At 65.0% G+C, this 55,603-nt stretch carries 53 protein-coding genes and 2 pseudogenes (2 of these 55 running past the window's edge); 29 read left to right on the top strand and 26 right to left on the bottom strand.

Annotation, left to right across the window (positions count from 1 at the left end; all coding sequences use genetic code 11):
- From AB4Y40_RS29955 to AB4Y40_RS29925, 7 genes are all read left to right on the top strand, one after another.
- Positions 1-497: the final stretch of a hypothetical protein gene (locus tag AB4Y40_RS29955; protein WP_368690922.1), read on the top strand. It extends 2,002 nt beyond the left edge of the window; only the last 497 of its 2,499 coding nucleotides appear in the window; the start codon falls outside the window, past its left edge; the stop codon is at positions 495-497.
- Between the two features lie 9 nt (positions 498-506).
- Positions 507-1,280 carry a hypothetical protein gene (locus AB4Y40_RS29950; RefSeq protein WP_368690921.1) on the top strand — a complete coding sequence of 258 codons (774 nt, stop codon included), beginning with the start codon at positions 507-509 and terminating at the stop codon, positions 1,278-1,280.
- A gap of 14 nt (positions 1,281-1,294) precedes the next feature.
- Entirely contained in the window at positions 1,295-1,588 is a 294-nt protein-coding gene (locus AB4Y40_RS29945) for a hypothetical protein (RefSeq protein WP_368690920.1), read from the top strand.
- Positions 1,589-1,652: 64 nt separating this feature from the next.
- Positions 1,653-1,937: a holin gene (locus AB4Y40_RS29940; protein ID WP_368690919.1), complete on the top strand. Its 285-nt coding sequence runs from the start codon at positions 1,653-1,655 to the stop codon at positions 1,935-1,937.
- Complete coding sequence (locus tag AB4Y40_RS29935) at positions 1,934-2,179, top strand: hypothetical protein (RefSeq protein ID WP_368690918.1); 246 nt, start codon at positions 1,934-1,936, stop codon at positions 2,177-2,179. The genes AB4Y40_RS29940 and AB4Y40_RS29935 overlap by 4 nt, the downstream gene beginning before the upstream one ends.
- Entirely contained in the window at positions 2,172-2,669 is a 498-nt protein-coding gene (locus AB4Y40_RS29930) for a lysozyme (protein ID WP_368690917.1), read from the top strand. The genes AB4Y40_RS29935 and AB4Y40_RS29930 overlap by 8 nt, the downstream gene beginning before the upstream one ends.
- Positions 2,669-3,223 (top strand): lysis system i-spanin subunit Rz, encoded by a 555-nt coding sequence (locus AB4Y40_RS29925; protein WP_368690916.1) that lies wholly within the window; start codon positions 2,669-2,671, stop codon positions 3,221-3,223. Before AB4Y40_RS29930 ends, AB4Y40_RS29925 begins: the two co-directional genes overlap by 1 nt.
- 205 nt (positions 3,224-3,428) lie before the next feature.
- Here the strand turns inward: AB4Y40_RS29925 and AB4Y40_RS29920 are convergent, their stop codons facing one another.
- Positions 3,429-3,944 carry a hypothetical protein gene (locus AB4Y40_RS29920; protein ID WP_368690915.1) on the bottom strand — a complete coding sequence of 172 codons (516 nt, stop codon included), beginning with the start codon at positions 3,942-3,944 and terminating at the stop codon, positions 3,429-3,431.
- Between the two features lie 560 nt (positions 3,945-4,504).
- On the opposite strand from AB4Y40_RS29920, the gene AB4Y40_RS29915 reads away from it, so the two are divergent.
- The 3 genes and pseudogenes from AB4Y40_RS29915 to AB4Y40_RS29905 all read left to right on the top strand — a co-directional run.
- Positions 4,505-5,230, top strand: a complete 726-nt coding sequence (locus AB4Y40_RS29915) for a DNA adenine methylase (protein WP_368690914.1) — start codon at positions 4,505-4,507, stop codon at positions 5,228-5,230.
- Positions 5,231-5,310: 80 nt separating this feature from the next.
- Positions 5,311-6,633, top strand: a complete 1,323-nt coding sequence (locus tag AB4Y40_RS29910; RefSeq protein ID WP_368690913.1) for an IS256 family transposase — start codon at positions 5,311-5,313, stop codon at positions 6,631-6,633.
- Positions 6,634-6,699: 66 nt separating this feature from the next.
- Positions 6,700-6,780: pseudogene (locus AB4Y40_RS29905) on the top strand (DNA adenine methylase); the annotation flags it as partial.
- Positions 6,781-6,877: 97 nt separating this feature from the next.
- Here the strand turns inward: AB4Y40_RS29905 and AB4Y40_RS29900 are convergent.
- The 4 genes from AB4Y40_RS29900 to AB4Y40_RS29885 all read right to left on the bottom strand — a co-directional run bounded on the left by AB4Y40_RS29900 (position 6,878) and on the right by AB4Y40_RS29885 (position 9,134).
- The gene (locus AB4Y40_RS29900) at positions 6,878-7,192 is read right to left on the bottom strand and encodes a hypothetical protein (protein ID WP_368690912.1); all 315 of its coding nucleotides are present in this window, start codon (positions 7,190-7,192) and stop codon (positions 6,878-6,880) included.
- Positions 7,193-7,330: 138 nt separating this feature from the next.
- On the bottom strand, positions 7,331-8,155 hold the full coding sequence (locus AB4Y40_RS29895; protein WP_368690911.1) for a hypothetical protein: 825 nt from the start codon (positions 8,153-8,155) through the stop codon (positions 7,331-7,333).
- A gap of 20 nt (positions 8,156-8,175) precedes the next feature.
- Positions 8,176-8,376, bottom strand: a complete 201-nt coding sequence (locus tag AB4Y40_RS29890; protein WP_368690910.1) for a hypothetical protein — start codon at positions 8,374-8,376, stop codon at positions 8,176-8,178.
- Positions 8,377-8,951: 575 nt separating this feature from the next.
- Positions 8,952-9,134, bottom strand: a complete 183-nt coding sequence (locus AB4Y40_RS29885; RefSeq protein ID WP_368690909.1) for a rubredoxin — start codon at positions 9,132-9,134, stop codon at positions 8,952-8,954.
- Between the two features lie 260 nt (positions 9,135-9,394).
- On the opposite strand from AB4Y40_RS29885, the gene AB4Y40_RS29880 reads away from it, so the two are divergent.
- The 4 genes from AB4Y40_RS29880 (at position 9,395) to AB4Y40_RS29865 (ending at position 16,625) form a co-directional block, all read left to right on the top strand.
- Complete coding sequence (locus AB4Y40_RS29880) at positions 9,395-11,323, top strand: ATP-binding cassette domain-containing protein (RefSeq protein ID WP_368690908.1); 1,929 nt, start codon at positions 9,395-9,397, stop codon at positions 11,321-11,323.
- A 297-nt stretch (positions 11,324-11,620) separates the two neighbouring features.
- On the top strand, positions 11,621-13,612 hold the full coding sequence (locus AB4Y40_RS29875; protein WP_368690907.1) for a DNA topoisomerase IV subunit B: 1,992 nt from the start codon (positions 11,621-11,623) through the stop codon (positions 13,610-13,612).
- Between the two features lie 39 nt (positions 13,613-13,651).
- Entirely contained in the window at positions 13,652-15,967 is a 2,316-nt protein-coding gene (gene parC, locus AB4Y40_RS29870) for a DNA topoisomerase IV subunit A (RefSeq protein WP_368690906.1), read from the top strand.
- 199 nt (positions 15,968-16,166) lie between these two features.
- A complete protein-coding gene (locus AB4Y40_RS29865) occupies positions 16,167-16,625 on the top strand; it encodes a CopD family protein (RefSeq protein ID WP_368690905.1) in 459 nt (152 codons plus the stop codon).
- 39 nt (positions 16,626-16,664) lie between these two features.
- Here AB4Y40_RS29865 and AB4Y40_RS29860 read toward each other — a convergent pair whose 3' ends face one another.
- On the bottom strand, positions 16,665-17,615 hold the full coding sequence (locus AB4Y40_RS29860) for a LysR family transcriptional regulator (protein ID WP_368690904.1): 951 nt from the start codon (positions 17,613-17,615) through the stop codon (positions 16,665-16,667).
- Positions 17,616-17,773: 158 nt separating this feature from the next.
- Here AB4Y40_RS29860 and AB4Y40_RS29855 point away from each other — a divergent pair, with 158 nt between their 5' ends.
- From AB4Y40_RS29855 to AB4Y40_RS29845, 3 genes are read left to right on the top strand one after another with little or no spacing between them, the layout of a single operon-like run.
- Positions 17,774-19,093 carry an MFS transporter gene (locus AB4Y40_RS29855; RefSeq protein WP_368690903.1) on the top strand — a complete coding sequence of 440 codons (1,320 nt, stop codon included), beginning with the start codon at positions 17,774-17,776 and terminating at the stop codon, positions 19,091-19,093.
- A 44-nt stretch (positions 19,094-19,137) separates the two neighbouring features.
- On the top strand, positions 19,138-20,406 hold the full coding sequence (locus AB4Y40_RS29850) for a Zn-dependent hydrolase (protein WP_368690902.1): 1,269 nt from the start codon (positions 19,138-19,140) through the stop codon (positions 20,404-20,406).
- Positions 20,407-20,420: 14 nt separating this feature from the next.
- Complete coding sequence (locus AB4Y40_RS29845) at positions 20,421-21,443, top strand: histone deacetylase family protein (protein ID WP_368690901.1); 1,023 nt, start codon at positions 20,421-20,423, stop codon at positions 21,441-21,443.
- 20 nt (positions 21,444-21,463) lie between these two features.
- Here the strand turns inward: AB4Y40_RS29845 and AB4Y40_RS29840 are convergent, their stop codons facing one another.
- From AB4Y40_RS29840 to AB4Y40_RS29810, 7 genes are all read right to left on the bottom strand, one after another.
- Positions 21,464-22,669, bottom strand: coding sequence for a chromate transporter (locus tag AB4Y40_RS29840; protein ID WP_368690900.1), 1,206 nt, complete (start codon positions 22,667-22,669; stop codon positions 21,464-21,466).
- Between the two features lie 111 nt (positions 22,670-22,780).
- Positions 22,781-25,156 carry an EAL domain-containing protein gene (locus AB4Y40_RS29835; protein WP_368690899.1) on the bottom strand — a complete coding sequence of 792 codons (2,376 nt, stop codon included), beginning with the start codon at positions 25,154-25,156 and terminating at the stop codon, positions 22,781-22,783.
- A gap of 320 nt (positions 25,157-25,476) precedes the next feature.
- Positions 25,477-26,355: a PhzF family phenazine biosynthesis protein gene (locus tag AB4Y40_RS29830; protein WP_368690898.1), complete on the bottom strand. Its 879-nt coding sequence runs from the start codon at positions 26,353-26,355 to the stop codon at positions 25,477-25,479.
- Between the two features lie 134 nt (positions 26,356-26,489).
- Positions 26,490-26,954 (bottom strand): RidA family protein, encoded by a 465-nt coding sequence (locus tag AB4Y40_RS29825; RefSeq protein ID WP_069265377.1) that lies wholly within the window; start codon positions 26,952-26,954, stop codon positions 26,490-26,492.
- Positions 26,955-27,026: 72 nt separating this feature from the next.
- Complete coding sequence (locus tag AB4Y40_RS29820; protein WP_069265376.1) at positions 27,027-28,226, bottom strand: PLP-dependent aminotransferase family protein; 1,200 nt, start codon at positions 28,224-28,226, stop codon at positions 27,027-27,029.
- Between the two features lie 99 nt (positions 28,227-28,325).
- Positions 28,326-29,231 (bottom strand): DMT family transporter, encoded by a 906-nt coding sequence (locus tag AB4Y40_RS29815; protein ID WP_368690897.1) that lies wholly within the window; start codon positions 29,229-29,231, stop codon positions 28,326-28,328.
- A 22-nt stretch (positions 29,232-29,253) separates the two neighbouring features.
- Positions 29,254-29,955 carry a VOC family protein gene (locus AB4Y40_RS29810; protein ID WP_368690896.1) on the bottom strand — a complete coding sequence of 234 codons (702 nt, stop codon included), beginning with the start codon at positions 29,953-29,955 and terminating at the stop codon, positions 29,254-29,256.
- A 194-nt stretch (positions 29,956-30,149) separates the two neighbouring features.
- Here AB4Y40_RS29810 and AB4Y40_RS29805 point away from each other — a divergent pair, with 194 nt between their 5' ends.
- From AB4Y40_RS29805 to AB4Y40_RS29790, 4 genes are all read left to right on the top strand, one after another.
- Positions 30,150-31,646: a PLP-dependent aminotransferase family protein gene (locus AB4Y40_RS29805; protein ID WP_368690895.1), complete on the top strand. Its 1,497-nt coding sequence runs from the start codon at positions 30,150-30,152 to the stop codon at positions 31,644-31,646.
- Positions 31,647-31,782: 136 nt separating this feature from the next.
- Positions 31,783-33,696, top strand: a complete 1,914-nt coding sequence (gene htpG / locus AB4Y40_RS29800; RefSeq protein WP_368690894.1) for a molecular chaperone HtpG — start codon at positions 31,783-31,785, stop codon at positions 33,694-33,696.
- Positions 33,697-33,809: 113 nt separating this feature from the next.
- Complete coding sequence (locus tag AB4Y40_RS29795; protein ID WP_368690893.1) at positions 33,810-34,466, top strand: chorismate lyase; 657 nt, start codon at positions 33,810-33,812, stop codon at positions 34,464-34,466.
- Positions 34,467-34,485: 19 nt separating this feature from the next.
- Positions 34,486-34,986, top strand: a complete 501-nt coding sequence (locus AB4Y40_RS29790; RefSeq protein ID WP_368616993.1) for a DNA-deoxyinosine glycosylase — start codon at positions 34,486-34,488, stop codon at positions 34,984-34,986.
- Positions 34,987-35,055: 69 nt separating this feature from the next.
- Here AB4Y40_RS29790 and AB4Y40_RS29785 read toward each other — a convergent pair whose 3' ends face one another.
- On the bottom strand, positions 35,056-35,643 hold the full coding sequence (locus AB4Y40_RS29785) for a hypothetical protein (protein WP_069265370.1): 588 nt from the start codon (positions 35,641-35,643) through the stop codon (positions 35,056-35,058).
- Between the two features lie 31 nt (positions 35,644-35,674).
- Positions 35,675-36,208 carry a hypothetical protein gene (locus AB4Y40_RS29780; protein WP_368690892.1) on the bottom strand — a complete coding sequence of 178 codons (534 nt, stop codon included), beginning with the start codon at positions 36,206-36,208 and terminating at the stop codon, positions 35,675-35,677.
- 483 nt (positions 36,209-36,691) lie between these two features.
- Here AB4Y40_RS29780 and AB4Y40_RS29775 point away from each other — a divergent pair, with 483 nt between their 5' ends.
- From AB4Y40_RS29775 to AB4Y40_RS29760, 4 genes are all read left to right on the top strand, one after another.
- On the top strand, positions 36,692-37,630 hold the full coding sequence (locus AB4Y40_RS29775; RefSeq protein WP_368690891.1) for a spermidine synthase: 939 nt from the start codon (positions 36,692-36,694) through the stop codon (positions 37,628-37,630).
- A 322-nt stretch (positions 37,631-37,952) separates the two neighbouring features.
- Positions 37,953-38,189 (top strand): DUF3311 domain-containing protein, encoded by a 237-nt coding sequence (locus tag AB4Y40_RS29770; protein WP_133181977.1) that lies wholly within the window; start codon positions 37,953-37,955, stop codon positions 38,187-38,189.
- Positions 38,186-39,736, top strand: a complete 1,551-nt coding sequence (gene mctP / locus AB4Y40_RS29765; protein ID WP_368690890.1) for a monocarboxylate uptake permease MctP — start codon at positions 38,186-38,188, stop codon at positions 39,734-39,736. Before AB4Y40_RS29770 ends, mctP begins: the two co-directional genes overlap by 4 nt.
- Positions 39,737-39,953: 217 nt before the next feature.
- The gene (locus AB4Y40_RS29760) at positions 39,954-41,069 is read left to right on the top strand and encodes an FUSC family protein (protein WP_368690989.1); all 1,116 of its coding nucleotides are present in this window, start codon (positions 39,954-39,956) and stop codon (positions 41,067-41,069) included.
- A gap of 36 nt (positions 41,070-41,105) precedes the next feature.
- Here the strand turns inward: AB4Y40_RS29760 and AB4Y40_RS29755 are convergent, their stop codons facing one another.
- The 5 genes from AB4Y40_RS29755 to AB4Y40_RS29735 all read right to left on the bottom strand — a co-directional run bounded on the left by AB4Y40_RS29755 (position 41,106) and on the right by AB4Y40_RS29735 (position 46,474).
- Positions 41,106-41,531 carry a VOC family protein gene (locus AB4Y40_RS29755; RefSeq protein ID WP_342947921.1) on the bottom strand — a complete coding sequence of 142 codons (426 nt, stop codon included), beginning with the start codon at positions 41,529-41,531 and terminating at the stop codon, positions 41,106-41,108.
- Positions 41,532-41,809: 278 nt separating this feature from the next.
- Complete coding sequence (gene tal, locus AB4Y40_RS29750) at positions 41,810-42,769, bottom strand: transaldolase (protein WP_069265363.1); 960 nt, start codon at positions 42,767-42,769, stop codon at positions 41,810-41,812.
- 306 nt (positions 42,770-43,075) lie between these two features.
- A complete protein-coding gene (locus tag AB4Y40_RS29745) occupies positions 43,076-44,302 on the bottom strand; it encodes a benzoate/H(+) symporter BenE family transporter (RefSeq protein ID WP_368690889.1) in 1,227 nt (408 codons plus the stop codon).
- A 113-nt stretch (positions 44,303-44,415) separates the two neighbouring features.
- Positions 44,416-45,588 (bottom strand): VWA domain-containing protein, encoded by a 1,173-nt coding sequence (locus tag AB4Y40_RS29740; RefSeq protein WP_368690888.1) that lies wholly within the window; start codon positions 45,586-45,588, stop codon positions 44,416-44,418.
- Positions 45,589-45,622: 34 nt separating this feature from the next.
- Positions 45,623-46,474: an AAA family ATPase gene (locus tag AB4Y40_RS29735; protein ID WP_368690887.1), complete on the bottom strand. Its 852-nt coding sequence runs from the start codon at positions 46,472-46,474 to the stop codon at positions 45,623-45,625.
- A gap of 419 nt (positions 46,475-46,893) precedes the next feature.
- Here AB4Y40_RS29735 and AB4Y40_RS29730 point away from each other — a divergent pair, with 419 nt between their 5' ends.
- Positions 46,894-47,259: a c-type cytochrome gene (locus AB4Y40_RS29730; RefSeq protein ID WP_069265359.1), complete on the top strand. Its 366-nt coding sequence runs from the start codon at positions 46,894-46,896 to the stop codon at positions 47,257-47,259.
- A gap of 39 nt (positions 47,260-47,298) precedes the next feature.
- Complete coding sequence (locus AB4Y40_RS29725; RefSeq protein ID WP_254319103.1) at positions 47,299-47,673, top strand: cytochrome c; 375 nt, start codon at positions 47,299-47,301, stop codon at positions 47,671-47,673.
- A 129-nt stretch (positions 47,674-47,802) separates the two neighbouring features.
- Here AB4Y40_RS29725 and AB4Y40_RS29720 read toward each other — a convergent pair whose 3' ends face one another.
- The 3 genes from AB4Y40_RS29720 to rsxB all read right to left on the bottom strand — a co-directional run bounded on the left by AB4Y40_RS29720 (position 47,803) and on the right by rsxB (position 49,865).
- Positions 47,803-48,237 carry a DUF1841 family protein gene (locus AB4Y40_RS29720; RefSeq protein WP_324141311.1) on the bottom strand — a complete coding sequence of 145 codons (435 nt, stop codon included), beginning with the start codon at positions 48,235-48,237 and terminating at the stop codon, positions 47,803-47,805.
- Between the two features lie 93 nt (positions 48,238-48,330).
- Positions 48,331-48,975 (bottom strand): endonuclease III, encoded by a 645-nt coding sequence (nth, locus tag AB4Y40_RS29715; protein ID WP_368690886.1) that lies wholly within the window; start codon positions 48,973-48,975, stop codon positions 48,331-48,333.
- Positions 48,976-49,010: 35 nt separating this feature from the next.
- Positions 49,011-49,865, bottom strand: coding sequence for an electron transport complex subunit RsxB (gene rsxB, locus AB4Y40_RS29710; RefSeq protein ID WP_368690885.1), 855 nt, complete (start codon positions 49,863-49,865; stop codon positions 49,011-49,013).
- Positions 49,866-50,308: 443 nt separating this feature from the next.
- On the opposite strand from rsxB, the gene AB4Y40_RS29705 reads away from it, so the two are divergent.
- On the top strand, positions 50,309-50,941 hold the full coding sequence (locus AB4Y40_RS29705) for a TetR family transcriptional regulator (RefSeq protein WP_069265354.1): 633 nt from the start codon (positions 50,309-50,311) through the stop codon (positions 50,939-50,941).
- A gap of 203 nt (positions 50,942-51,144) precedes the next feature.
- On the opposite strand, the pseudogene AB4Y40_RS29700 reads toward AB4Y40_RS29705, so the two are convergent.
- The 3 genes and pseudogenes from AB4Y40_RS29700 to AB4Y40_RS29690 form a co-directional block, all read right to left on the bottom strand.
- Positions 51,145-52,380 (bottom strand): annotated as a pseudogene (locus AB4Y40_RS29700) (polyhydroxyalkanoate depolymerase); the annotation flags it as partial.
- A gap of 306 nt (positions 52,381-52,686) precedes the next feature.
- Positions 52,687-54,549: a glycoside hydrolase family 15 protein gene (locus AB4Y40_RS29695; RefSeq protein WP_368690884.1), complete on the bottom strand. Its 1,863-nt coding sequence runs from the start codon at positions 54,547-54,549 to the stop codon at positions 52,687-52,689.
- Between the two features lie 176 nt (positions 54,550-54,725).
- Positions 54,726-54,875 (bottom strand): DUF3096 domain-containing protein, encoded by a 150-nt coding sequence (locus AB4Y40_RS29690; RefSeq protein WP_081771773.1) that lies wholly within the window; start codon positions 54,873-54,875, stop codon positions 54,726-54,728.
- A gap of 232 nt (positions 54,876-55,107) precedes the next feature.
- Here AB4Y40_RS29690 and AB4Y40_RS29685 point away from each other — a divergent pair, with 232 nt between their 5' ends.
- Positions 55,108-55,603 carry the beginning of a lactonase family protein gene (locus AB4Y40_RS29685; protein WP_368690883.1) on the top strand. 803 nt of this gene lie beyond the right edge of the window, so the window shows 496 of its 1,299 coding nt (coding positions 1-496); the start codon lies at positions 55,108-55,110; its stop codon lies off the right edge, out of view.

Below are 55,603 nucleotides of genomic sequence, written 5' to 3'. Positions count from 1 at the left end.
TCGCGGAGGGCTATGTCAAGCAGGGTGAGTACGGCGAGCGAACGTCGAGGCACTGGCTTGCGGGCCGCAAGTGGCAACCGCTCAAGCCAGTGTCGATCGTGGGCGCCGGTAGCACCGTGTCGATTCAGTTCAACAACACGCTCGTGAGCGGGGATACCGTCGCTGGTCCGGTCGGTGTGCTCGCATTCGATACGACCGTGGTGACGAACCCCGGCAACTACGGGTTCGAATATTCAGATGGAGCCGGCACCACTATCACGAACGTTGTGCTCGGCGGCGATGGCACGAGCGTCGTGCTCACCTTGTCAGCGAACTACGTGATAGGTGCGACCGTGCAGTACGCAATGCAAAGTGCGCTCAACCTGAACACGATGCCGAGCGGGCAAAACACCGGGTCACGTGGATGCCTGCGCGATACGGATACGCGTGACCAATCGCAGTACGACAACACGAATCTCTACAACTGGTGCGTTGCCTTCCGTAAGGCGCTTTCATAAGGGAAAAACATGAACCGTCGTCAAATAATTCAGATCGGCAACGCATTGCCGCCGGGCGTTACGGCCGAGCAATTCGCGCTCGCGCAACTGGCTTCCATCGTGGCATGGCCTGTGGTCGCCAAGTGGGGGGTAAGTGCGGCCGCGACCGGGTTTCAGGATCGCCTCGAGCGCGGTGCGGTGCGAATGGCAAATGGGCAGACGGCAGTGGCCGGCCGTTTCTTCGATACGTCAGACGGTACTGGCACCGGCTATTCCATCCAGGGTGTCCCGATGGCTCTCGTTCTGCCGACGTTCGATACGTCCGGTGACTTTACGGTTGGCGTTCGCTTCGCACCGGGTGCGCTCACGATCGCGGGCGGCACATGGGGTGGCTTTGCGCTTGGCAGCTACACGTCGGCAAACAACGCCTGGCGCCTAGAGAACGATGATTCGGGGCGTTTCCGCATGGGAGCACCGGGTGGCTTGCAGACGAACTATGCGGACTATGCGGGTCCTGTGGTAACGGCCAGTCAGATGATGTACGCGGTCCTGCGATTCTTCCGCGCATCCGGGAAGCTCAACATGCGTATCAACGGCGTATACGAACAGAATTTGCAGAACAATGCATTGGTCGCTGCGACGTTTGCCACCGAGCTCGCGTTCGGGCTTTACTGGGACTTCTCGACGTCGACGACGAAGTACCGACCGACCCAGCTGGTGAAGGCGGTAGCAGCCAATGCCGCGCTGACGGGAGACGATCTGACCGCGCTTGAGAATTACCTCAAATCGGCAACTGTTGAGTAAGGGAGGAATCCGAAATGAAAGTACGAGTCGACATCCTGTCGCTTTGCACGGGCGACGTCACCGCGAGTTCGCTGCGGGCATCCCTGCTGGATGCGAATGGCGTTTCCGTTGCGGCCGCCGACGCCACGGCCCCGTCCGCCGAGTTCGATGGCGTCGCAGCTGGTGCATACACCGCCCAAGTTGTGCGCCGCTCTGATACCGGCGACAACGTTGGTGAGGCGTTGAACTACGGCTTCGCGATAAGCGCCGATTCCATGAGCCAGACGTTTTACGGCGCCGGCATCAACGTCACGGTCATCCCGACGTAGCGGGGACGCCGCCACACAACAACAGGCCGCCTCCGGGCGGCTTTTATTTGTCCTGGAGGACTGGATGCAAGAGCCTGACAAGACTCTTTTGGAGTTGATCTTTGTGGGCGCATTGATAGGAGTCGCAAAGTTACTTGTGAGCAGTGAGCAATTGACCTTTCGAGTGGTCGCGGGCCGGGCGTTGCTGGGTTCCGCCACGTCGATGGTTGCTGGTGTCGCACTGCTTCAGATTCCGGATCTGCCGCCACTCGCGCTACTCGGCATCGGCAGCGCGCTTGGGATCGTCGGGTCGCAGTACATCGAAATTCTGCTCCGTCGCAAGACGAAAGCGATTCTTGGAAAGGAGTGACGATTTTGAGGCTGAAATTGATTGAGGACTGGCGCCAGAGTCACAAGCTCTCGTCGGTGCGTACGTCGGCGGCCCTGTCCATTGTCTTTGGTGCTGGTCCTGCACTGTTCGATGCGTGGAGGCAGATACCGGATGAACTGAAGGCTGCGCTCCCGCATGGCTGGGCGCGATGGGTTGCTGTTGCCGGCTTCCTTTTGGTACTTGGTTCGCGCGTAACGCGGGTGGAGAAGGCTGATGGCTAATGTGCAGAAGAAAACGCTGGTGGGGGTTGTGGGGGCTGCTACGGCAGCCCTTTTGCTTTCCACGGTGCCGAAACTAGAGGGCGAGGTGCTGCGCGGTTATCTCGATCCTGTAGGCATTCCGACGAAGTGCGTTGGGGATACGCATGACGTTGTCGTCGGCAAGGTCTACAGCGCGGCCGAGTGTCGCGAGTCGCTAGAGACGCAGCTCATCGTGCACGCCGAGCCGGTGCTGAAGTGTACGCCCGGCCTGAAGGGGCGAACGTATCAACTCGGGGCAGCGGTGAGCTTTGCCTACAACGTCGGCACAGGGGCCTACTGCGGTAGCACGACGGCGCGGCGTTTCAATGCAGGCGACTATCGCGGCGCGTGCAAGGCGATGAACGAGTCCGACTCGGGAAAGGCGCAGTGGGTGACATCGGGCGGTCGGGTCCTTCCCGGCCTGGTAAAACGCCGCGCGCTGGAGCGCGCGATCTGTGAGCGAGGCTTGTGATGTGGAAGATGCTTCTGCCGTATGCGCTCGTGGCTTTGCTGGCCGGAGGGGCCGGGTTCAGCTGCGAGCATTTGATCGCGCGCGGTGAACTCGCGAAAGTACAGGCCGCGCACTCGAAAGACAACGAGCAGCATGCCAACGATCTGTTGGCCATTTCGAAGGCGGCGCTCGATGCCGAAAATCGTGCGCTGGACGCGCACGCCCAGGCGGCCAGTGATGTGGCCGCGATCGATGTTCAATTGACAACGGAGCGACTGGCCCATGAAGCCGACAATGAAAAGAATCGCGCTGCTATTGCTGACGGCACTCGCCGGCTGCGCATCGCAGTGTCCAACTTCACTGCAGCCGGTACCGACGAAGCCGGTGCCGGCACCGGCACCGGCGGCGTGGGCCATGGTTCCAGTGGCTACGCCGAGCTATCACCAGCGTGGGGAGCGGCTCTTTTCGGAATCCTCGATGACGCCGACAGCGATGCCCGCGCAAAGGCCGATTACCTCCAGCAGTACGTCTGCGCACTCCAGCGACGCGGACTGATCGAGGGAGAGTGCTCGTAGGAGGAGCGACGCGACACCCAAAAAGAAGCCGCACCGTCTCGCGGACGGTGCGGCAAAAAGAGCCGGTGGGCACTATCCGAGGGCTCAGACCCACCAGCTGAGAGAACTGCGAAGCATACCCGACGGTTCGTGACAGCCAGTTGACCGCAGAGGGAGTTCAATGTCCTGTCCGAACCAGGCTGGTTGCTAAGCTGGGTGACGGGCGTCACTCCTTGCTGGCGTTCGGGGCGGCCTGGAGATTTTTCGCCGCCGCAATCGTTGGCCCCGGTGCAGGTGCGGAAGTGGCGGCGACCGGCTGTTGTGCGCTGTCCGTTTTCGCGGGCGGTTCGATGATGGTTGTTAGTCCCATGCTGACGGTAATCAGCGCTGGATAGTCGTAGGCTGCGCCAGTGCTCATATCGACGCCTGCGCCGATCAAGCCGCCAAAGAGGATGTTTCCGAATGCCATGCCCTTGGTGCTTGACTTCACGGTCGCGATACCGGGATCAACGCCATCCTTCTCGCACTTGATGGAAAGCTCGCCATACGCGCGATGGACGGTGACCGTACCTGGTGTCTTGACGAACCACGTTCCCTTGTCGTTTCCGAGCTTGCAAGCAGCGCCGGTGATTTCGTCGCTACCCTTAACCGTTTGTATCGAAACGACCTGGTTCGTGCCGTTGACGATTGAGGCGCAACCGGTCAGTGCGGCGGCGCATCCTAATACCCCAAGTAGTTTCATGTCCTAACGATCCCCTCTGGTTGTGCGTTCGTTACATTAGGTAACAATCGGGAGGGGATGGTAGCAATTAGCTCTTCGCTAGCGGAGCATGAAATGCGGGTAACACATCCGATGTCGGATATGCGGAAGCTTTTGTCGCGTTCGCGCTATGAATGTGCGGTGGGTGCGGCGCGGAGTAGGCATAAAAAATACCGCACCGTCTCCGCAGACGGTGCGGCAGCTAAATCGTGGGCCGAGGCCACCGCGCCCACGAGGACCGAGTTTCAGGCTAGCACGCCGTCAGGAAGATTCGCCCTCGGTAGCTGATGCTGACAAGTGTTTGTCCAGTTCGGACCAGGTGTTGTCTGGTCAGGCCGGGGCAGGTGGGCGGCATGCCCACAACGTGTGATCCAACAGATCCGAAAGACCAAGCAGTCTTTGAAGACAGGGCGACCGGGGGAATGTTGCAGCATTCGTCCCGGTCACCTTTCCACTGACGCATCCAGTGAATCAGCCAAGGCCCTGAAAACCCTCCGGAGGGCGGGCCGAATTCTAACAAATATCCAACAAAGGCAATCACTATGGCTCAACCCATCATCCCGTGGATCGGCGGTAAGCGCCGCCTTGCCGATCACCTTATCCCCAGGTTTCCCGCGCACGAATGCTATGTCGAAGTGTTCGCGGGCGGTGCGGCGCTGTACTTCATGCGGCCACCGGCACGTGTCGAGGTGATAAATGACGTGAATGGGGATCTTGTGAACCTCTACCGCGTTGTGCAGCATCACCTCGAGGAGTTTGTTCGGCAATTCAAGTGGGCGCTCTCAAGCCGGCAGGTGTTCGAGTGGCTCAAGCAAACGGCTCCGGAAACACTCACCGACATCCAGCGGGCCGCGCGCTTCTACTACCTTCAGCAAAATTGCTTTGGCGGTAAGGTCGAAGGGCAGACGTTCGGAACCGCAACTACTGCTCCACCGGGGCTCAACCTCCTGCGGCTTGAGGAGAACCTCTCTGCGGCTCACCTGAGGCTCGCAAGCACGTACATTGAGCATCTAGACTGGCGAGCGTGCATAGATCGCTATGACAGGCCGCATACGCTCTTCTATCTCGACCCGCCGTACTGGCAGACCGAGGGGTATGGCGTGCCGTTTCCATTCTGCGAATACGAGGCGATGGCCGCGCGACTCCAGGCGTTGAAGGGAAAAGCAATCGTGAGTTTGAATGATCACCCGGACATCCGGCGCGCATTCGACGGCTTCCATATCGAAACGGTCGATATTTGCTACAGGCAATGTCCCAGGCGTAGTTGAAGGTTGAAGGCGGCGGTTTCCCGTGGGAATCCAGGAGAATCGGGTTTCCACGACCACCCCCCCGGAAGGAAAACCGCCAAATGAAGCGTACCAAGAAGAAGCCCCATAGCGCCAGCGCGCCGTTGAACATCGTCACCAAGCAGAACGAAGACCGGCTGCGGACCTGCTTCGCCGAGAACAGTCAGCTCCTGCTGCCAATGCTCGATCTGCTCCAAAACACTCGTGCGAGCATCGACGAACTGATGCACGAGGCCGGCCGTGGCCTGGTCGAGCAGTTGCTGGTGATTTCCGCGACCGAGATCGCGGGCGAGAAACATCCGGGCCGCAAAGGCGGCGAGATTCGCTGGCACGGCTCGCAGCAAGGCCAGATCGTGATGGGCGAGCGCAAATTGAGCGTCAAGCGCCCGCGCCTGCGGCAGCGCGACGGCGGCGAAGTGCCGGTTCCGGCCTACGAGCAAATGAACGAGAATGCGCGGCTGGGCGAGCGCATGCACGAGATCATGGTGACGGGCGTCTCGACGCGCAACTATGGCAAAGTCCTGCCCGAGATGGCTGGCACCGTGGGCATCTCGAAAAGCAGCGTCTCGCGTGAGTTCGTCAAGGCCAGCGAAAAAGCGCTCGCCGAGCTCAAGGCACGGCGTCTCGACGACAAGGACTTTCTGGCGATCTACATCGACGGCATTATCGTTGACTCGCGGCACGTCATTGCCGCCATCGGCGTGGACAGCACTGGCGAAAAGCACCTCCTGGGCCTCACGAGCGGTTCCAGCGAGAACGCCCAGGTCGTCAAGGATCTGCTGCGCGGGCTGATCGAGCGTGGTCTGTCCACGGAGCATGAATACCTGTTCGTGATCGACGGCTCCAAGGCGCTGCGCTCGGCCATTGAGGAGTTCTTCGGCGAGCGTGCACACGTACAGCGCTGCCGCGTGCACAAGCAACGCAATGTCCTTGAACGTCTGCCGAAAGAGTGCGTTTCGCAAACCGCGGCGATCATGAAAGCGGCCTACAAGCTGCCGGCCAAGGAAGGCATGGCCAAGCTCAAGACGCACGCGGCGTGGCTCAAGACCGAACATCCGGATGCCTCGGCTGCGCTGCTTGAGGGCCTGGAGGAGACATTCACGGTGAACGAACTCGGGCTCACGCCTGCGCTCATGCGCGGCCTGTCGACGACCAACATCATCGAGAATCCGAACGGCGCGGTGCGCCGTGTTGCAGGCCGTGTGAAGCGCTATCGCGATGCCGACATGGTCTTGCGCTGGACCGCGGCAGGTTTCCTCGAAGCGGAGAAGCACTTCCGCAAGATCCTCGGCGTGAAGGAGCTTTGGGTGCTGGCCACTGCCTTGCAGCGTCCCAATGCGAAACCGACTGAAAAACCCGTTGACCACGAACCGAAGGCCGCCTAATCTATGCCGCACCCGCCGTCCCAACCTTCAACTGCCTTTGGGACATTGCCTTGCTACACAGTCGGCGGTGGAGGGCGTGAAGCAGCGCGCAAGGAGGTAATTATTTTCAGCTGGGATGATGCGGCTCAGCCGGCCGGGCTCTTTTAAAAAAAGGCCGCTGCGCATGGGGAGGGCAGCGGCCTGAGTAAAATCGGGGCGTCCATGTTCCATAACGTCTCGTGGGCGTGCTGCTCATCCGACGGTCCTAGTCCTCTCGATCGTAAAGGTCATAACCCCGCGCTCGGCGGTCTACCAGTTTGTCAACCACCGCTTGTTGCCGCGCGGTCGGCGGGTCAGTCAGACAGGGTTCTGCGTCGAGGTCGCGGGTGAAGCACTCCCAGATCGAGCTGGGCACGCCATGGCTGCCGGTCGGCCCCATGAATTGTCGCACCTGATTTGCCCGCGAGACTGTGGCGCGGAGGCGATGGATTTCCCAAAGCAGTTCACGCACTACCGACGTTGGGTTCTCGTCGTAAATTTCGGCGAGGCGCTGAGCGGTTAGCGGCGCGCGGTGAGGCATGGCGGCTCCTGCAAAATACTGTGTAAACGTACAGTATTTGACCTGTCCGGTCTAGCGCGGGAGGCGGGAGGAATTCAGCGCGAGTGCTACAGCAGAGTGCGACGCCTGCTTTCAACGTTTGTGGCTCGCGACCGGTGCTCAGGGCCCTGGTGTATTTCCGGTCGTGCCGCCTTGCGTTGCACTTGTTGCTTGGGGAAGGAGGGCCGCCGTCTGATTCGGCTGCGTCCCTTGGATGTTTTGCCGGCTGATGTATGTGACCGTGAAGTTCTTCACTTCCTCGAACTTGAGGCAGAAGAGCCCCACCGGTAGGCTAACGGGATCCTTTCCGACAGCACTTGTAATATCCCACACGGAACGGAGCGTATCCGTGAGAAATAACGTATCTAACTGTTTTGTTTCCTTGTCAAACGTATATTCGTTAAGTAAGCCCGTATATAGCACTGCCGTGCCAGAGACATCCACTAGAAAATCCACCAAGACCACCTGATTCTGCGCTGCTGGTCCGCTCGCTGAAAGAACGTAGTGCCAATGCGGTTTAAACCGGAGAGAAGGGAATTTCCGGTCGAGCTGCAGTCGATCTTGCAATCGGTAGAGACCGTAGCCGACAGCGAAGGATAGTACCGCCGCGAAGAGGAAGTACGCTGCCTCGCATCCCAGGCTATTCTCAATAATGTTCTGAGCCTTCTGGTATGCGGGGGCCTTCGTGTCGGACGACACGAGATCGAAAAAAGTTGAGGCTCCAATCTGCGCGTGCAAGCCGTTCGGGAGCACCGCAACCACCAAGGCGCCAATAAGATGAATGATTGCCGCCGCTGCGAGGGCCAGTCCGGCGTTGCTGCTTATCGAGCCGAAAACAAGGGGGACATCGTCGTCGCTGAAGATCCGGCCCGTCAGCCCGAGGATGAACAATGCACCAGGGAGGTAAAAAAGAATCAGCAGGAAGGCCTGGAACGCGATATTCACGGTCGCCTCCAGGCGTCAGATCAATGATTCTTCGATATTCCTGGGACCGTCACCTGCAATACGACCTTTTCGCCGGTCGCCGCGTCTCGGATGCTAACTTTCGTTTCCTGTCCAGCGTTTGCGCTAGCCTTCGCTTTGATGAGCTGGGTCCTGAATGCCCGCAGGGTTTCCGGATCGCTTAGCAACGCGGCGATTTTGGGGTCGAAAGGGGCTTTGGCCATGGTAAACCTCGTCTTTTGAAGGCCTAGCGGAGAGACTGCCAGCTAGGACGAGAATATATGGTTAAGGGCGCACAACACAAGAGCGTTTTGTGTGCCCGCCCTCGGAGATGCGTTTTCTGCCGGCGCATTTTACGAAGCCTGGCACGGACTTTACGCCCCCTGCAAAGCCGCGTAGGTCCGGTTCGACTTGTTGGTAGAGATATTTCCCGCGCGCCGACGGATCATGGCTGGGGCGCAAGAATCGATCGGAGCGAGCGATTGTATTTCTCAATCGACGTCACTTTCTAGCTGAATGACGTTTTCGGTTGCTACGATATTGCTACAGTCCGGAAGATGAGCTTTGATTTTTAACGGGTTTCTTTCTCATTCTTCCCCCTGAACTACAGGGAGCGCGAGGTCGAGCATGGCTCCGTTCGATCGCCATGTTTCCCAAGTGACCCGTCATGGCGCGGAGCGGCGTGCGAAGCAGTTCGGCCTTGCGGGTCCGAGCGATATCGCGGCGCAGGGCCAAGAGTATAGCAAACGCGTTCGGGCGCGAAAATGACGCCTCAGCGGCTTTGGCAGAGTCGTCGCAATCAGAACTCGACGACGGCGAATTCCGCCTTGCCCACGTCGCACAGCGGGCAGCGCCAGTTGTCGGGAATCTCCGCAAAGCGCGTGCCGGCGGCGATGCCTTCGTCGGGCAGGCCTTCTTCCTCGTTGTAGATCCAGCCGCAGATCAGGCAGACCCAGCTCTTGTACTCGATTACTTCGCTCACAGCGTGTCCTTCGTTTAGTCGATTCGATGCGCGGCCCGTCATGCGGCCCTTTATCTATAAGGCGGGCGGCGCGGGCGACCCGCGATGTTACCGGAAAACGGCTCGCGTGCCGCCGCGTTAAAGGGAAGCTAAACGCGGAGGCCCGGCCTGCGCGGCCCGACCTCCGCGGCCCGACCTCCGCGGCCCGACCTCCGCGGCCCGACCTCCGCGGCCCGGTACAATGCCCCCTTCAGGTCCACCGCACGCATCGCTTTCCATCCATGTCGCTTTACACCATCACAGGCGCGCAACTGGCGTTCGGCCACGTCGCGCTGCTCGACCATGCGGACTTTTCGCTCGAAGCCGGCGAGCGCGTCGGGCTGATCGGCCGCAACGGCGCGGGCAAGTCGTCGCTGCTCACGATCGTCGCCGACCTCGCCAGGCCCGACGACGGCCTCGTCACGCGCCAGCAGGAGCTTTCGACCGTCTACGTGCCGCAGGAGCCCGACTTCGACGCCGACGCCACGGTGTTCGACACCGTCGCCTCGGGACTTGCCGACGTGCGCGCGCTGCTCGACGAATACGACACGGTCGCGCACCAGCTCGCGGACACGCCCGAAGGTGCCGAACACGACGCGCTGCTCGCGCGCATGAACACGCTGCAATCGTCGCTCGATCACGCCGACGCATGGAGCTGGCGCACGCGCGTTTCCACGACGCTCGCGCAGATCGGCCTCGAAGGCGACGCCCGCGTGGGCGCGCTCTCGGGCGGCATGCAAAAGCGCGTGGCGCTTGCGCGCGCGCTCGTCGTGCAGCCCGATATCCTGCTGCTCGACGAACCGACCAACCACCTCGACTTCGACGGCATCCGCTGGCTGGAAGAACTGCTCGTGGCGCAGCGTTCGAGCCTGCTCTTCATCACCCACGACCGCGCGTTTCTCGACCGCGTGGCCACACGCATCGTCGAACTCGATCGCGGCAAGCTGCTCTCGTATCCGGGCAACTTCTCGCAGTATCAGGAGCGCAAGGCGCAGCAGCTCGAAGTCGAGCGCGTGGAGAACGAGAAGTTCGACAAGCTGCTCGCGCAGGAAGAAGTGTGGATCCGCAAGGGCGTGGAAGCGCGGCGCACGCGCAGCGTGGGGCGCATCGCGCGCCTCGTGCAGATGCGCAACGACCGCGCCGAGCGCCGCAACGTCCAGGGCAACGTGAAGCTCGACGTCGCGCAGGGCGAGAAGTCCGGCAAGATCGTCGCCGAACTCACGGACGTGACCAAGCGCTATGGCGGCCGCACGATCGTCGACAACTTCTCGTCGACGGTCATGCGCGGCGACAAGATCGGTTTCGTCGGTCCGAACGGCGCGGGCAAGACCACGCTGCTGAAGCTGATTCTCGGCGAGCTGAAGCCCGACGAAGGCACGGTGCGCGTGGGCACGAACCTGCAGGTCGCGTACTTCGACCAGATGCGCGCGCAGCTCGACATGGAAAAGAGCCTCGCCGATACCATCAGCCCCGGCAGCGACTGGGTCGAGATCAACGGCGCGAAGAAGCACGTGATGAGCTATCTCGGCGACTTCCTGTTCGCGCCCGAGCGGGCGCGTTCGCCCGTGAAGTCGCTTTCGGGCGGCGAGCGTAACCGCCTGCTGCTCGCGCGTCTGTTCGCGCGGCCCGCGAACGTGCTGGTGCTCGACGAACCGACCAACGACCTCGACATCCCGACGCTCGAACTGCTCGAAGAGTTGCTCACCGACTACGACGGCACCGTGCTGCTCGTCTCGCACGACCGCGCGTTCCTCGACAACGTGGTGACTTCGGTGATCGCGTCCGAGGGCGAAGGGCGCTGGCGCGAATACGTGGGCGGCTTCACGGACTGGCAGACGCAGAGTACGCGTGCGCAAGAGATTGCCGAGGCGCGCGCGCCGAAAGAAGCGGCGCCTGCGGCTGCCGCTCCCAAGGAGAGCGCGGCGGGCCGCAATGCGCAGCGCACTGTGAAGCTTTCGTTCAAGGAGCAGCGCGAGCTGGAGGAACTGCCCAAGCGCATCGAGGCGCTGGAGACGGAGCAGAAGACGATCGGCGCGAAGATCGAGGACGGGTCGATCTTCGCGAAGGACGCGGCCGAAGGCACGCGGCTCACCGAGCGCTATGCGGCGATCGACGAGGAGTTGCTCGTCGCGCTGGAGCGGTGGGAAGAGCTCGAGAGCAAGCGCAAGTGATGCGAGAGAAAGCGGCCTGATGAAGGCCGCTTTTTTTTAAGGCGGCCGGGCCGTACTCATCCGTTCAGCCAGCCAACCCCCAAGCAAATTGCCGTGCGAGCCCAAATCAGTACAATACCTCGCGAATTCGAACAACTGCGCGAACCACCGCGCCGCCGCGAGCGCACCTGCCACCGCGGCGCGCAGCCGGTTCACCCCGTTGTTTCGTATCGGTTTTTTTGAACGCTCAACGCGTTTTCCCCGCAGATGTCCACAGGACCTGTGGACAAGCGCGCGGACAACCCCCTGTGGATCACCATGTCAACGAAGAAGTCCAACGCTGGAAACACTGGCTATAGCGAAGCGTCGATCAAGGTGCTCAAGGGCCTCGAGCCCGTCCGGCAGCGGCCGGGCATGTATACGCGCACCGAGAATCCGCTGCACATCATCCAGGAAGTCATCGACAACGCCTCGGACGAAGCGCTCGGCGGCTACGGCCGTCGCATCACCGTGACGCTGCACGCCGACCATTCCGTCTCCGTCGAGGACGACGGCCGCGGCATTCCGTTCGGCCTGCACCCCGACGAGAAGGTGCCCGTCGTCGAGATCGTCTTCACCCGCCTGCACGCGGGCGGCAAGTTCGACAAGGCCGCCGGCGGCGCTTATACGTTCTCGGGCGGCCTGCACGGCGTGGGCGTTTCGGTCACCAATGCGCTTTCCACGCGCCTCGACGTGACCGTCTGGCGCGACGGCAAGGTCGCCGAAATCGGCTTCTCGGACGGCAACGTCACGAGGCAGCTCACCACGCGCAACGCCGCGCGCGACGACAAGAAGAGCGGCACGCGCGTGACCGCGTGGGCCGATCCGAAGTATTTCGACTCGCCCAATCTGCCGCTCGGCGAACTGCAGCGTCTGCTGCGCTCGAAGGCCGTGCTGCTGCCGGGCGTCGAGGTCGAACTCGTCATCGAGAAGACCGGCGAGCGCCAGAGCTGGAAGTATGAAGACGGCCTGCGCGGCTATCTGCTCGAAGGCATGGGCGGCGCCGACCTGCTGATCCCGCTGTTCGAAGGCGAGCGCTACGCCGACGCGCGCACCACCGACGACACCTTCGCCGAAGGCGAGGGCGCCGCCTGGGTCGTGGCGTGGAGCGAGGAAGGCTCGCTCACGCGCGAGTCGTACGTGAACCTGATCCCGACGCCCGCGGGCGGCACGCACGAAAGCGGCCTGCGCGACGGTCTGTTCCAGGCCGTAAAGAGCTTCGTCGAACTGCACAATCTTCAGCCGAAAGGCGTGAAGCTGCTGCCCGAAGACGTCTTTGCGCGCGTCTCGTTCGTGCTCTCGGCCAAGGTGCTCGACCCGCAGTTCCAGGGGCAGATCAAGGAGCGCCTGAACAGCCGCGACGCCGTCAAGCTCGTTTCGTCGTTCTCGCGTCCGGCATTGGAGCTGTGGCTCAACCAGCACGTCGAGCACGGCAAGAAGCTCGCCGATCTCGTCATCAAGCAGGCGCAGGCGCGCACGCGCGCGGGCCAGAAGGTCGAGAAGCGCAAGAGCTCGGGCGTGGCCGTGCTGCCTGGCAAGCTCACCGACTGCGAATCGACCGATATCGCGCGCAACGAACTCTTCCTCGTGGAGGGCGACTCGGCCGGCGGCTCTGCCAAGATGGGGCGCGACAAGGAGTACCAGGCCATCCTGCCGCTGCGCGGCAAGGTGCTCAACACGTGGGAGACCGAGCGCGACCGGCTCTTTGCGAACAACGAGGTGCACGACATTTCGGTGGCGATCGGCGTCGATCCGCACAGCCCCGACGAGACGGTCGATCTGTCGAATCTGCGCTACGGCAAGATCTGCATTCTGTCCGACGCCGACGTCGACGGCTCGCACATCCAGGTGCTGCTGCTCACGCTCTTCTTCAAGCATTTCCCGCAGCTCATCGAGCGTGGCCACGTGTGCGTGGCGCGCCCGCCGCTGTTCCGCGTCGATGCGCCCGCGCGCGGCAAGAAGCCCGCGCAGAAGCTCTATGCGCTCGACGAAGGCGAACTCGAGGCGATCCTCGACAAGCTGCGCAAGGACGGCGTGCGCGACACGCAATGGACCATCAGCCGCTTCAAGGGTCTGGGCGAAATGAGCGCCGAGCAGCTCTGGGACACGACGATGAACCCCGACACGCGGCGCCTCTCGCCCATCGCGCTTGGCGACCTCGACTACGAGTCCACGGTCGCGCGCATGACGATGCTCATGGGCAAGGGCGAAGCGGCCTCGCGCCGTTCGTGGCTCGAAGAGAAGGGCAACGAAGTCGAAGCGGATATCTGATACGAGCAGGCGCACACACGATTACGGACTGATTGAAACATGGACGATCTCTTTGCTGAAGTGACGGACGCCCCGAACGGCGACACGCTCACGCTCGGCCACTACGCGGAACGCGCCTACCTCGACTACGCGGTGAGCGTGGTAAAGGGCCGCGCGCTGCCCGATGTCTGCGACGGCCAGAAGCCGGTGCAGCGGCGCATTCTCTTCGCGATGAACGAAATGGGCCTGGGCGACAACGCCAAGCCCGTGAAGTCGGCGCGCGTGGTGGGCGACGTGCTCGGCAAGTACCACCCGCACGGCGACCAGTCGGCCTACGACGCGCTCGTGCGTCTCGCCCAGGACTTCTCGATGCGCTACCCGCTCATCGACGGCCAGGGCAATTTCGGCTCGCGCGACGGCGACGGCGCGGCGGCCATGCGCTACACCGAAGCGCGCCTGACGCCTATCGCCAAGCTGCTGCTCGACGAAATCGACATGGGCACCGTCGATTTCATGCCGAACTACGACGGCTCGTTCCAGGAGCCGAAGACGCTGCCCGCGCGTCTGCCCATGCTGCTGCTCAACGGCGCGTCGGGCATCGCGGTGGGTCTCGCCACCGAAATTCCGTCGCATAACCTGCGCGAAGTGGCGTCGGCGGCGGTGGCGATGATTCGCAACCCGAAGCTTTCGCATGCGGAGATCATGGAGAAACTGCCGGGGCCCGATTTCCCGGGCGGCGGCCAGATCATTTCGAGCGACGCGGAAATTGCGGCGGCATACGAGTCGGGCCGCGGCAGCCTCAAGGTGCGCGCGCGCTGGAAGATCGAGGACCTCGCGCGCGGCCAGTGGCAACTCGTGGTGACCGAGCTGCCGCCGAACACGTCGGGCCAGAAGGTGCTCGAAGAGATCGAGGAACTGACGAACCCGAAGCTCAAGCTCGGCAAGAAGACGCTCACGCCCGAGCAGTTGCAGAGCAAGCAGACCATGCTCGCGCTGCTCGACGCCGTGCGCGACGAGTCGGGCAAGGACGCGCCCGTGCGCCTCGTGTTCGAGCCGAAGACGAGCCGCATCGACCAGGCAGAGTTCGTGAATTCGCTGCTCGCGAACACGAGTCTCGAATCGAACGCGTCGCTGAATCTCGTGATGATCGGCGCCGATGGCCGTCCGCGCCAGAAGGGCATCAGCGAGATTCTCGGCGAGTGGATTGGCTTCCGCTTCGCTACGGTCACGCGCCGCACGCAGCATCGCCTGACGAAGGTCGACGACCGCATCCATATCCTCGAAGGGCGGATGATCGTCTTCCTCAATATCGACGAGGTGATCCGCATCATCCGCGAGTCGGACGAGCCCAAGAGCGCGCTGATGAGCGCATTCGGGCTTTCCGAGCGCCAGGCCGAGGACATTCTCGAAATCCGTCTGCGTCAGTTGGCGCGGCTCGAGAAGATCAAGATCGAGAAGGAACTCGCGGAACTGCGCGAAGAGAAGGCGAAGCTCGAAGAACTGCTCGCGAACGATGCGTCGATGAAGCGCCTCATCGTGAAGGAAATCGAATCCGACGCGAAGCAGTACGGCGACGATCGCCGCACGCTCATTCAGCAGGAAAAGCGGGCGAGCTTCGAAGCGCGCGTGGTGGACGAGCCGGTCACGGTGGTCGTCTCGCAGAAGGGCTGGGTGCGTGCGCTCAAGGGCCACGGGCTCGATACGCAAGGCTTCACGTTCAAGGCCGGCGATGGCCTCTACGCGGCGTTCCAGTGCCGCACGCCCGACACGCTCATCGCGTGGGGCAGCAACGGCCGCGTCTATTCGGTGTCGATTGCGAATCTGCCCGGCGGCCGCGGTGACGGCGTGCCGGTCACGTCGCTCATCGAACTCGAAGCGGGCACGCATCTGCTGCATTACTTCGCGGCGAACGCGGAACAGCCATTGCTGCTGGCGTCGAGCAACGGCTTCGGCTTCATCGCGAAGATCGGCGACATGGTGAGCCGCGTGAAGGCGGGCAAGGCGTTCATGACGATCGACGAGGGCTGCGTGCCGCTCGCGCCGATGCCGATGCTGCCCAATGCGCTGCAGGTGGCGTGTCTGTCGTCGAGCGGCCGTTTGCTGGTGTTCGGCCTCGACGAGATGAAGACGCTCTCGGGCGGCGGGCGTGGTGTCACGCTCATGCAGCTCGACGACAACGAGAAGCTCGTGCAGGCGCTGGCGATCAGCGCGGCGGGCGTCGTGCTCGTGGGCACGGGCCGCGGCGGCAAGGCGGCTGAGGACCTGATGGCGGGCGCGGTGCTGTCGCCCCAGATCGGCAAGCGCGCACGCAAGGGCCGCGCGCCTGACTCGAAGCTCAAGGTCGTGACGGGCATGCGTCCGGTGTTGCCGCAGTAAAACAGCGGGGCTCTGCATGGGGCGGGAGCGTTCTGCGTGGGACCGGAGTAAGCGCTAAAACGCTAACTCCGGCCGACACATATCCGGCGCGAATTGCGGCGCGGCATGGAATAATGCCGCGCAAAGGCATGGGACGGGAGTGCATTGCACTCACTCCCGTCATGCCGCCGATAATGACACGTTACGAGGGAAATCAAGCATGGGCCACGCGATCGCAGTCGCGCTCTTTCTGCATCTGCTGGGCGTCGCCGTCTGGGTGGGCGGCATGGTCTTCGCGCACTTCTGTCTGCGCCCGGCGCTCGAGGACCTCTCGCCCCAGCTGCGCCTGCCGCTCATCGAATCGGTGTTCGGCCGCTTCTTCAACTGGGTGGGCGTCTCGGTCATCGTGATCCTGCTGACCGGCGGCTTTCTGCTCATGCAATTCGGCGGCGAACATGCCACGTGGCAGCTGCATGCCATGGCGGGCCTGGGCGTGCTGATGATGCTGATCTTCGGCCACATCCGCTTCGCCGTGTTTCCGCGCATCCGCCGCGCCGTGCAGGCGCAGAAGTGGCCCGACGGCGCGCGCGCCGTGGGCACCGTGCGCCGGCTCGTCGTCATCAATCTCGTGCTCGGGATCGTGACGATCGGCGTTGCCGTGCTCGCGCGCGGGTTCTAATCGTTTCTCCTGCAACGTTCGCGGTCTGCGCTTGACGCACTACAGGCGCTCCGCGAGCGCATGACGCTGCATGCAGCGCTCCATCGCGTCGAAGAACGCTTCTTCGGCCGCATTGCGCTTGCGTTCGCGATGCCACAGCAAGTGGATATCGACGTCCACGAGCCCTTCCTCCGGCGGCAGCCGCCACAGGCGCTGCCGCGCCAGATCGTCCCGCACCGTATGCTCGGGCAGGCAGCCAATGCCGTAGCCCGCAAAGATTAGCCTCCGCACTTCGTCGAGACTCGGTGACGACGCCACGATCCGCCCCGTGAAGCCGCGCTGGTCGCGAAACACGGTGAGCGGCGACAGGCTGTCGCCAATCTGGTCGCTCGTGAAGGAGACGAAGTTCTCGGCGAGCAGGTCGTCCATCGTCAGCTGCGAGAGCCCGAAGAGCCGGTGATGCCGGCCGCAGAACATCGCGTAGCGCTGGCGCAGAAAGCAGCGCATGTCCAGCTTGTCAATGGGGGTGCGGCACAGGCTCAGGCCCGCGGTCGCTGTTTTCTGCAGCAGCGACGAGATGATGTCCGACGAGCGCATCACCTCGATCTGAAGATCGATGCGCGGGTAGGCCGTGTGGAATTCCGCGAGAAATTCGTCGTACACGCGCGACTCGATGCGGCTCACCGTGAGCAGGCGGATCGAGCCGGTGATGTCGGCGGTGCGCTCGTCGAGCCCGGTTTCGAGCTGGGAAATCGTGCCGTAGATGTCGCTTGCGATGCGATAGACCTCTTCGCCCGCCTCGGTCGGCACGAACTGCGCGCCGCGGCGCTCGATGAGCTTGCGGCCGAGCGCGTCTTCGAGGCGCTTGAGCGCCTGGCTCACGGCCGGCTGCGTGACGTACAGGCGCGCGGCGGCGCGGCTCAGGCTGCGTTCCTGCATGATCGCGAGGTAGGTGCGCAGCAGGTTCCAGTCGAGACGGTCGTTGAGAAAGCGGGTGGAGTCGGCGCGCATGGACGGTCTTCCGGCGCACGGATGCGCCAAGGGTATTAGTTAAATTTATGCAAAGAATAATAACGCGAAATTTGACTAATGATTTGTGGCTGGCGATAAAGCGTGCATGCAACACAAACGCATCCCAAACGCGCCTGAAGCCTGAAGGAGACCAACGCATGGCCAACCCACAACCCAGCACCCGGCAACCGGTGCGCGCCGCCGCCGCGGCGTTCATCGGCACGATGATCGAGTGGTACGACTTCTACATCTACGCCACGGCCGCCGCGCTCGTGTTCGGCGAGCTGTATTTCCCTTCTGAAGACCGCTTCGTGAGCACGATGGCGTCGTTCGCGACCTTCGCCGTCGGGTTCTTCGCGCGTCCGCTCGGCGGCCTGATCTTCGGCCATCTCGGCGACCGCATCGGCCGCAAGAAGGCGCTCATGACCACGCTGATGATGATGGGCGTCGCGACCGTTTGCGTCGGCCTGCTGCCGTCGTACGCGAGCGTGGGAATGCTCGCGCCGGTGCTGCTCGTGCTGCTGCGCGTGGTGCAGGGCATCGCCGTGGGCGGCGAGTGGGGCGGCGCGGTGCTGATGGCGGGCGAGCATGCGCCCGAAGGCCGCCGCACGTTCTTCGCCTCGTTCGCGCAACTGGGCTCGCCGGCCGGCCTGATTCTTTCGCTGCTCGCGTTCCGCTCGGTCACGTCGCTCGACAAGGCCGACTTTCTCTCGTGGGGCTGGCGTCTGCCGTTCCTCGTTTCGGCGGTGCTGCTCGTGGTCGGCATCATGATCCGGCTCGGCGTGAACGAGTCGCCCGAGTTCGAGAAGCTCAAGGACCAGCGCCGCACGCTCAAGCTGCCCGTCGCCGAAGTGTTCCGCTCGGCGTGGGGCCTCGTGCTGCTGTGCATCGGCGCGAATACCATCGGCATTGCGGGCGTGTACTTCACCAACACGTTCATGATCGCCTACACCACGCAGTACGTCGGCATCACGCGCTCGCTGATTCTCGACTGCCTGTTCGCGGTCGCGATCATCCAGTTCCTCGTGCAGCCGCTCGCCGCGTGGCTCGCCGAACGCATGGGCGGCGCGCGCTTCCTCAAGTGCGCGGCGCTCGCGGCGATGCTCTCGCCGTATCCGATGTTCGTGCTCGTGCAAACCGGCAAGGTCGTGCCGATGGTGATCGGCATCGCGATCGCCGTGGTCTGCATGGCGAGTTTCTATTCGGTGATCGCAGGCTTCGTTTCCGGCGTGTTCCCCACGCGCGTGCGCTACTCCGCGATTTCGCTCTCCTACCAGGTGTGCGGCGCGATCGCGGGCGGCCTCACGCCGCTCGTCGGCACGTGGCTCGCGCACCGCTATGTGGGGCAGTGGTGGCCGCTCGCCGTGTTCTATACGTGCCTCGCGGGCGTCTCGCTGCTGTGCATCGTCGCGCTCGACGCGCGCCGCCACCAGCATGCGCTTGACGAGGCGCCCGCCGAGGCGCTGAGCACGCGCTGATGTTGTTCAGGTGTTCGAATAGTTCGACTGAAATGGATGGACCGATGAAAGACCTTTTGCAGATCGACGGCCCGCGCCTGTGGGCGAGCCTCATGGAGATGGCGCGCATCGGCGCGACGGCGGGCGGCGGCGTGCGCCGCCTTGCGCTCACCGAAGAAGACCGGCGCGGGCGCGAGCTGTTCGCGCGCTGGTGCCGCGAGGCGGGCGTGACGGTGTGGACCGACGAAGTGGGCAACCTGTTCGCGCGCCGCGAAGGCGACGATGCGCAGGCGGCGCCGGTGCTGATGGGCAGCCACCTCGACACGCAGCCCGAAGGCGGCCGCTTCGACGGCGTCTACGGCGTGCTCGCGGCGCTCGAAGTCGTGCGCGCGCTCAACGACGCGGGCGCACGCACCGTGAAACCCATCGAGATTTGCTCGTGGACCAACGAGGAGGGCGCGCGCTTCACGCCGGCGATGCTGGGCTCGGCGGTGTTCGCGGGCGCGATGACGCTGGCGGACGCACTCGCGCGCACGGACGCCGACGGCGTGACGTTCGGCGCCGCGCTCGACGCCTGTGGCGCGCGCGGCACGCGTGCCGTGCAGGGCGTGGCCGTCGACGCGTACTTCGAAGCCCATATCGAGCAGGGCCCGATTCTGGAGGCGAACAAGACGACCATCGGCATCGTGACGGGCGGCCAGGCGATCCGCTGGTTCGACGTGAACGTAACGGGCGTGGCCGCGCACGCGGGCACGACGCCAATGCGCTACCGCAAGGATGCGTGGTTCGGCGCGGCGCAGATGTCGCTCGAGATCGAACGCACCATGGCGCGCTACGCACCGCTCGGTCTGGTGACGATCGGCCAGGCGCAGATCGCGAACGCGTCGCGCAACACGATCGCGGCGAACCTGACGTTCACCGTCGATCTGCGCCATCCCGACGATGCGCAACTCGACGCGATGGAGCGCGACTTGCGCAAGCTATGCGCGGACGTGGCCGCACAGCGCGGCCTCGGCGTGCAGATCGCGCATTGCTGGACGAGCCCCGCCACGCCGTTCGACGCGCAGTGCGTCGAGCTGGTCGCGCAGGCAACGGCGCGCTGCGGTTATCCGCACGAGCGTATCGTGAGCGGTGCGGGCCACGACGCGATCCACCTCGCGCGCTACTGCCCGACCGCGATGGTGTTCATTCCCTGCGTGGACGGCCTCTCGCACAACGAAGCCGAGGACGCCTTGCCGGAAGACGTCACCGCCGGCGCGAACGTGCTGCTCAATGCCGTCGCGGCGCGCGCAGGCGTGCGCCTGATTGTTGCCGCCGACGCGCAAAAGAAATAGAAGGAGAACTGAACATGAAGACCTGGTTTCACCCCGATCAGCTGCTGCACCATCCGCGCGCCTATTTCTCGCGCGGCCAGTTGCGTGAGGCGCAGGAAGTGCCGCAGCGCGCCGGGCATCTGGTTGCCGCGGCGCGCTCGCTCGGCTTCGACGTGCAGGCGCCCGCCGACTTCGGCACCGCGCCCATCGCCGCCGTGCACGAGATGAACTATCTGCGCTTTCTCGAGGAAGCGCACACCGAATGGAAGCGTGTGCCCGAAGATTGGGGCGAAGAGGTGATGTCGAACATCTACGTGCGCGAGCCGAATCCGCTGCGCGGCGTGCTCGCGCAGGCGGCGCGCTATCTCGCGGACGGCAGTTGCCCCATCGGTGCGAACACCTGGCGCGCGGCCTACTGGTCGGCGCAAAGCGCGCTGGCGGCCGCCGCGTGCGTGAACGAAGGCGCGCGCGAGTCGTACGCGCTCTCGCGTCCGCCCGGCCATCATGCGCGCGCGGACGCGGCAGGCGGTTTCTGCTATCTCAACAACGCGGCCATCGCGGCGCAGTCGCTGCGCAGCCGCTTCGCGCGCGTGGCGATCCTCGACACCGACATGCACCACGGCCAGGGCGTCCAGGAGATTTTCTACGGCCGCAGCGACGTGCTCTACATCTCGATCCACGGCGATCCGACCAACTTCTATCCCGTGGTGGCGGGCTACGAGGACGAGCGCGGCAACGGTGCGGGCGAGGGCTACAACGTCAATCTGCCGATGCCGCATGGCGCATCGGAAGCCGACTTCTTCGAGCGCGTGGAAGCGGCGCTGCGCGTGCTCAGGCGCTTCGAGCCGGACGCGCTCGTGCTGGCGCTCGGCTTCGACATCTACAAGGACGATCCGCAGTCGAAAGTCGCCGTAACGACCGAAGGTTTCGGCCGGCTCGGCACGGCGATCGGTGCGCTCGGTCTGCCTTCGGTGATCGTGCAGGAAGGCGGCTATCACCTCGACAGCCTCGAAGACAACGCGCGCGCGTTCTTCGGCGGTTTTACGTCAGCGCGCTGATCCGTGCGTGAACGCGCGCTTCAGGCCAGCAGCAGCCAAGCCCCGCACGCGAGTCCTACCGTCGCGTAGACCGCGTAGGCGGGGAGCTTGAGCTTGCCGAAGCACATCGCCGAGAAGACGGCCGTCAGCAGATAAGACAGGTGCAGCGGCACGTGCCGCGCGATGTGCCAGACGGCGATCGCGAGGAACGCGGTGGTCGCGGCGCGCAGCACGCGCATGGCGTGCTCGAAGCGCGGGTTCGCCTTCATGCGGTGAAGGTGCCGCCGCGCGAGCACGACGAGGCAGCCCGACGGCACGAACAGCGCGAGCGTGGCGACGAGCGCGCCCACCCAGCCATCGACGAGATAGCCGAAGAAGGGCACCACGTTCAGGAGCGGCCCCGGCGAAAGCGGCGAGAGCGTGAACGCCAGCGTGAAGTCGTCGTTGGTGATGCCGACCGCGGGCGTGACGAACAGCGTTTTCAACACGGGCAGCGCCGAAAAGCCGCCGCCGAACAGCGTCATGCCCGCACCCGCGAGACGCGGCCAGAGCAGCGCAGAGTCGAGCGCATGCGGCAGCGGCAGCGCGAACACGACGATCAATGCGGCCAGCGCGGCGAGCAACTGCACGTCGCGCCGCGTCACGCGCAACTCGAGTCGCTGCGAACGCACCGGGCTCGCGAGCCAGCCCGCGGCAAACGCAACGAGCAGAATCGCCACGTAGGCCGCGCCGCTCGCCGCGAGCGCGAGAGCGGCGCAGGCCGCGAGCGCCACGCCCCATTCGAGCGGGCCGCGCACGAGCGCACGCGTTTGCCGATACCAGGTCACGCCGATCAGCATCGCGAGCACCACGCTGAAATGGTCGAGCAGCGTGCGCGAGGCGACCGCATGCACGAGCGGCGTGCGGTAGAAAATGGCGAACAGCGTCATCAGCGCGAAGAAGGGCAGCACGCTCGCCACGCCCGCGACCCAGGCGCCCGCGCGTCCGCGCAGCGCATGGCCGAGTTGCACCGCGACGTTGCAGCCCACCGGCCCCGGCACCATCCAGGCGAGTGCGACCAGATCCGAGAACGCGGTTTGCGTGAGACGCGCTTCGCGCTCGACGTAGTGCTGCTCGAGTTGCGCCATGAGCGCGAGGCCGCCCCATGAGACCGCGGAGACGGTCAGCACGACGCGAAAGAGCGTGAGAAGCGGTTCGTGGTGGTCGCGGATTGGCGCCGCGATCGCTTCGTCGGTGCGGGTTTGCATGGCTGCATCATGCGTGCGAAAGTCCGTGCGGGTCTGTGCGCGAAGGCACGCGGTTCGCGCAACTCACTGGAAAACGCGTGGCTAATGCGCAACTCGCGCGATAGCGAGGCGTCAGCGCGATTGCGGCGCGTCGCTCAGGCGCTCGTTGCGGCGATCTTCGCGTGCGGCTTGCGTGCCCGCCGGCTGCGTCGTGCTGCACACGCCGAAGCGCTCGATCAGCGCGGCCACGCCTTCCACGGGCACCGGGCGCGAGAACAGGAAGCCCTGCGCCTCGATCGGGCCGAGCGCGGAGAGCCACGCGATCTGCTCTTCGGTTTCGGTGCCCTCGACGACTACCGTGAGCCCGAGCGAGCGCGCGAGATTGACGATCGCCGAGACCATCACGCACACGCTGCGGTCGGCAGGGATGGCCTGCACGAACGAGCGGTCGACCTTGAGCGTGTCGACGGCGAAGCGGTTCAGGTAGGACAGCGACGAATAACCGGTGCCGAAGTCGTCGAGCGCGACGCGCACGCCAAGGCGCTTGAGCGCGAAGATCTTCTCCGATACCAGCTCCGGGTACTCCATCATCGCGGTTTCGGTGATCTCGAGTTCGAGCCGGTGCGCGGCAATGCCGGTTTCCTCGATGGCGCGCGCCACGGTCTCGTACAGGTCGCCGCGCCAGAACTGCACCGCCGAGATGTTGATGGCGAGCGTGAGCGACTCGTAGCCCTGCTGCTGCCACTGCGCGAGCTGCGCGCACGCGGTGCGGATCACGAAGTCGCCTACCGGCACGATGAGGCCCGTGGATTCGGCCACGGGAATGAATTCGCCCGCGGGAATCAGCCCGTATTGCGGATGGTTCCAGCGCACGAGCGCCTCGAAGCCCGTGATGCAGCGCCGGCGCAGATCGATCTTCGGCTGATAGGCGAGAAAGAGCTGGTCCTCGGCGAGCGCCACGCGCAACTGCTGCTCCCACTTCATCAGGTGGTCGGCGCGGTGGGCGAGCTGCGGCGAGTAGAAGCGAAAGCAGTTGCGTCCGGCCTCCTTCGCGGCGTACATCGCGAGATCGGCCTTCTTGAGCAGATCGATTTCGCTTTCGTGCGCGACCGCGAAGAGCGCGATGCCCGTGCTCGCGTGCAGTACGAAGGCGCTGCCGCGCACGTCGAACGGATGCGTGAACGCGGCGTTGGTGGCTTCGGCGAGCGCGATGGCGCGTTTTTCGATGTCGTCGCCCTTCACGATCACGACGAACTCGTCGCCGCCGATGCGCGCGAGCGTGCCCGCGCCGCCCACGGCGTCGGCGAGGCGCGCGGCGCTCATCTGCAACACGATGTCGCCGGCGTTGTGGCCGAGCGTGTCGTTGACCGTCTTGAAGTTGTCGAGGTCGATGAAGAGGATGGCGAGCCGCCCGAGGTTGCCCGGCTGCGAGACTTCATGGCGCAGACGCTGCAGCGTCGCGTAGCGGTTGGGCAGGCCCGTGAGGAGGTCGTACTGCACGAGCTGCGACATCTCGCGCTCGCGCCCGAGCAGCTTGCCGATCAGTCCCGTGGCGACGGCGAAGAACGAGAGCATGGCGAGCGAGATGAACGTCGCCATCATCAGGTAGACGTCGCGCGTGTGGTTGTAGTCGGCGAATTCCTCGGCCTGCGAGAGACCGACCAGCACGGCGAGCGGATAGCCATCGATATGGCGGTACGAGACGATGCGCGTGACGTGATCGATCGGGTCGGCGTAGGTGCCCGACACATGCTCGGAAATGGGATACACGCCGCTCGCGGAGAACGTGCCGTTCGCGCGCTCGGCGCTGCCCGTGCGGCGCGCGAGCACGGCGCCGCTGTCCGAGATCACGGCGATCACGCCGTCGCGGCCGATCGCGGCGTTGTTGTAGAAGTCGCTCGTGAAGTAGCTCGGGTCCTCAGAAACCACGACGACGCCCGCGAACGAGCCGTCCGGATGATTGAGGCGGCGCGTCATCTGCAGGGTCCAGTGGCCGGACACGCGGCCGAGCACCGGCTTGCTGATATAGAGCTGGTCGTCGTTCTCGTGCTCGTGCACCTTGAAGTGCTCGCGGTCCGAGAGGTCGATGGGCTTGGGATTCGGGTCGGCCGTGTTGGCGACGAGCGTGCCGTGCTCGTCGATGATCGACACCTGCACGAGCGAGTCGCTCTGCACCACACCCTTCTCGACCGTGCTGCCGAGATCGAAGCGGCCCGGCGACTTTTCGAACTCGTACTTCACGAAGCGCGTGATCTGGTCGACCTGGTGGATCGCCTTGACGGTGTGCTGTTCGAGCGCCGCCGAGAGGATCGCCGCCGAGGCCGTGGCCTCGCGCATGGTCGCTTCCTTCTCGACCGACAGACGCGTGAAGATGACCGCCCACAGCAGCACGAGCACCAGCACGCCGAGCAGCGGAATGGCGAGCAGCGCGCGCGGACGCGTGTAGGCCGGGCCAGGCGCGTTGCGCAGGCTCGAATCGCGCGAGAACGGACCCCGCGTGGTGCTCATCGCGGCCGCCGTAGGCGCGGGAGCTCACACCGCGGATGCGGCGGCCGGAACGGCAAGGATGCGCTCGGTTGAGTCGGCGGCATGAATAGCGGATGGCTGGGGGAATACGTGCATTGCGCGCGCGCAATGCACGCCGGACGCGTCGTGCGTCCGATATTTCGATATTACTGGTTGGGGAATGATTAAGGAAGCTGTGGTCCCCCGGGTATACGCGAGGGTCGCCTCAACGCGCGTGCAATGCCCATGTGCGGTGCATAGCTGCGAGGCGGTGCATCGTGGTCGATGCACCTTGCATGAAGCGGCGGTGCTGCTGCGGGCGCTTAGCCGAGCCGGCAGGTCCCGTCGACGACTGTCACCGAGTGGCCGCCAATCCAGATCTTTTTCGCCGCATCGTCATAGTCGACGCGCACGCGCCCGTCGCGGCCGAGCGCCGTGCCTTGACGCACCGTATAGCGTGTGCCCGGACGCCGGTTCTGCTGTTCGAGCAGCATGGCGATGGCGGCGTTCGCGCTGCCGGTGACGGGGTCTTCGCCCTTGCCGAGCCCGGTCATGAGGCAGCGCACTTCGAAGGTTGCGGGACCATCGGCCTCGTGCGGGCCGTAGGCGGCCACGCCATGTGTACCCACGCTCGCGGCAACGGCTTCGATCGCTTCGTAGTCGACGTCGAGCGCGAGCACCGCTTGCGCCGACGCGAGGCGCACGACGAGCCAGGGCGCGCCGTTGTCGACGCCGCAGGGCGCCGCTGAGAAGTCGATGGCTTCCGAGCGCAGCGCCGTGCGCAATGCGTCGAACTGTGCGGCGGCGAGCGGCGTCACGCGCGCGGGCGGCGCGGCGAAGGCCCATGCGCCGTTCTCCGCGGCGGCCAGATCGATGAGACCCGCGCCGCATTCCTGCACGAGGCGGCCGGGCGTCTTCGGCGCGCGGCCGCTTTCGAGAAACGCGTGCGCCGTGCCGAGCGTCGGATGGCCCGCGAACGGCAGTTCGCCCTTGGTCGTGAAGATGCGCACGCGATAGTCGGCGCGCGCGTCGGCGGGGGCGAGCAGGAAGCTGGTTTCCGAAAGATTGGTCCAGCGCGCGATGGCCTGCATCTCGTCGCCGCTCAAGCCGTCGGCGTCGAACACCACGGCGAGCGGGTTGCCCTTGAAGGGTACCGACGTGAAGACGTCGACCTGTTTGAAGCGGACGCTGGGCTGGGTCATGGCGGGACGATCGTGGAAGGGGGAGAGCGGCGCAAGCGGCGCGCCAGGTTGCGCGAACGCACAACAGAAAATGCGGGGCCGCGCGCGGACCTCGATGCCGGTCCGCGCACGTTACCAAAGGTCGCCGATGCGGCTTACTCGACTTCGGCGATCAGCTCGATCTCGACGCATGCGCCAAGCGGAATCTGCGCGACGCCGAAGGCCGAGCGCGCGTGCTTGCCCTTCTCGCCGAACACGTCGGCGATCAGCTCCGAAGCGCCGTTCGTGACGACGTGCTGCTCGGTGAAGGTGAGCGTCGAATTCACGAGGCTCATCAGCTTGACCACGCGCTTGACCTTGTTGAGGTCGCCCGTGTGGGCGTGCAGCGTGGCGAGCAGGTCGATCGCGATCGAGCGCGCGGCGGCCTTGCCTTCTTCGGTCGTGAGCGACTCGCCCAGCTTGCCGGCCCACACCTTGCCGTCCTTCTTGGCAATGTGACCCGACAGGTACACCGTGTTGCCGCTCTGGGCGCTCATCACGTAGGCCGCGGCGGGCGCGCCTGCCTGGGGCAGGGTGATGCCGAGCTGTTCGAGACGGTCGTAAATGTTGATGTCAGCCATGGTCAGGATTCCTCGTTCGGGTGTTGAGTCGGAAAAAGCCTGGCGTGACGCCAGGCATTCGCCGGGCTTGTGTCAGGCGTGCGCGCGGATCAGGGCCGCGAGCTTCGCGACGCCTTCTTCGATCTTCGCGGGCGGCACCGTGACGAACGACAGGCGCAGCTTGTTGTGTTGCGGCTCGTCGGCGAAGAACGGCGCGCCGGGCACGAAGGCCACGTTCTGCGCGACGGCTTCGGCCAGCAGCTTCATGCTGTCGATGTTCGAGGGCAGCGTCACCCAGATGAACATGCCGCCTTCGGGGCGGTTCCAGCTCACGCCTTCGGGCATGTTGCGCTTGAGCGAGTCGAGCATCGCCTCGCACTGGTCGCGATAGAGCGCGCGCACCTTCGGGATGTGCGTGTCGAGGAAGCCGTCCTTCACCACCTCGTAGACGATGCGCTGCGTGAAGCTCGGCGTGTGCAGGTCGGTGGCCTGCTTGGCCTGCACGAGCTTGAAGTGCAGGTCTTCGGGCGCAATGATGTAGCCCACGCGCAGGCCCGGGGCCAGGATCTTCGAGAACGAGCCCAGATGCACGACATGCTCGGGCGCGAGCGAGTGCACCGTCGGCAGCGGCTCGCCCGCGTAGAGCAGCGCGCCGTAGGGGTCGTCTTCGATCACGGGGAAGGGCGAGTGCTTCGCGAATTCCGCGAGCGCCTGGCGGCGCTCGAGCGGCAGGCGGCGGCCCGTGGGGTTCTGGAAGTTCGGGATCGCGTAGAGCAGGCGCGCGCCGGCCGTGAGCTCGGGCGTCAGGCCTTCGGGCACGAGGCCCTTCTCGTCGGTCGGGACCTGGACGTACTTCGGCTCGTAAAGCGAGAACGATTGCAGCGCGCCGAGGTAGGTGGGCGTTTCGACGAGCACCGGGCTATTGGGGCAGACCAGCACCTTGCCGATCAGGTCGAGCGCCTGCTGCGAACCCGTGGTGATGAGCACCTGCGAGGGACGCACTGTCACGCCGCCCACCGAGTGGCGCGCGGCAATCCATTCGCGCAGCGGCATATAGCCTTCGGTCGCGCTGTACTGGAGGGCGCCCGAGGGGTCGTCGCGCAGGATGCGGTCGGCCGCGGCGCGCATTTCCTCGGCCGGGAAGCTGGCCGGCGCGGGCAGGCCGCCCGCGAACGAAATGACTTCGGGACGCTCGGTGACCTTCAGGATTTCGCGAATCGCCGAGCTGGTCAGCTTGATTGCACGCTCGGACAGTTGCCACGCGGGCGCGGCCTTGAGATCGCTCTGGTCCATGGGGTCTCCTTGTTGGGGTGAGGCGAGTGACGGATTCAGTGGCGGCATGGGGCGCGATCGCGTGCCGCCAAAAACCTTGAATTATGACGCGAAACCGGCTCATGCGCGTGCTGGCGCGGGGGCCGTGCGGATCGCCGCGCGGCGGCCCAGCACGACCGTGGCGATCACCGCGGCGGCGTAGAGCCATGCCGAGGGCGCGACCTGCTCGCCGAAAAAGAGCGCCGAGAACGCCATCGTGAAGAAAATCTGCAGCAGCTGCACCTGGCCCACGCGTGCCGTGCCGCCCATGGCGAGCCCCGCGTACCACGCGAAAAAGCCGATGAACTGCGAAAACAGCGTGACGTAGCCGAAGGCGAGCCAGGTCTTGAGTGCGACGGGGCCCGGATGCGCCACGTGATGGGCCCACGCGAGCCAGCCCACCGGCAACACGAGGAACGGCGCCGAGAGCACGAGCGCCCAGCAGATCACCTGCCAGCCGCCGAGCTGGCGCGCAAGGCGCGCGCCTTCGGCGTAGCCGAGCGCACCGATGCCCACCGCGATGAGCATCCACGCGTCGCCCGCGTGCAGCGAGCCGCCGCCCGCCTGGAGCGCGAACGCGACCACGAGCGCGCTGCCGATCAGCGCGCTGGCCCAGAACGCCTTCGAGGGCCGCTCGTGCGAGAGCCACGCGGCGTAGATCGCCACGGCGAGCGGCTGCAGGCCGTTGACGATGGCGCCGTGCGAGGCCGGCACGGTCTTCATCGCAAAGGCGGAAAACACCGGAAACGCGACGATCACGCCAAGCGACACCACGGCGAGGCTCTTGACCTGCGGCCAGGTGGGCCATGTCTCGCGGCGGATGGCGAGCAGCAGCGCGGCGGGCACGGCGGCGGCGAGCGCGCGGCCGAGGCCGTTCAGAAGCGGGTGGAATTCGGCGACGACGATGCGCGTCATCGGCAGCGTCAGGCTGAAGATCATGACGCCGACGAGGCCGAGCAGCATGCCTTGGGTTTCGCGTGCTTTCATGCGGGACTTTGCGCTCGACGGATCAGCGTGCCGGCGCGCCGAGCGTGCGCGGACCGGACGGGGTTTCGAACTGCGCGACGAGCGCGGGCGAGAGGGCTTCCTCCACGGCGATCAGGTGCGCCGCGCCGAGCCACTGAAGCTGCTCGCGCGCCGCTTGCGCCGCGCGGTGAAAGCCGGTGAGCGAGGTGAGCGCGATGCCGGTGTCGGCCAGCACCAGCGACGGATGATGCGCCGTGTCCCACTGGATCAGCGAGGGCAGAATGCCGTCGCCCGCGCCTTGCCAGGCCGGGAAGGCGCCGTCCTCCGGCACCGTGAGCTGCCACGAGAAGTCGCCGCGCGTCATCGGCACGAGCGCGGGAATGCGCTGGGGATACTGCTCGCGCCAGCGCGCGAGGCTCTTCGGCGGATCGACGCGTGCCACCCAATGCGAGAGGTACGGCCCCTGTTCGAGGCGTGCCTCTACGGCCGGGTCATCGAGCGCGAACAGGCGCGCGCGGGCGTTCGCGTCGCTGCTTGTTCCACTCTTCGCCGCCGGATCGACCGCGATGACCTCCAGATACGCGCCACCCCACAGCCCGAGCAGACGGTTGTGCGTGCGCATGAGCGGGTGAGCGCCGCCGCCCGAGGGCGCGACGCCGAGCGCGTCGCTCACGTACTGCACGCCTTCTTCCAGCGTGCGCGCGGCAACGACGAGATGATCGAGGCGAAGCGGCGAGGCGTTCATGGGCGGGCGATCGGAGCCAGAAGTTTCCAGGGGCCGGAACGAGGAGGGCAGGGGTGCGCGCCTGAACAGTGTGCCGACGCCGCAACCGCATCCTTACCGGTACGCATGCGATCAAATGTACCGGTATGGCTGCAGACAGTAACGGTACAATCGGCCCGATAGTGCTCTGTACAGTTCGAGTTCAGGGAGTCCTCATGTCCTCCGTACCGCTAGACCAGATTCCCGCCCCGCACGACGCGGCTACGCTCACGCTCGTCGACCAGCTCGTGCAGTGGGGCCGCCGCCGCATCGAGGAGCGCGTGTTCCGCCCCGGCATGCGCATGCCGTCCATTCGCAAGCTCGCGCTCGACAAGGGCGTGTCGCGCTTCACCGTGGTCGAGGCGTACGAGCGTCTGGTCGCGCAGGGCTACCTCGACTCGCGGCGCGGCTCCGGCTTTTACGTGCGCGAGCGCCTGGCACTCGTGACGGGCGGCGAACGCCAGCCGGTGGCCGCGGGCGTCCCGGCGCGCGCCGACGCGGTTGCCGCCCCCGCGCCGCCCACCATCGACGTGGTCTGGCTGCTGCGCAACATGCTTCACACGTCCACGCGGCCGGAAAAAGGGCCGGGTCTGGGCTATCTGCCCGCGCGCTGGCTGGACGGCGAGCTGCTGACCGGCGCGATGCGCTCGCTTGGCCGCCAGAGCGGTACGCAGCTGCTCGGCTTCGGCTCGCCGCAAGGCTTCCTGCCGCTGCGCCAGCAGCTCCAGACGCGCATGGCGGAACTCGAGATCGGCGCGACGCCCGAGCAGATCGTGCTCGTGTCGGGCATCACCCAGGCGATCGACCTGCTCGCGCGCATCTACGTGCAGCCCGGCGACACGGTGATCGTGGGCGACCCCGCGTGGTTCCAGATGTTCGGGCGCTTCGCCTCGCAGGGCGCGCGGCTCGTCGGCATGCCGTACACGCCCGAAGGTCCGGACCTCGACGCGCTCGAAGCGCTGGTCGAGACCTGGCGGCCGAAAATGCTCGTCATCAATTCGGTGCTGCAAAATCCCACGGGCACCTCGCTGACCGCCGCACAGGCGTTCCGCATTCTGCGGCTTGCCGAACAGTACGACTTCATCGTCGTCGAAGACGATATCTACGGCGACCTCTGCCCGGCGGGCTACCCGGCCACGCGCCTCGCGAGTCTCGACCAGCTTCGCCGCGTGATCTACCTCGGCAGCTTTTCGAAGACGCTCGCGCCGAACCTGCGCGTGGGTTATATCGCGAGTGCGCTCGACGTGACCCAGGCGGTGGCGGACCAGAAAATGCTCGTCGGCATGACGAGTCCGGAGCTCAACGAGCGCGTGCTCTACCGCGTGCTCACGGAGGGCCACTACCGGCGTCACGTGGAGCGCCTGCGCGGGAGGCTCGATGGCGTGCGCGACAAGGCCGCGCGCATGCTGGAGCGCGCCGGCTTGCGCCTCTTCGCGGCGCCGGGCGCCGGCATGTTCCTGTGGGCCGACGCAGGCGTCGACGCGGACGCGCTCACCGCGGCGGGCCACGAAGCGGGCTTTCTGCTCACGCCGGGGAGCCTGTTCTCGCCGCACCAGTCGCCCACCACGTGGATGCGCTTCAACATCGCCAACTGCGGCGACCCGGCGCTGCCCGCGTTCCTCGCCGACTACCTCGAGGGCGTGGCCCGGCGCGGCGGCGGCGCGCAAACGTGAATTCGCGGTCGGCGGCTCTTGAAACCGGCGCCGTCTGTCCCCAACTGGGCGGGCGGCGCGCCGCGATGCGAATTGCCTCGAACTCGCGGCCACAAATTTGTCAGACTAGAACTGCAACGAAAGAGGACTCTCGACCATGGCACAAGAAACCATGAGCTTCCAGGCAGAAGTGAAACAACTTCTGCACCTCATGATCCATTCGCTGTACAGCAACAAGGAAATCTTCCTGCGCGAGCTGATCTCGAACGCATCGGACGCGGCGGACAAGCTGCGCTTCGAGGCAATCGCCAACAGCGCTCTCTATGAGAACGATCCGAACCTGCGCATCCGCGTGGGCTTCGACAAGGAAGCGCGCACCATCACGATCGACGACAACGGCATCGGCATGAGCCACGACGAAGCCGTGTCGCACCTCGGTACGATCGCGCGCTCGGGCACGAAGGAATTCTTCGGCAAGCTCTCGGGCGACCAGCAGAAGGACGCGGCGCTGATCGGCCAGTTCGGCGTGGGCTTCTATTCGGGCTTCATCGTCGCGGACAAGATCACCGTGGAAAGCCGCCGCGCGGGCCTGACGGCCGCCGAAGGCGTGCGCTGGACGAGCGCGGGCGAGGGCGAGTTCGCCGTCGAGACGATCGAGCGCGCGCAGCGCGGCACGACGATCACGCTGCATCTGCGCGAAGGCGAGGACGAGCTGCTTTCCGCATGGAAGATCAAGTCGATCATCCAGAAGTATTCGGATCACGTCGGTCTGCCCATCGAGATGAAGAAGGAAGAATGGGACGCCGAAAAGAGCGAGATGGTCACGAAGGACGAGTACGAGACCATCAACCAGGCGAGCGCGCTGTGGACGCGTTCGAAGAGCGAGATCAGCGACGAACAGTATCAGCAGTTCTATCAGCACCTCGCGCACGACCATCAGAATCCGCTCGCGTGGACGCATAACCGCGTGGAAGGCCGCAGCGAATATACGCAACTCCTTTACGTGCCGTCGCATGCGCCGTTCGACCTGTGGAACCGCGATCACAAGAGCGGTCTGAAGCTCTACGTGAAGCGCGTGTTCATCATGGACGACGCCGAGCAGCTGCTGCCGAACTATCTGCGCTTCGTGAAGGGCGTGGTCGATTCGAGCGATCTGCCGCTCAACGTCTCGCGCGAAATCCTTCAGGAAAGCCGCGACGTCAAGGCGATTCGCGACGGCGTGACCAAGCGCGTGCTGTCGATGCTCGAAGAGATGGCCAACGCTGTGACGGACGCCGAAGCAAGCGAAGAGGACAAGGCGAAGTACGCCACGTTCTGGGCCGAATTCGGCCAGGTGCTCAAGGAAGGCATCGGCGAGGATCACGCCAACCGCGAGCGCGTGGCGAAGCTCGCGCGCTTCGCGTCCACGCACAACGACACGAACGAGCAGACCGTCACGCTCGCCGACTACGTTGCACGCATGAAGCCCGAGCAGACGAAGATCTACTACGTCACCGCCGACACGTGGCAAGGCGCGACCCACAGCCCGCACCTCGAAGTGTTCCGCAAGAAGGGCGTGGAAGTGCTGCTCCTCACGGACCGCGTGGACGAGTGGATGCTGTCGTTCCTCAACGAGTTCGACGGCAAGCCGCTCGCGAGCGTGGCGCGCGGCGACCTCGACCTGGGCGCGCTCAACGACGAGGAAAAGCAGCAGCAGGAGAAGGTGAGCGAAGAACTCAAGCCGCTCGTCGAGCACATGAAGGAAGCGCTCAAGGACAAGGCCAAGGACGTGCGCCTCACGTTCCGCCTGACCGATTCGCCCTCGTGCCTCGTGGCCGACGAAGGCGACATGAGCGGTTACCTGCAGCGCATGCTGAAGGCGGCGGGACAACAGGCGCCGCAGATGCAGCCGATCCTCGAAGTGAACCCGGAGCATCCGCTTGTGAAGGCGCTGCGCACCGATAGCGCGGACTTCGGCGACTGGTGCAATCTCCTGTTCGATCAGGCGTTGCTGGCGGAAGGCGGCGCGCTGGAAGATCCGGCCAGCTTCGTCAAGCGTACGAACGCATTGCTGATTGCCCGCGCCGGTTAACGCGCGCGGTTTTGCATGAGCGAAACCCCTTGCGGCTAAGCGCTGCAAGGGGTTTTTCTTTTGCGCGCCGCGCTCGCAGCGAACTGAAATCCTCGCAGCCTATAATGCGCGCCATGCCTCTTCGATTCGATGCCGCTAACGCGCACTGGCGCGTTACGCCCTTGCCCGCCTTGAGCGCCGACCAGAAGGACTGGCTCACGCGCGGCGGTTCGCTCACGGCGCATTTGCGCACGCTCGGCCGCGTCGTGGTGCGGGTCACGCGCGAAACCGTCGACCTGCCCTGGCCCGATGAGTGCGCCGCACTTGGACTCGCGCCGCGCGAGCGCGCGTGGGTGCGCGAGATCGTGCTCGAAGTCGATGGCGTGCCGTTCGTCGCCGCGCACAGCGTGACGCCGCTCGCCGCGAGTCAAGGCGTGTGGCAGGCTATGCGCCGCTTGCGCACGCGGCCGCTCGCGGAGCTGCTCTATAGCGACAGCGGTGTGGCGCGCTCCGCGCTCGTGAGCCGGCGCGTGAGCGCGCGGCATCCGCTCTACCCACTCGCGGCGCGCGAGCTCATGCTCGAGCCGAAGCACACGCCGCATGCGTTCGTCGCGCGCCGCTCGGTATTCGAGCGCGCAGGCGCGCCGCTGCTCGTGACCGAATGCATGCTGCCCGCGCTGTGGTCGCGCCTTGCAAGCGGGCCTTTGGCGCAAGAAACCGGCGTGCATCTCGGACGCGAACGCGGCCCGCTCGATCACACCGCCTCGCGCGCGCATCACGCGCCGCGTTGAACGTGCCGCATCCGTTGCCATGACCTTCAAGCGCTGCTTCGATCCCGTCGTCGATGCACGCACGCGTGTGCTCATCCTCGGCAGTCTGCCTGGCGAGGCGTCGCTCGCGCATCAGCAGTATTACGCGCACAAGCAGAACAAGTTCTGGCATTTGATCGGCGATGTGATTGGCGAAGCGCTGCCGGGCATGAACTACGAAGCGCGACTGCAAGCGCTGCTCGAGCATCGCGTGGGGCTGTGGGACGTCATTGCGCAAGCGAAACGCGAAGGCAGTCTCGATAGCCGCATTCGCGACCACGCGGCGAACGATCTCGTGGCACTGATCGCCACGTTGCCCAATCTGGCGTGTATTGCGTTCAACGGCGGGACGGCTGCGAAGATCGGCACGCAGGCGCTGGCGGTGAGCCGCGTATCGCTCGATCTCGTCAAGCTACCGTCGAGCAGCCCGGCGTATGCGGCCGTGCCTTATGCGGGAAAGTTGCGCGAGTGGGAGAAGCTGCGCAAGTGGGTTGCGCCGTGACCGCTGCGCCTGTCAATACACGGCAAAAGTGCGCGGCCGGATAGTCGCTCCAGCCGCGCCGTCGAAGCGTTACTTCTGCAATTCGGGCGCCGTCGCGAGCGCAGACTGCAACCTGGTCACCGCATCGGCCGTTGCAAGCTGGCCAGCCAGGCTGAAGTTGCGCTTGAACTCACTAAACTCCGCGTGGCCGGTTCCCGTCACGTCCGTTGTGGTCACGGTCTGGCCGCTCGGGTCCGTGACGGTGCAGGCAAGCGTGACCGAGAAATCCGTGGGCGGCCAGGTGAGAAGGCTAGGGGACGACGACGTCGTCTTGATCGTCGGCGTGATCACGTAGTCGAGATGCTTGGCCTGAATCGTTGCCGCATCCGGTGCGCTTTTGAGCTTGGTCACGTTCTTGAACACGTGACCGAGTCCAACGTACATCGGCAGTTCGAGGTCGTGGTACGGGTGATAGCTCACCTTGTCGCCGCCGCCGCCGGGCGTGATCACTTCCTTCGACAACTCGTCGTCCGTAATCACGAGACCCACGGACTTGTCGAGCGGTTGCGTCGAGAGCGTCGGAATCTTGCTTGCGTCGCCGGTCAGCGAAATTTCGTGCGCACAGCCTGAAAGTGCGGCGACCACGCTTGCCGCTGCGATCATTCGAATCATTGTCATGGTGTTCGTTCCCCGGTGTAGGCTGGTTGAGTTATTGGATTGCCTGAATGAAGGCAGGGTCGGCGTAGAGTTCGCCGAGCAACTTCTGCACGGCGAGCGGATATTCTTCGCGCGCCTTCGGTACTGCGATCATGGCCGCGAACGCCGAATCCCATTGCGTGTGCGCGGATTTCACCTGGTCATAACGCACGCTGCCCGATCGCATCACGATGAAGCGTGCCGACAGTCGTGCAGCGCCGGTTGCAACGCCGACGTCGATGTCGTTTTCCAGTAGCGTCGCCTTGATCTCGACATCGCTTTCCGGAGAAAGCTTGCCGGCCATCTGCAATTCCTTCGTCATTGCATCGGCAAGATAGGCGCCGAATGAATTGCCGACCGGCGACTTCAAGCTATTTGCACGCAAGGGAACCGGATACGGATTTTTTGCGTCTGCCTGGGAATCGAATGCGCCGACTTTCGCGTGCGCAGCGGTCACGTTCTTGAGCGACTGGATATTGTCGACGTCGGGAGAGTACGGCGGAGCGACCACAGCACATGCGGTCAGAAACAGGAGCGGCGCGATCACGCCGATGGTTCGCACGGTGTTGAACATATTTGTTTTACCTTGTGATTGCGGAACTCTGCTGCCTCGGAGACTTTCGGTCTTGTGCGCCGGATCAGTTTTGGTCTCCTGGAGGAATATCGGCGGTGAATTGCGAATCTTGAGTCTGCGAGACTGCGCACCGATGCGCCTACGAGTGCTGGTGCACACAAACCTAAGCGCGCTGCAAACTCGCCGCGCTAGCATGGTTCCGCAGCACGCTGCGGCGCGCGCTGATCCCGTCGGGACACGGGACCATAACGAACAAGAAACGTCTGCCCCTGATCATTTTGCCCATGACGCACATGCCAGGCGCCTGCCCAGGCGACAGTCACTGACTCGCGCAGCGCGTGGGCCAGGCGCTCGAAGTGCCTGCCAAATCCGGCTCGAAGCGCCGCGAATGCTATGCTCTCGGTCGCCTGAGCAAATGCACCTGCATTTGCGTCCTCACAGCAAGCGATTTTCTACATGACGACTCTCATCAAGCGCGCCTCCGCCGAGGCCCGCGCATTCAAGCAAACCGCCAACGCGACGCAATCGGGCGAGACCGCGAGCAAGACCGCAAAGGTCACGAAGCGCCCGCGCCGCGCCGCGGCCGCTGCCGACGCCGACGAACTCGACAACGCCCCGGTCATCGAAGCGCCGCGCAAGCCGCGTTTCGCGCCGGTCACGTTCTCGGAAGAGAACGGTGTGCGCTATCTGCACTTCGGCACGGAGTGGGTGCAGGGCGCGATGCGTCTGGCAAAGCCGCTGCACATCGAACTGGAATACGCGCAGCAGATGATGGCCTGGCTGCTGTTCCTCGCCACGCCCGAGCGCATCGTGCAACTGGGTCTGGGCGCCGCCGCGCTCACCAAGTTCGCGCACCGCTATCTGCGTCCCGCGAAGGTCGAGGCGATCGAGCTGAATCCGGCGGTCGTGGTGGCCGCGCGCACGATGTTCGACCTGCCGTACGACGACGCGCGCCTCACCGTGCGCGAACTCGACGCGTGGGACTTCGTGCAGGATCGCGCCAATCACGGCACTATCGGCGCGCTGCAGATCGACGTGTACGACGCGACCGCGCGCGGCCCGGTGCTCGACAGCGTGGCGTTCTACCGCGCCGTGCGCGCCTGCCTGACCGATGCCGGCGTCGCGACCATCAACCTGTTCGGCGACCACCCGAGCTTCGTGCGCAACATGAAGCGCCTGAACGAAGCCTTCGAAGGCCGCGTGATCGCGCTGCCCGAAGTGCACGAAGGCAATCGCGTCGCGCTCGCGTTCTCGGGCCCGGCGCTCGAGGTCTCCTTCGATGCGCTCGAAAAGCGCGCGCGCCTGCTCGAAAGCAAGCTCGGCCTGCCGGCGCACCAGTGGGTCAAGGCGCTGCGCGAATCGAGCGGCCAGCACGGCGCAACGTTCTCGATCTGATCCGCGCGAACGGCAGCAATGCCGTTGCGGCACGGAAAACCGGCTTCAGGGGCATCCCTGGGCCGGTTTTTTTTCGCCTGCTCGCCTGCATAGCGCATTTCCGGGCAATTATCACGACGCGGCGCAAGCCGTTGGCTCTTGACAACGTCCTCGGAATTGGGGTCCGCCCTGCTTGACCGTGCGGCGTGGCCTCGATACTCTTTTCAGCGCTTTCGGGGACCTTGCGGATTATCCGTCCGTGAGGCCATCGGCCGCCTCACGCCGGGCGGCGGACCGCAGACAAAGCAAGGCCGCATAACTACATAAGCAACGAGGAGACGTCATGGCTCACGACGCCGACGCCGGAAAACCAAGCAAGCATTGGCTGTGGCTTTTGCTGCTGCCCTGGATCGCGATGATCTGGGTGCCGTCGTACAACAAGATCGAGCCCACTTTGTGGGACTTCCCGTTTTTCTACTGGTATCAGCTTCTCTGGGTGCTGATCAGCGCTGCCATTACCGCGCTCGTCTACTTCAAGACGAAGACCCGCAACAAGGGCGATGAAGGGGGCGCGCAATGAACGTCACAGCAACCGCAGTCTTTATTCTGTTCTTCCTCGGCGTCACGGTGCTCGGCTTCTTTGCCGCACGCTGGCGCAAGGGCGATCTCGCGCATCTCGAAGAGTGGGGCCTCGGCGGCCGCCGCTTCGGCACGATCGTCACCTGGTTCCTGCTCGGCGGGGATCTCTACACCGCGTACACCTTCGTCGCTGTGCCGGCGCTCGTGTTCGGTGCGGGCGCAACGGGTTTCTTCGCGCTGCCGTACACGATCCTGATCTATCCGTTCGCGTTCGTCGTGTTCCCGAAGCTCTGGGCCGTCGCTAAACGCCATCAGTACGTGACCTCGGCCGACTTCGTGAGCGCGCGCTACGGCAGCCGCATGCTCGGGCTAGCCATCGCCGTGACGGGCATCGTCGCGACCATGCCGTATATCGCGCTGCAGCTGGTGGGTATCGAAGTGGTGATCGGCGCACTCGGCTTCGACACGACGGGCTTCGTCGGCGACCTGCCGCTCATCATCGCGTTCGCGATTCTCGCCGCCTACACGTACACGTCGGGCCTGCGCGCGCCGGCCATGATCGCCGTGGTGAAGGACATCCTCATCTACATCACGATCATCGTCGCGATCATCGTGATTCCCGCGCAGATGGGCGGCTTCGGCCACATCTTCGGCGCGGTGCCGCCGGCCAAGCTGCTGCTCAAGTCGCCGGACGCCACGAGTCTGAACGGCTATAGCGCCTACGCGACACTCGCGGTAGGGTCGGCGCTCGCGCTGTTCCTGTATCCGCACTCGGTCACGGCAATTCTGTCGTCGTCGTCGGGCAACACCATCCGCCGCAACATGGCGATGCTGCCGGCGTACTCGCTGGTGCTCGGTCTGCTCGCACTGCTCGGCTACATGGCGCTCGCCGCGGGCGTGAAGGACATGCCGGAGTTCGCGCCGTACTTCAAGGCCTTCGGTCCGAACTTCGCGGTGCCGGCGCTGTTCCTGCACTTCTTCCCGTCGTGGTTCGTGGGCGTGGCGTTCGCAGCCATCGGTATCGGCGCGCTGGTGCCCGCCGCGATCATGTCGATTGCGGCGGCCAACCTCTACACGCGCAACATCCACAAGGAGTTCATCAACCGCAACATGAATCACGAGCAGGAGACCAACATCGCCAAGCTGGTCTCGCTGATCGTGAAGGTCGGTGCGGTGGCGTTCATCCTGGGCCTGCCGCTCACGTACGCGATCCAGCTGCAGCTGCTCGGCGGTATCTGGATCATCCAGACGCTGCCCGCCATCGTGCTCGGTCTCTACACGCGCATGCTCGACTACCGCGGTTTGCTGATCGGGTGGGCGGCCGGCATTGCCACGGGCACGTGGATGGCGATCTCGCTGCAGTTGAAGGGCTCGATCTTCACGATCCACCTGTTCGGCATGGCGATTCCGGGCTACGCCGCGGTGTGGTCGCTGATCGTGAACCTCGTGGTCGCGATCGTCGTGTCGGCGCTCGTGCACGTGGTCGGCATGCAAAAGGGCGCGGATCGCACGCGGCCGGAAGACTATCTCGACGTCGTCGAGGGCTGATCCGCTCATGCCCGGCGCATGCCGCCGGGCCAGTGTCGTACCCGATGCCCGCAACACACAGTTGCGGGCATTTGTTTTTCTGGTGCACGATGATCGCTGATCCGGCTCACGTCCAGCCCGTGCCATGGCCTCGTCCCAAACCGAATCCCGTTCCCGATCCGGGCGCAGCGGCGCGCAACGCCTGCGAGCGCCGCGCCGCCGCTCGCGTCTCGCGCGCATGTGGCGCGCGTTGGCCTCGCCGTACTATCGCTACCGCAACGCCAAGGTGATCCACAGCGTGCGCGTGGGTCTCGCCATGCTCGCCTCGATTCTTGCGACGTCGGGCATCCATATTCCGCACGGCATCTGGGCCTCGGTCACGCTGCTCGTCGTGATCGGCGGGCTGCAGCACCAGGGCAACATCCGCAAGAAGGCCGCCGAGCGCGCGCTCGGCACGCTGCTCGGCGCCGTGATCGGGCTCGTGCTCATCGTCGTGCAGGCCGTTACCGGTTCCGTGTGGCTCACCTACGTGCTGATGTCGCTCGTCGCCGCCGTGTGCGGCTACTACGCCATCGGCAAGCCGGGCTATGTCGCGCTTCTGGCCGCCATCACCATGTGCATCGTCGCGGGGCACGGCGACAACCTCATCGATACGGGCCTCTGGCGCACGCTCAACGTGATCCTCGGCATCGTCATCGCGCTCGTGTTTTCGTTTGCCTTGCCGCTGCACGCGACGTATTCGTGGCGCTACAGCCTCGCCGACAATCTGCGCGACTGCGCGCGCGTCTATGCGCAGGTGGCGAACGGCGTGCACGTCGACACCGATGAGCAGGTGCAGACCTTCATGCGCCTGAACGCGCGGCTCGTGCAACTGCGCGCGCTGATGCCCTCGGTCGCCAAGGAGATCGACGTGCCGCTCGCGCGGCTCGAACAGGTGCAGCGTCTGCATCGCTCGCTGCTGAGCGCGCTGGAGATGCTCTGTACGGGCACGGGCAGCTACGAGCAGGCGCTCGTGCGCGTGGCGTTCGCCGAGCGCAGCGAGACCGTGCGCCGGGCGCTGCTCGCCACGGCGCGGGCGCTGCGCTTTGGCGGCGGGCGTCACCCCGAGGCGGCGCAGCAGGCGCTGCGCACGGTCGGGGCACGGGGAGAGGGCGGTGGCGGAGGCGACGGGGTGGCCGAGTCCGACCAGGAAAGCACGCAGGCTCTGCCGCAGGGCTGCCCCGAGCCGCAGATGCAGGGACCCTACTGGCTGAGCCTGCGTGTGGAGGAGCAGGTGGAGCGCCTTCGTGCGCTCCTGCTCGAGACCGAGCCGCGCTGGAACATCGAGCGCGCCGCGACGCACCGCATGGTGTGACGCCGGGCGCGCTTCTCCGGTCGCGCCGGCGGACGATCAGGCGGGCTGCTCGTGCGGTGCCGAGACCATCCACGGCACGCCGAACTTGTCGGTCAGCATGCCGAAGCCGGGCGACCAGAAGGTCTTCTGGAACGGCATCGTGACCGTACCGCCTTTGGCGAGCGCGTTGAAGTAGCGTTCGGCCGTGGCGAGGTCGGACCCGGTCAGCGAGACGCCGAAGCCGAGGAACTTGTCGTTCTGCGTCATGCAGCCGCCGTCGGACACCATGATCTGCGCATCGCCGATCTGGAGCGTCGCGTGCATGATCTTTTCGGCGAATTCGGGCGGCATGGGGCGCGCGGGGTCCGGCGGCGCTTCCTTGAAGCGCATCTTCATCACTTCCTTCGCGCCGAGCGCTTCGCCATAGAACGCGATCGCTTCATCGCAGTTGCCGGGGTAAAAGAGATAGGGCTGGATTTGCATCGTCGGTTTCCTTGCGGACGGGACGTTGGCCGGCCTTGATCGTGCGATTCCGTGCGAGGGTGTGCACGGGGCCGGATCGCGCGGCGGGTTGCGCCGCTGCCCTGATTCTAGGCGCGCGCGATGACGTGACCGAGCGGTGTGTCGTCAGGGTTTGCGAGCGTGCAGACGGGAACGGTCGTTGCAGTCCGCCCCGTAATACAAAGGGCCGCACGTGCTCCCTGTGCGGCCCTCCTCGGTCATCGATACGGCAATGCGCGCTGCGTGGGCGCGCCGGCGCATTACTTCGCGCGCAGTTCTTCGATCATCTTTTCGAGCTTGATCGCGTCTGCGGCGAACGCGCGGATGCCTTCGGCGAGCTTTTCGGTCGCCATGGCATCGTCGTTGAGCTGGAAGCGGAACGACGACTCGTCCACGGCCACGCGCTCGATCTTCGCGTCCTTGAACGCTTCCGGCGAGAGCTTGCGCTCGACCTTCTCGTTGCTGTCGTGGAGCTTCTGCAGCAGGTCCGGGCTGATGGTGAGCAGGTCGCAGCCGGCCAGCTCGACGATCTGGCTCGTGTTGCGGAAGCTTGCGCCCATCACCTCGGTCTTGTGGCCGAACTTCTTGTAGTACGCGTAGATCTTGCGCACCGACTGCACGCCCGGGTCGTTTGCGCCGCCGTCCTTCGCGTCGTCCCAGTCGGCCCCCTTGGCCTTCTTGTACCAGTCGTAGATGCGGCCCACGAACGGCGAGATGAGCTGCGCGCCCGCTTCGGCGCACGCGGCGGCCTGCGCGAGCGAGAACAACAGCGTCATGTTGCAGTGGATGCCGTCCTTTTGCAGCGCTTCGGCGGCACGGATGCCTTCCCAGGTGGAGGCGAGCTTGATCAGCACGCGTTCACGGCCGATGCCGGCCTGCTTGTACAGGTCGATGATGTGGTGCGCCTTGTCGATCGACCTTTTCGTGTCGAACGAGAGGCGGGCGTCGACCTCGGTCGAGACGCGGCCCGGAATGATCTTGAGGATTTCGGTGCCGAACGCGATCAGCAGATGGTCGATGATCGACTCGAGCGATTCGCTCGCGTGATCGCGCACGGTTTTTTCGAGCAGCGGACGGTACTCGGCTTTCTGGACCGCCTTGAGGATCAGTGACGGGTTGGTCGTCGCGTCCTGCGGCTTGTACTGCACGAATTGCTGGAAGTCGCCCGTATCGGCGACGACGGTGGTGTACTGCTTGAGCTGGTCGAGTGCGGTAGTCATGTCAGGCCTTGTGGGCGCGTGCGCGCCTGCATCGGTGAGAGTTGAACGGCCGGCGCGCTCCAGGCGTGAACCTGGGGCGCGCCGGGCGGAACCAGAAAGGCGCTGCGCCTGCCGGCTTGGCCCGCGCGGATTGGGCGGCAAGCCGGGTGGGGCGCATCTTGCCGCGCGTGTGGGCGCGGCTCACATCGTCATTTTATGGCGGAAACGCATGGCGTTGCGTTTCGCGCGGGCATGGGGCATGGCAAACGCGCCGCACACACCGTGCCAGCGGGGCTGGCGGGCGCATGCGGCGGCGGCTCACACGGGTCAGGCGCGCCGCGCGTTGAGCACGAACTGCGTGATGACGCCCGCCACGAGTCCCCAGAACGCCGCGCCGATGGAAAGCAGCGTGAGCCCGGAGGCCGTCACCATGAAGGTGATGAGCGCGGCTTCGCGCTCGCTGGGGTTCTGCATGGCGTTGGTGAGGCCGCTCATGATCGAGCCGAACAGCGCGAGCGCCGCGATCGACACCACGAGCGCCTGCGGGAACGCCGCGAACAGTGCCGCGATGGTCGCGCCGAAGGTGCCGGCGATCAGGTAGAAGATGCCGCACCACACGGCCGCCATATAGCGCTTCGTGCGGTCTTCGTGGGCGTGCGGGCCGGTGCAGATCGCCGCCGTGATGGCCGCAAGGTTCACGCCGTGCGAGCCGAACGGCGCGAGCACGAGCGAGGCTATGCCCGTGGTGGCGATCAGCGGCGAGGAGGGCGCGGCCGTGTGGTCGTAGCCGTCGGCGCGCAGCACGGCGATGCCGGGCACGTTCTGCGAGGCCATCGCCACGACGAAGAGCGGAATGCCGATGCTCACCACCGCGGTGAGCGAGAACGCCGGCATGGTGAACACGGGTCTGGCCACCGCCACGCGGAAGTGGCTGAAGTCGAGCAGCCCGAGCATGGCCGCGGCGGCGATGCCGATCACGAGCGTCGCGACGATCGCATAGCGCGGCACGAAGCGCTTCACGATCAGATAGCCGAAGAACATCGTGAGCACGAGCGGCGTCTGCACCTGCGCGGCGTGGAAGATCTCGATGCCGATCTCGAACAGGATGCCCGCGAGCAGCGCCGCCGCGATGCCGGCGGGAACGCGCTTCATGAGCGAGTCGAACCAGCCGGTGAGGCCCACGGCCGTGAGCAGCACGGCGCAGACGAGATAGGCGCCGATCGCCTCGGCATACGGCACGTGCGGCAGCGAGCTGATGAGCAGCGCCGCGCCCGGCGTGGACCACGCGATCACGATGGGCGCGCGGAACCACAGCGACAGGCCGATGGTGGTCAGGGCCATGCCGATGGACAGCGCCCAGATCCACGAGGAGATCTGCGCGTCGGACAGATGCGCAGCCTGGCCGGCCTGGAACATCAGCACGAGCGAGCTGGTGTAGCCGGTCATCATCGCGACGAAGCCGGCCACGATCGTGGCGACCGAGGTGTCGGCGAAGGGCCGCAGCGGTCCCGGCCTGAACGCCGCTGGCAGGTCGGGGGAAGAGGGGGCGGTCATGCGGGTGGTCTCCAGATTTTGCTTAGGTATGACGGCTTCGGGCGGCGCGGCCTGAAGACATCTTCAGGCACGCGCCGCCTCGAGAAAGCGGAAAAGGGCGGGAGTGCGGGCGCCTATTTGCTCAGCACGCGCATGGCCGTTTCGAGCCCGGCGACGGTGAGCGGGTACATGCGGTGGCCGAGAATCTCGCGGATGATCGACACCGACTGGCGGTACTCCCATAGTCGCTCGGGCTCGGGGTTGAGCCAGGCGAAATGCGGGAACTGGTCGGCGAGGCGGCGCAGCCACACGGCGCCCGCTTCGGGGTTGTTGTACTCGACCGAGCCGCCCGGCTGCAGCACCTCATACGGGCTCATGGTGGCGTCGCCCACGAAAATGAGCTTGTAGTCGGGTGTGAACTTATGCAGCAGGTCCCACGTCGGCGTGCGCTCGGCGTGGCGGCGGCGGTTGTTCTTCCACAGGTGGTCGTACACGCAGTTGTGGAAGTAATAGAACTCGAGATGCTTGAACTCGGCCTTGGCGGCCGAGAACAGCTCTTCGGTGCGCTTGATGTGATCGTCCATCGAGCCGCCCACGTCGAGCAGCATCAGCACTTTCACGTTGTTGTGGCGCTCCGGCACCATCTTGAGGTCGAGCCAGCCCGCGTTCGCGGCGGTGCTGCGGATCGTGTCGCCGAGGTCGAGTTCTTCCGCCGCCCCTTCGCGCGCGAAGCGGCGCAGGCGGCGCAACGCGACCTTGATGTTGCGCGTGCCGATTTCGACTTGGTCGTCGTAGTCGCGGTATGCGCGCGCATCCCACACTTTCACGGCGCTGCGCTGGCCGCCTTCGCCGCCGATGCGGATGCCTTCGGGGTTATAGCCGCCGTGGCCGAAGGGCGACGTGCCGCCCGTGCCGATCCACTTGCTGCCGCCCTCGTGGCGCTCCTTCTGTTCTTCGAGCAGCTCTTTGAGGCGTTCCATGAGCTTGTCGAGGCCGCCCATCGCCTCGATCTGCGCGCGCTGTTCGGGCGTGAAGTCGCGCTCCAGCCGCTTCTTGAGCCAGTCTTCGGGGATCTCGAAGGCCAGTTCCGATTTCTTCTCCATGCCGCGAAAATACGCGCCGAACGCCTGATCGAAGCGGTCGAAGTACTGCTCGTCCTTCACGAGCGTCATGCGCGCGAGGTAGTAGAAGTCGTCGAGCGAGGGCGCGATCACGCGCGCCTTGAGCGCTTCGACGAGCGTGAGGTACTCCTTCACGGAAACCGGCAGCTTCGCGTCGCGCAGCGTGTAGAAGAAGTCGATCAGCATGCGGTGTCTCCGGCTTTCGCGCGCGGTTTTCCTGTCAACGGTTGTGGCGGTTCATGTAGATGAGGCGCTCGAACAGCGTCATGTCCTGCTCGTTCTTGAGCAGCGCGCCGGCGAGCGGCGGCATGGACTTCGAGCCGTCGACCGCGCGCAGCGCCGAGGGCGGGATCTCTTCGGCGAGCAGGAGCTTGAGCCAGTCGAGCAGTTCCGAAGTAGAAGGCTTCTTCTTCAGGCCCGCGACGTTGCGCAGTTCGAAGAAGCTTTCCATGGCCGCGTTGAGCAGTTCCTTGCGGATGCCCGGATAGTGCACCTCGACGATGCGCTGCATCGTCGCCGGATCGGGAAAGCTGATGTAGTGGAAGAAGCAGCGGCGCAGGAAAGCGTCGGGCAGCTCCTTCTCATTGTTCGACGTGATGATGACGAGCGGACGCTGTTTCGCCTTGATGAGCTGGCGCGTCTCGTAGACGTAGAACTCCATGCGGTCGAGTTCGCGCAGCAGGTCGTTCGGGAACTCGATGTCGGCCTTGTCGATCTCGTCGATCAGCAGCACGCTCTGCTGCTCCGACTCGAACGCCTGCCACAGCACGCCTTTGACGATGTAGTTGGCGATGTCCTTCACGCGTTCGTCACCGAGCTGCGAGTCGCGCAGGCGCGAGACCGCGTCGTACTCGTAGAGCCCTTGCTGCGCCTTCGTGGTGGACTTGATGTGCCACTGCATGAGCGGCATATCCAGTGCCGCGGCCACTTCTTCGGCCAGCATGGTCTTGCCCGTGCCGGGCTCGCCCTTGATGAGCAGGGGGCGTTTCAGCGTGATCGCGGCGTTGACCGCGAGCTTGAGGTCGTCGGTGGCGACGTACTGCGATGAGCCTTCGAAACGCGTGGCGCGCATGGTGAATCCGCTCGCTGGGAAAAAAATCCCAGTATAAGTCAGATGGGGTGTTGCGTCGGCGCGCCACCGCGTATCGTTGGGTCCGCTCTTTGGGGCACGGTCGCAAGCGCTGCCAGCCGTCTCGCGACGGTGTGCGGCGAGTCCGTTGCGCGTGCCAGGGTTCCTCCGGGTTGTCTGCGGGCGAGGCGGCGCGGCAGGGCGCTGCGTGGCCGCCGCAAGCCCGTCGCGGGGCCTCGCCAGGCGCTCCGAGGCCCGCCAGGCGTGGCGCGGCCGGTGGACGGGCGGCGCGGCGTCGCGGTATACTCGGACCGATTTTTTTCGGCCTGCACGGCGACCCCAAAAGTAAAACAGCAGTAATGCGGCGCAGGCCGTGGCCTGCGGTTCGGGCGTTCGAATCCCCTCAAGCCAGGTTGGATGCTATGAAAAAAATTGTCGGCAAGCACGTCATCACGGGCGCAATCACCATGCTGGCGTGCTTCGCGGTCACGGCTCACGCGGACATCGTGGGCAACGCGAAGGCGGGTCAGGACAAGGTGGCGATGTGTATCGGCTGTCATGGTATTCCCGACTACCGCACCGCCTACCCCGAGGTCTACCACGTGCCCATTCTGGGCGGCCAGAACGCGCAGTACATCATGAACGCGTTGCTCGCCTACAAGAAGGGCGACCGGCATTTCGAGACGATGCACGCGATCGCGTCCTCGCTCACCGAACAGGACATCGCCGACATCGCGGCCTACTATGCGTCGCAAACGGCCGCGTCGAAAGACAATCCGAATAAATAACCGGCAGGTGGAGAACCCATGAACAAGCCCTACACGGCTATGCCTTCGTTTGCCGGTGCAACCATCAAGCTCGCGGGCGCCGGGCTCGCACTGGCCGCCGCGCTCGCGCTCAATCCCGCACACGCGGCCGACGCCTCCAACGGCAAGGTCCTCGCCGACAGCCACAACTGCGCGGCCTGTCACGGCCCGGGCCTGAACAAGCCCGTGAGCCCCGAATATCCGAAGCTCGCCGGCCAGCACGCCGACTACATCTACTGGGCGCTGCGCCAGTACCAGATGGGCACGAGCAATCCGCACCTCGGCCGCAACAATCCGATCATGCAGGCGCAGGTGCAGAGCCTCTCGCAGAGCGACATGAAGGATCTCGCCGCGTACATCGAGTCGCTCGGCGGCGACCTCGTCAACAAGAAATAAGCGTTAGCGCGGCGCGCGCCATGCGTGCCGCATCATGTGAAACACCCCGCGTGGGTCTCGTTTTCGGCGAGGCGTTCGCGGGGTGTTTTTTTGCGGCCTGATTGCTTTTAGATGTGCTGCAGTCGCGCTTCAATCGCGGGAAGCGCGGCGCTCGATGCGCATCAGATAGGCGTCGGTGTCGGGCGGCGTGTTCGTGCGTTGCGCTTCCCAGATCGTTTCGCCGAGGCATTCCATGATCGCGTGCTGCGCGTCGTGCGTGGAGCCGAGACGTGCCGCGAGCCGGTCATGCGCGGCGCGGATGCCGGGCGGCTGGTCGATCGAAAGCTGCTCGCTGATCGCCAGATGCATCGACAGATGCAGGAACGGATTGCTCTGGCCGCGCTCGGGCGAGTAGTCCTGCGCGGCGGCCGCATCGGCGTCGGTGAGTTCGGCGTGATATTCGGGGTGCTCGACGATCCAGTCGGCGGCGATCGCCTCGAGCGGCGTGAGGATTTCGCCCGCGCGCTGCTTGCGCCAGGTCTCGGTGAAAAAGCGGCGGACTTCGTCGCGGCTGGGATTGAACATCGTGAGTCGGTCGTAGGGGTGAGGCGCCAAATCGTGCAGCGTCGCGCTGCGACGCCTGGATCGATCATTTTACGCCGGGGCGCTCGTGCTCGCTCAGAGCTCAGGCGGGGGCGTCTTCGGCTTGAACTCGCACAGCGGCTCGATCACGCAATGCCAGCATTCGGGCCGGCGCGCCTTGCACACATAGCGGCCATGCAGGATGAGCCAGTGATGCGCGTCATGGCGGAACTCGGCCGGCGTGAATTTTTCCAGTGCGAGTTCGACGGCGCGCACGTCCTTGCCGGGCGCGAGTCCCGTTCGGTTCGCAACCCGAAAGATATGCGTGTCGACGGCGATGGTCGGTTGGCCGAAGGCCGTGTTGAGCAGCACGTTCGCGGTCTTGCGTCCAACCCCGGGCAGGGCTTCGAGCGCCTCGCGCGTGGGCGGCACCTCGCCGCCGTATTGCTCGATGAGAATGCGGCACGTCGCGATGACGTTCTTGGCCTTGGTGCGATAAAGGCCGATCGTCTTGATGTAATCGGCCACTCCTTCCTCGCCCAGCGCGAGCACCGTTTCCGGCGTGTTGGCGACCGGAAACATCCGGCGCATGGCCTTGTTCACCGAAACGTCGGTGGCCTGCGCCGAGAGCATCACGGCGATCAGGAGTTCGAACGGCGTGTTGAATTCCAGCTCGGTGGTGGGATGTGGATTGAGGCTTTGCAGCGTTTCGTAGATGGCGCGGCGCTTGGTGGCATTCATGCTCGTTGTGCGTGGGGCCGTTGCGTTGCGGAGCGCTATCGCGCGGATTTGTCGTCGTCGGGCGTCGAGTCCGATGTATTCGACTCGATGCCGATGCGCTTGCGGCGCGCCTCGGCCTCGTCGATCTGCGCCTGCACATCGGCGCTCACGTGTTCGACGTTGCGCGGTCCCACACCCTGTTCGGCCAATTCCGCCTTCTTGCGGCGGGCACGTTCGAGCGCGGCCTGGATGATCGCTTTCTTCTTCGCTTCGGCGTCGTCGGCGGGGGCGCTTGCGGGTGGCGTGGCGGCGTCTTGCGGCGCTTGCGGCGCTTGCGGTGCGTGGGCCTGCGGCGCGCTCGTGGCGGCGCGGCGTGCGGCGGCGCGCGCCTCGGCCGCATTGCGTTCGGCGGCCTGGCGCGCGGCGCGCCGGTCATGCCGCACGCGGGCTTCGTCGGCCTGCTGCTGTGTCCATGCGTCCCAGCCGGTCGCCTCGCCCGTAACGGGAATCATTGCGATGCAGTCGACCGGGCAGGGCGCGACGCACAGGTCGCACCCCGTGCACTGATCCTTGACGATGGTGTGCATCTGCTTGGGCGCGCCCACGATCGCGTCGACGGGGCACGCCTGCATGCACAGCGTGCAGCCGATGCACAGTTGTTCGTCGATGAACGCCACCGGACGTGCGCGCTCCACGCCGTTGTCCGGATTGATCGGGATGACGGGTTTGCCGAGCAGCGTCGCGAGACGCTCGACGCCTTCCAGGCCGCCTGGCGGGCACTGGTTGTAGTTGGCGGTTCCGGCGGCGACGGCTTCGGCGTAGGGCCGGCAGCCGTCATAGCCGCACTTCGTGCATTGGGTCTGGGGCAGCAGATCTTCGATGCGATCTGCGAGTGTTTTGGGATCGTTCACGTTCGCTACATCGGGGCGGGGCGGGCGGTGGCGTGACCTTGCGGCGCAGGGCTTCGCACCGGGTCTCAAGGCGCGCACATGCACAGCGCCAAAGCCTGCATTATCGCCGATTTCCCGCATTGCCATCGGCGGGCCATGTGCCATAATCAAAGCGCTTAATGCGAAGCACCGTGCAGTCCAGGGGAAATCAATAGACGTAAGCGGTACATGTCGGGCACGGCAGGCAACGTGCTTCGCAGGAGGCAGACAGGGGGAAGAACGATGTCGGCTCGCAACGACATCAAACAAACAAGAAGGAACGCAAGACCGTAGGTCGGAGGGTGTCTGTCCATTAACCTGGCGCGCCCCGCACAACGTTGTCGATACCAGGGCGAGGAGAGGCCCGGCGCAGTATTGCCCGACAACGTAAACCGGACAACGCGGCTTAACGAGATCCTGCCACCATGAATCAGCCAAAAATCAAAAGAGATCCTGAAGGCACACGCCGCCGCATTCTGCTTGCCGCGGCGGAAGAATTCGCCAATGGCGGCCTGTTCGGCGCACGCGTCGACCAGATCGCGCGACGCGCGGAAACCAATGAGCGCATGCTCTATTACTACTTCGGCAGCAAGGAGCAACTATTCACGGCGGTTCTCGAGCACGCATTCGGCGCGCTCAATGAAGCCGAGCGCGCGCTCGATCTCTCGGGGCTCGCACCCGTCGAGGCGATCACGCGGCTCGCGCATTTCGTGTGGGACTACTATCGCGACAATCCCGAACTGCTGCGGCTCGTGAACAACGAGAATCTGCACGAGGCGCGATATATGCAGAAGTCCACACGAATTCGCGAGATGATCTCGCCGATCGTGGCGACGCTCGGTTCGATTCTCACGCGCGGTGAATCTGCGGGACTGTTCCGCCCGAGCATCGATCCATTGCGCCTCTACGTGACGCTTTCGGGCATGGGCTATTACATCGTCTCGAACCGCTACACGCTCAACGCCACGCTCGGTCGCGACTTCAGCACAACGGCCGAACGCGCGGAAGTCATTCAGCTCAACACGGAGATGCTGCTCGCGTATCTCATGCGCAAATAGCGCACGACTCGCACGCGGCAGATTCGCGAAGCCGTTTCACGCTCCACAAACGCCACGCGCCGTCCTGGGACGGCGCGTGGATTGTGCTGCTGGTGCGGACTGCGTGCGCTCGCGTGAAGCGCAAGCCTTGGTCAGGCGACGACGCCTTGTGCCGAGCGGCCGCGGGCAGACGCTTCCTTGCCCGTGTGGCTGGCGGCCTGCTGGTGCTGGCGGATGAAATCGCGCAGTTGCGGATAGATGATCGTGCGCCAGCGGCGGCCCGAGAAGATGCCGTAGTGGCCGCATTTCTCGGCAGTCAGATGATGCTTGTTCGTCTCGGGAATACTCGTGCACAGATCGTGCGCGGCGCGCGTCTGGCCTGCGCCCGAAATGTCGTCGAGTTCGCCTTCGATCGTGAAGAGCGCCGTGTCGCGAATGTCCTGCGGACGCACACGTTCGCCGGCCACGTCCCACGTGCCTTCAGCGAGGCTGAAATCCTGGAACACGGTGCGGATGGTCTCGAGGTAATACTCGGCGGCCATGTCGAGCACCGCGTTGTATTCGTCGTAGAACTGGCGATGTGCTTCGGCGTCCTCTTCGTCGCCGCGCAGCAGGCTCTTGTAGAAGTCCCAGTGCGCGGTGGTGTGGCGGCCCGGATTCATCGCGACGAAACCCGCGTGCTGCAGGAAGCCCGGATACACCTCGCGTCCTTCGCCCGGATAGTTCGCCGGCACGGGGTGGATCACGTTGTTCGCAAACCAGTCGAGCGAATGCTCGGTGGCGAGCGAGTTGACGGCGGTGGGGCTGCGGCGCGCGTCGATCGGGCCGCCCATCATCGTCATCGTGAGCGGGGTGTCCTCGCCGCGGCTCGCCATCAGCGAGATGGCCGCGAGCACGGGCACCGTAGGCTGGCAAACCGACAGCACATGCAGATTCTTCGCGCCGATATGGCGGATGAATTCCTGGATATACGCCACGTAGTCGTCGAGATGGAACGGACCGGCTTCGAGCGGCACCATGCGCGCGTCGACCCAGTCGGTGATGTACACCTTGTGGTCCTGCAGCAGCGTGCGCACGGTGTCGCGCAGGAGCGTGGCGTGGTGGCCCGAGAGCGGCGCGCACACGAGCACGGCCGGCTCGTCCTTGAGCGCGGCCACGGCGCCGGTGTCGTCGGCGTAGCGCTTGAAGCGCAGCAGGCGGCAAAATGGCTTCTCGATGATGGTCTGCTCGACGATCGGAATATTGAAGCCGTCCTTCACGATCTGGCGAAGGTTGAACTCGGGCTTCTCGTAGTCCTTGCCAAGGCGATACAGCAGTTCGTAGCCTGCGGCGAAGCGCGTGGCGCCCGGCACGAGTGAAAACGGGCTCGTCGGATTCGAGAACGATTTCGAGGCGGCCTGGGCCCAGGCGGTCAGCGGGCTGAGCAACGCGCGCTGGAATTCACGGATTTGATAGAGCATGGGCGCTCCGGCATCTTCAAGGAGCGGTTCGCACCCGGGTCGCGCGCGGATGAGGCGCGGAGCAGATGCGGGCCGGCAAGGTTGGTCGGTCAGTCAGGTTGTTTATCGGCCGCCGCCCGGAGGGCTTTAGCGCGGACACACCCGCAGGCGTCTCGCGGCTTGTGGCTGCAAGCGCGCTGCAAGGCGGTACACGCGTTTCGCCCCGTTGCCAGGCGGCGCGGGCGGTACTGTTCCGCCCGGTTGTTGTGCAACGCAGCATCCCTAGTGTACCCCAGCCCGCGAAAACGTCCAGGCGCTTTCGAACATTCACGATGCGGATACAACAGCTGGCTCGGCCGACGCGCCGCCGACCGCGGGGTGCCCCGTCTCCTTCGCCATTTCCTGTTCGTGCCGCATGAGATTCAGGCCCGTATGCACGAGCGCCACATGCGAGAACGCCTGCGGGAAGTTGCCGACCAGACGCCCCGCAATGGGGTCATATTCCTCGGCGAGCAATCCCACGTCGTTGGCGAGCGAAAGCAGGCGCTCGTACATGCGGCGTGCGTCGTCCATGCGGCCTTGCAGGGCCAGGTTGTCGACCATCCAGAAGCTGCACGCAAGGAAGGTGCCTTCCCCCGGCGGCAGTCCATCGTTGAATTCGGTGGTGCGGTAGCGCATCACAAAACCTTCACACATGAGATCGCGCTCGATCGCCGCGACCGTGCCGGCGATGCGCGGATCCGCCGCGGGCAGGAAGCCGAGCAGCGGCATGAGCAGCAGGCTCGCGTCGAGATCGGTGCCGCCGTAGATCTGCGTGAAGGAATTCAGATCCTTGTTGAAGCTGCGCTCGCAAATGGTCGCGTGGATCGTCGAGCGCAGTTCGCGCCAGTGATCGAGCGGCCCGGGCAGCTCAAATTTTTCCGCCGACTTGATGGCGCGGTCGAAGGCGACCCACGCCATCACCTTCGAGAAGGTGAAATGCTGGCGGCCGCCGCGCGTTTCCCAGATGCCCTCATCGGGCTTGGTCCAGATCGTCTCCAGGTGCTCGAGCATCGCGCACTGGATCGACCATGCGGTGTCGTCGGCCTGCAGGCCGCCCACGCGCGCGAGGTGCAGCGCGTTCATCACTTCGCCGTACACGTCGAGCTGCAGCTGGCCGACCGCGTTGTTGCCCACGCGCACCGGTTTGGCGCCTTCGTAGCCGGGCAGCCAGTCGAGTTCGAATTCGGGCAGACGGCGCTCGCCGGCGAGCCCGTACATGATCTGCAACTGTGAGGGCGAGCCTGCCATCACACGGCCGAGCCATGCGCGCCAGGCGCGGGCTTCGTCGTAGTAGCCGCCGCGCATCATCGCGAGCAGCGTGATGGTCGCGTCGCGCAGCCAGCAGTAGCGGTAGTCCCAGTTGCGCGTGCCGCCCAGCTGCTCGGGCAGCGACGTGGTGGGCGCCGCAACGATGCCGCCGGTGGGCTCGTAGGCCAGCGCCTTGAGCGTGATGAGCGAGCGGCGGATGGGTTCGGCCCAGCGGCCTTCTACGGTGCTGCGCGAGGCCCATTCGGTCCAGAAGTTTTCGGTGCGCGCGAGCGCCGTGAACGGGTCGCGCGGCGGCGGCAGCCGCAGGTGCGAGGCCGCATACGAAAGCGAGAACGGCACGCGCTCGCCTTCCTTCACGTCGAACTGCGCCACCGTGTGCATGTTCTCGCCCTGGAGGTCCACGGGCGTGCGCAGCACGACCGTGTCCGGGCCCACCGTGGCCTTGATGCCGCTCTCGTAGGTGAGGCGGCTCACCCACGGCACCGAAAAACCGTAGTCGAAGCGCAGCACGAACTGGCTTTCCATGCGCACGGTGCCGCGCCGGCCCACGACGATGCGCACGAGTTCGGACCAGCCGTTGCCGGGCGGCATGAAGTCGATGAGCGTCACCGCGCCCTCGGGCGTTTCGAAGTCGGTTTCGAGGATCAGCGTGTCGCCGCGATAGCGGCGCGTGGTCTTGATCTCGACTTTCGCGCCCTCTTCGGGCTGCGCGGGCGCGATGAGCCAGCGGCCGTTTTCCTCCGTGCCGAGGAGGGCGGCGAAGCAGGCGCCGGAGTCGAAGCGCGGCCAGCAGAGCCAGTCGATGGATCCGGCGCGGGAAACGAGCGCGGCCGTGTGGCCGTCGCCGATCAGTGCGTAGTCTTCAATGGGTGCGGGCATAGTAAGCAGATTGACAGCGTTGCTCGAAAACGAAAGCCGCTTGCCGCAGCGGCGCGGCATGCACGCACAAGAGTAGTGGCAGCGGGGCCGCCTGCGCAATGCGTTTTGCGCAGCAGCACGCGCAAATACTCATCTCGCCTGCGTCAACAAACGCCGTCGGGCGCGACCTGAGCGGGTCACAGATGCCCGCCCACGCCGAACAGCCCGATGACCCCGATGATGATCAGATACAGCGCGACGATGTAGTTGAGCAGACGCGGCACGGCGAGAATCAGAATGCCTGCGATGAGCGCGACGAGCGGCCCGATGGCGACGTGAATGTTCATGACGGCTCCCTGGTGGCGGCGGGTTTCGAACCTTTGCGTTGATGCCCTGGTGGCTTGTTGTTGCTTCGACTTAGGTCTGGACTCGTCGCTGCGCGCTTGCGGGGCGGGCGCTCGCGACCTCTCCTATACTGGGCCGGTGTCCCAGTTATCAGACGAAAGCGGGACGAATACGGTCGGCATGGCGACGAGGGCCGACTCGCTCCCCTGGATCGACAAGAAAAAGGAGGTCGACATGTTCCTTCGCCGTGCCGCCGCAAACGCCGTGCCCACGCCCTCCCGCTCATCCGCCGATTCAGGTAGCCTTTCCCGGTCGCGCCGGACTGAGCGCCGACCCGCGCATCTCCTCACCCAGCTCGTCAAAGGTGTTGTCATCATGGCTTCCGTCGCCGCGACGCATGCGTTCGCGCAATCCGCTTCCACGACCGCGCCCGCGGGTGGCGTCTACAACCTGATCGTCGGCACCTATACGAGCGGCAAAAGCGAGGGTCTCTACGTCTACCACTTCGATACGCAGACGGGCGACATGCAGCCGGTCAGCGTGGCGAAGACGGTGAACCCGTCGTTTCTCGTGGTGAGCAAGGACAACCGCTTCGTCTATGCGGTGAACGAGCTGCCCGGCGACAACGGTCCCGCGAGCCTGCGCGGCGACGTGAGCGCGTTCGGCTTCGATGCCGCAAGCGGTCAGCTCACGTTTCTCAACAAGGTGTCTGCGCAGGGCAACGATCCGT

The organism is Paraburkholderia sp. EG287B, from assembly GCF_040965595.1.
Lineage (GTDB): Bacteria > Pseudomonadota > Gammaproteobacteria > Burkholderiales > Burkholderiaceae > Paraburkholderia.
The sequence above is the reverse complement of the archived record's forward strand: the minus strand, read 5'-3'. Positions and strand labels throughout refer to the sequence as shown.

Excerpts from the sequence above, each read along its gene's own strand:
- AB4Y40_RS29950 (WP_368690921.1), top strand. The coding sequence starts at position 507 with ATGAACCGTCGTCAAATAATTCAGATCGGCAACGCATTGCCGCCGGGC.
- AB4Y40_RS29815 (WP_368690897.1), bottom strand. The coding sequence starts at position 29,231 with ATGAAAGCACGCGAAACCCAAGGCATGCTGCTCGGCCTCGTCGGCGTC.
- AB4Y40_RS29890 (WP_368690910.1), bottom strand. The coding sequence starts at position 8,376 with ATGGCCAAAGCCCCTTTCGACCCCAAAATCGCCGCGTTGCTAAGCGAT.
- AB4Y40_RS29840 (WP_368690900.1), bottom strand. The coding sequence starts at position 22,669 with ATGCAAACCCGCACCGACGAAGCGATCGCGGCGCCAATCCGCGACCAC.
- parC (WP_368690906.1), top strand. The coding sequence starts at position 13,652 with ATGGACGATCTCTTTGCTGAAGTGACGGACGCCCCGAACGGCGACACG.
- AB4Y40_RS29875 (WP_368690907.1), top strand. The coding sequence starts at position 11,621 with ATGTCAACGAAGAAGTCCAACGCTGGAAACACTGGCTATAGCGAAGCG.
- nth (WP_368690886.1), bottom strand. The coding sequence starts at position 48,975 with ATGAATGCCACCAAGCGCCGCGCCATCTACGAAACGCTGCAAAGCCTC.
- AB4Y40_RS29775 (WP_368690891.1), top strand. The coding sequence starts at position 36,692 with ATGACGACTCTCATCAAGCGCGCCTCCGCCGAGGCCCGCGCATTCAAG.
- AB4Y40_RS29695 (WP_368690884.1), bottom strand. The coding sequence starts at position 54,549 with ATGCCCGCACCCATTGAAGACTACGCACTGATCGGCGACGGCCACACG.
- AB4Y40_RS29740 (WP_368690888.1), bottom strand. The coding sequence starts at position 45,588 with ATGCTGATCGACTTCTTCTACACGCTGCGCGACGCGAAGCTGCCGGTT.
- AB4Y40_RS29705 (WP_069265354.1), top strand. The coding sequence starts at position 50,309 with ATGAATCAGCCAAAAATCAAAAGAGATCCTGAAGGCACACGCCGCCGC.
- tal (WP_069265363.1), bottom strand. The coding sequence starts at position 42,769 with ATGACTACCGCACTCGACCAGCTCAAGCAGTACACCACCGTCGTCGCC.
- AB4Y40_RS29900 (WP_368690912.1), bottom strand. The coding sequence starts at position 7,192 with ATGCCTCACCGCGCGCCGCTAACCGCTCAGCGCCTCGCCGAAATTTAC.
- AB4Y40_RS29720 (WP_324141311.1), bottom strand. The coding sequence starts at position 48,237 with ATGTTCAATCCCAGCCGCGACGAAGTCCGCCGCTTTTTCACCGAGACC.
- AB4Y40_RS29930 (WP_368690917.1), top strand. The coding sequence starts at position 2,172 with ATGGCTAATGTGCAGAAGAAAACGCTGGTGGGGGTTGTGGGGGCTGCT.
- AB4Y40_RS29825 (WP_069265377.1), bottom strand. The coding sequence starts at position 26,954 with ATGGCTGACATCAACATTTACGACCGTCTCGAACAGCTCGGCATCACC.
- AB4Y40_RS29830 (WP_368690898.1), bottom strand. The coding sequence starts at position 26,355 with ATGACCCAGCCCAGCGTCCGCTTCAAACAGGTCGACGTCTTCACGTCG.
- AB4Y40_RS29910 (WP_368690913.1), top strand. The coding sequence starts at position 5,311 with ATGAAGCGTACCAAGAAGAAGCCCCATAGCGCCAGCGCGCCGTTGAAC.
- AB4Y40_RS29860 (WP_368690904.1), bottom strand. The coding sequence starts at position 17,615 with ATGCGCGCCGACTCCACCCGCTTTCTCAACGACCGTCTCGACTGGAAC.
- AB4Y40_RS29845 (WP_368690901.1), top strand. The coding sequence starts at position 20,421 with ATGAAGACCTGGTTTCACCCCGATCAGCTGCTGCACCATCCGCGCGCC.
- AB4Y40_RS29820 (WP_069265376.1), bottom strand. The coding sequence starts at position 28,226 with ATGGACCAGAGCGATCTCAAGGCCGCGCCCGCGTGGCAACTGTCCGAG.
- AB4Y40_RS29785 (WP_069265370.1), bottom strand. The coding sequence starts at position 35,643 with ATGACAATGATTCGAATGATCGCAGCGGCAAGCGTGGTCGCCGCACTT.
- AB4Y40_RS29795 (WP_368690893.1), top strand. The coding sequence starts at position 33,810 with ATGCCTCTTCGATTCGATGCCGCTAACGCGCACTGGCGCGTTACGCCC.
- AB4Y40_RS29865 (WP_368690905.1), top strand. The coding sequence starts at position 16,167 with ATGGGCCACGCGATCGCAGTCGCGCTCTTTCTGCATCTGCTGGGCGTC.
- AB4Y40_RS29940 (WP_368690919.1), top strand. The coding sequence starts at position 1,653 with ATGCAAGAGCCTGACAAGACTCTTTTGGAGTTGATCTTTGTGGGCGCA.
- AB4Y40_RS29755 (WP_342947921.1), bottom strand. The coding sequence starts at position 41,531 with ATGCAAATCCAGCCCTATCTCTTTTACCCCGGCAACTGCGATGAAGCG.
- AB4Y40_RS29835 (WP_368690899.1), bottom strand. The coding sequence starts at position 25,156 with ATGAGCACCACGCGGGGTCCGTTCTCGCGCGATTCGAGCCTGCGCAAC.
- AB4Y40_RS29690 (WP_081771773.1), bottom strand. The coding sequence starts at position 54,875 with ATGAACATTCACGTCGCCATCGGGCCGCTCGTCGCGCTCATCGCAGGC.
- AB4Y40_RS29810 (WP_368690896.1), bottom strand. The coding sequence starts at position 29,955 with ATGAACGCCTCGCCGCTTCGCCTCGATCATCTCGTCGTTGCCGCGCGC.
- AB4Y40_RS29855 (WP_368690903.1), top strand. The coding sequence starts at position 17,774 with ATGGCCAACCCACAACCCAGCACCCGGCAACCGGTGCGCGCCGCCGCC.
- AB4Y40_RS29745 (WP_368690889.1), bottom strand. The coding sequence starts at position 44,302 with ATGACCGCCCCCTCTTCCCCCGACCTGCCAGCGGCGTTCAGGCCGGGA.
- mctP (WP_368690890.1), top strand. The coding sequence starts at position 38,186 with ATGAACGTCACAGCAACCGCAGTCTTTATTCTGTTCTTCCTCGGCGTC.
- AB4Y40_RS29790 (WP_368616993.1), top strand. The coding sequence starts at position 34,486 with ATGACCTTCAAGCGCTGCTTCGATCCCGTCGTCGATGCACGCACGCGT.
- AB4Y40_RS29945 (WP_368690920.1), top strand. The coding sequence starts at position 1,295 with ATGAAAGTACGAGTCGACATCCTGTCGCTTTGCACGGGCGACGTCACC.
- AB4Y40_RS29725 (WP_254319103.1), top strand. The coding sequence starts at position 47,299 with ATGCCTTCGTTTGCCGGTGCAACCATCAAGCTCGCGGGCGCCGGGCTC.
- AB4Y40_RS29805 (WP_368690895.1), top strand. The coding sequence starts at position 30,150 with ATGTCCTCCGTACCGCTAGACCAGATTCCCGCCCCGCACGACGCGGCT.
- AB4Y40_RS29880 (WP_368690908.1), top strand. The coding sequence starts at position 9,395 with ATGTCGCTTTACACCATCACAGGCGCGCAACTGGCGTTCGGCCACGTC.
- AB4Y40_RS29730 (WP_069265359.1), top strand. The coding sequence starts at position 46,894 with ATGAAAAAAATTGTCGGCAAGCACGTCATCACGGGCGCAATCACCATG.
- AB4Y40_RS29925 (WP_368690916.1), top strand. The coding sequence starts at position 2,669 with ATGTGGAAGATGCTTCTGCCGTATGCGCTCGTGGCTTTGCTGGCCGGA.
- AB4Y40_RS29735 (WP_368690887.1), bottom strand. The coding sequence starts at position 46,474 with ATGCGCGCCACGCGTTTCGAAGGCTCATCGCAGTACGTCGCCACCGAC.
- AB4Y40_RS29915 (WP_368690914.1), top strand. The coding sequence starts at position 4,505 with ATGGCTCAACCCATCATCCCGTGGATCGGCGGTAAGCGCCGCCTTGCC.
- htpG (WP_368690894.1), top strand. The coding sequence starts at position 31,783 with ATGGCACAAGAAACCATGAGCTTCCAGGCAGAAGTGAAACAACTTCTG.
- AB4Y40_RS29760 (WP_368690989.1), top strand. The coding sequence starts at position 39,954 with ATGTGGCGCGCGTTGGCCTCGCCGTACTATCGCTACCGCAACGCCAAG.
- AB4Y40_RS29850 (WP_368690902.1), top strand. The coding sequence starts at position 19,138 with ATGAAAGACCTTTTGCAGATCGACGGCCCGCGCCTGTGGGCGAGCCTC.
- AB4Y40_RS29920 (WP_368690915.1), bottom strand. The coding sequence starts at position 3,944 with ATGAAACTACTTGGGGTATTAGGATGCGCCGCCGCACTGACCGGTTGC.
- AB4Y40_RS29770 (WP_133181977.1), top strand. The coding sequence starts at position 37,953 with ATGGCTCACGACGCCGACGCCGGAAAACCAAGCAAGCATTGGCTGTGG.